The organism is Agromyces sp. H17E-10 (assembly GCF_022919715.1).
Classification (GTDB): domain Bacteria; phylum Actinomycetota; class Actinomycetes; order Actinomycetales; family Microbacteriaceae; genus Agromyces.
Genome location: NZ_CP095042.1, coordinates 2728616 through 2786078, shown reverse-complemented (window position 1 = coordinate 2786078; position 57463 = coordinate 2728616). Strand labels below are relative to the sequence as shown.

General features: G+C 70.8%; 50 protein-coding genes (2 of these 50 cut by a window edge). 18 read left to right on the top strand and 32 right to left on the bottom strand.

Features of this window, described 5'->3' with window-relative positions; all coding sequences use genetic code 11:
- Positions 1-695: the 5' end (the start) of an ExeM/NucH family extracellular endonuclease gene (locus MUN74_RS12555; RefSeq protein WP_244856448.1), read on the bottom strand. 3532 nt of this gene lie to the left of the window's left edge; only the first 695 of its 4227 coding nucleotides appear in the window; the start codon lies at positions 693-695; its stop codon lies beyond the left edge, outside the window.
- 268 nt (positions 696-963) lie between these two features.
- On the opposite strand from MUN74_RS12555, the gene MUN74_RS12550 reads away from it, so the two are divergent.
- On the top strand, positions 964-1920 hold the full coding sequence (locus MUN74_RS12550; RefSeq protein ID WP_244852599.1) for an EamA family transporter: 957 nt from the start codon (positions 964-966) through the stop codon (positions 1918-1920).
- Positions 1921-2081: 161 nt separating this feature from the next.
- Here the strand turns inward: MUN74_RS12550 and MUN74_RS12545 are convergent, their stop codons facing one another.
- From MUN74_RS12545 to MUN74_RS12535, 3 genes are all read right to left on the bottom strand, one after another.
- A complete protein-coding gene (locus MUN74_RS12545) occupies positions 2082-4628 on the bottom strand; it encodes a DEAD/DEAH box helicase (protein ID WP_370647294.1) in 2547 nt (848 codons plus the stop codon).
- Positions 4629-4803: 175 nt separating this feature from the next.
- Positions 4804-5586 (bottom strand): DUF1353 domain-containing protein, encoded by a 783-nt coding sequence (locus MUN74_RS12540; protein ID WP_244852597.1) that lies wholly within the window; start codon positions 5584-5586, stop codon positions 4804-4806.
- A gap of 43 nt (positions 5587-5629) precedes the next feature.
- Positions 5630-6556, bottom strand: a complete 927-nt coding sequence (locus MUN74_RS12535; RefSeq protein ID WP_244852596.1) for an AEC family transporter — start codon at positions 6554-6556, stop codon at positions 5630-5632.
- Between the two features lie 122 nt (positions 6557-6678).
- On the opposite strand from MUN74_RS12535, the gene MUN74_RS12530 reads away from it, so the two are divergent.
- The 3 genes from MUN74_RS12530 to MUN74_RS12520 all read left to right on the top strand — a co-directional run bounded on the left by MUN74_RS12530 (position 6679) and on the right by MUN74_RS12520 (position 11199).
- The gene (locus MUN74_RS12530; RefSeq protein WP_244852594.1) at positions 6679-9090 is read left to right on the top strand and encodes a phosphoketolase family protein; all 2412 of its coding nucleotides are present in this window, start codon (positions 6679-6681) and stop codon (positions 9088-9090) included.
- Positions 9091-9158: 68 nt separating this feature from the next.
- Positions 9159-10415, top strand: a complete 1257-nt coding sequence (locus MUN74_RS12525; RefSeq protein WP_244852592.1) for an MFS transporter — start codon at positions 9159-9161, stop codon at positions 10413-10415.
- Positions 10416-10500: 85 nt separating this feature from the next.
- Complete coding sequence (locus tag MUN74_RS12520; RefSeq protein WP_305038248.1) at positions 10501-11199, top strand: GyrI-like domain-containing protein; 699 nt, start codon at positions 10501-10503, stop codon at positions 11197-11199.
- A 115-nt stretch (positions 11200-11314) separates the two neighbouring features.
- On the opposite strand, the gene MUN74_RS12515 is transcribed toward MUN74_RS12520, so the two are convergent.
- The 3 genes from MUN74_RS12515 to MUN74_RS12505 are packed head-to-tail and all read right to left on the bottom strand — an operon-like array spanning position 11315 to position 12685.
- Positions 11315-11755 carry a VOC family protein gene (locus MUN74_RS12515; RefSeq protein ID WP_244852591.1) on the bottom strand — a complete coding sequence of 147 codons (441 nt, stop codon included), beginning with the start codon at positions 11753-11755 and terminating at the stop codon, positions 11315-11317.
- Positions 11756-11804: 49 nt separating this feature from the next.
- The gene (locus tag MUN74_RS12510; RefSeq protein ID WP_244852589.1) at positions 11805-12278 is read right to left on the bottom strand and encodes an SRPBCC family protein; all 474 of its coding nucleotides are present in this window, start codon (positions 12276-12278) and stop codon (positions 11805-11807) included.
- Complete coding sequence (locus MUN74_RS12505; protein WP_244856445.1) at positions 12275-12685, bottom strand: ArsR/SmtB family transcription factor; 411 nt, start codon at positions 12683-12685, stop codon at positions 12275-12277. The genes MUN74_RS12510 and MUN74_RS12505 overlap by 4 nt, the downstream gene beginning before the upstream one ends.
- Positions 12686-12863: 178 nt before the next feature.
- Here MUN74_RS12505 and MUN74_RS12500 point away from each other — a divergent pair, with 178 nt between their 5' ends.
- Complete coding sequence (locus MUN74_RS12500; protein ID WP_244852588.1) at positions 12864-13289, top strand: VOC family protein; 426 nt, start codon at positions 12864-12866, stop codon at positions 13287-13289.
- Between the two features lie 150 nt (positions 13290-13439).
- Here the strand turns inward: MUN74_RS12500 and MUN74_RS12495 are convergent, their stop codons facing one another.
- Positions 13440-13892, bottom strand: coding sequence for a MarR family winged helix-turn-helix transcriptional regulator (locus MUN74_RS12495; protein WP_244852587.1), 453 nt, complete (start codon positions 13890-13892; stop codon positions 13440-13442).
- A 120-nt stretch (positions 13893-14012) separates the two neighbouring features.
- On the opposite strand from MUN74_RS12495, the gene MUN74_RS12490 reads away from it, so the two are divergent.
- Both MUN74_RS12490 and MUN74_RS12485 read left to right on the top strand, forming a co-directional pair.
- The gene (locus MUN74_RS12490; protein WP_244852586.1) at positions 14013-15263 is read left to right on the top strand and encodes an MFS transporter; all 1251 of its coding nucleotides are present in this window, start codon (positions 14013-14015) and stop codon (positions 15261-15263) included.
- 34 nt (positions 15264-15297) lie between these two features.
- Complete coding sequence (locus MUN74_RS12485) at positions 15298-16131, top strand: aldo/keto reductase (protein WP_244852585.1); 834 nt, start codon at positions 15298-15300, stop codon at positions 16129-16131.
- Between the two features lie 93 nt (positions 16132-16224).
- On the opposite strand, the gene MUN74_RS12480 is transcribed toward MUN74_RS12485, so the two are convergent.
- The 5 genes from MUN74_RS12480 to MUN74_RS12460 form a co-directional block, all read right to left on the bottom strand.
- A complete protein-coding gene (locus tag MUN74_RS12480; RefSeq protein WP_244852584.1) occupies positions 16225-16536 on the bottom strand; it encodes a TFIIB-type zinc ribbon-containing protein in 312 nt (103 codons plus the stop codon).
- Between the two features lie 65 nt (positions 16537-16601).
- Positions 16602-17267: a UdgX family uracil-DNA binding protein gene (locus MUN74_RS12475; RefSeq protein WP_244852582.1), complete on the bottom strand. Its 666-nt coding sequence runs from the start codon at positions 17265-17267 to the stop codon at positions 16602-16604.
- Between the two features lie 165 nt (positions 17268-17432).
- The gene (locus MUN74_RS12470; protein ID WP_159602901.1) at positions 17433-17639 is read right to left on the bottom strand and encodes a cold-shock protein; all 207 of its coding nucleotides are present in this window, start codon (positions 17637-17639) and stop codon (positions 17433-17435) included.
- 106 nt (positions 17640-17745) lie between these two features.
- Positions 17746-18840, bottom strand: coding sequence for a fatty acid desaturase family protein (locus tag MUN74_RS12465; RefSeq protein ID WP_370647383.1), 1095 nt, complete (start codon positions 18838-18840; stop codon positions 17746-17748).
- 156 nt (positions 18841-18996) lie between these two features.
- Positions 18997-19200 carry a cold-shock protein gene (locus MUN74_RS12460; protein WP_231429943.1) on the bottom strand — a complete coding sequence of 68 codons (204 nt, stop codon included), beginning with the start codon at positions 19198-19200 and terminating at the stop codon, positions 18997-18999.
- Between the two features lie 373 nt (positions 19201-19573).
- On the opposite strand from MUN74_RS12460, the gene MUN74_RS12455 reads away from it, so the two are divergent.
- From MUN74_RS12455 to MUN74_RS12445, 3 genes are all read left to right on the top strand, one after another.
- The gene (locus MUN74_RS12455) at positions 19574-20152 is read left to right on the top strand and encodes a VanZ family protein (RefSeq protein ID WP_244852580.1); all 579 of its coding nucleotides are present in this window, start codon (positions 19574-19576) and stop codon (positions 20150-20152) included.
- 22 nt (positions 20153-20174) lie between these two features.
- Entirely contained in the window at positions 20175-20657 is a 483-nt protein-coding gene (locus MUN74_RS12450; RefSeq protein WP_244852579.1) for a DUF2510 domain-containing protein, read from the top strand.
- Positions 20658-20733: 76 nt separating this feature from the next.
- Positions 20734-21849, top strand: coding sequence for a carboxylate-amine ligase (locus MUN74_RS12445; RefSeq protein ID WP_244852577.1), 1116 nt, complete (start codon positions 20734-20736; stop codon positions 21847-21849).
- A 16-nt stretch (positions 21850-21865) separates the two neighbouring features.
- Here the strand turns inward: MUN74_RS12445 and MUN74_RS12440 are convergent, their stop codons facing one another.
- The 7 genes from MUN74_RS12440 to MUN74_RS12410 all read right to left on the bottom strand — a co-directional run bounded on the left by MUN74_RS12440 (position 21866) and on the right by MUN74_RS12410 (position 29898).
- Positions 21866-22750 (bottom strand): MurR/RpiR family transcriptional regulator, encoded by an 885-nt coding sequence (locus MUN74_RS12440; RefSeq protein ID WP_244852575.1) that lies wholly within the window; start codon positions 22748-22750, stop codon positions 21866-21868.
- A 77-nt stretch (positions 22751-22827) separates the two neighbouring features.
- Entirely contained in the window at positions 22828-23784 is a 957-nt protein-coding gene (murQ, locus tag MUN74_RS12435) for an N-acetylmuramic acid 6-phosphate etherase (RefSeq protein ID WP_244852574.1), read from the bottom strand.
- A complete protein-coding gene (locus MUN74_RS12430) occupies positions 23781-25163 on the bottom strand; it encodes an anhydro-N-acetylmuramic acid kinase (RefSeq protein ID WP_244852572.1) in 1383 nt (460 codons plus the stop codon). The genes murQ and MUN74_RS12430 overlap by 4 nt, the downstream gene beginning before the upstream one ends.
- On the bottom strand, positions 25160-26665 hold the full coding sequence (locus tag MUN74_RS12425) for a glycoside hydrolase family 3 protein (RefSeq protein WP_244852570.1): 1506 nt from the start codon (positions 26663-26665) through the stop codon (positions 25160-25162). The genes MUN74_RS12430 and MUN74_RS12425 overlap by 4 nt, the downstream gene beginning before the upstream one ends.
- A gap of 41 nt (positions 26666-26706) precedes the next feature.
- Entirely contained in the window at positions 26707-27630 is a 924-nt protein-coding gene (locus tag MUN74_RS12420; protein WP_244852569.1) for a carbohydrate ABC transporter permease, read from the bottom strand.
- Positions 27627-28595: a carbohydrate ABC transporter permease gene (locus MUN74_RS12415; RefSeq protein ID WP_244852567.1), complete on the bottom strand. Its 969-nt coding sequence runs from the start codon at positions 28593-28595 to the stop codon at positions 27627-27629. Before MUN74_RS12415 ends, MUN74_RS12420 begins: the two co-directional genes overlap by 4 nt.
- 4 nt (positions 28596-28599) lie before the next feature.
- Positions 28600-29898, bottom strand: a complete 1299-nt coding sequence (locus MUN74_RS12410; RefSeq protein WP_244852565.1) for a sugar ABC transporter substrate-binding protein — start codon at positions 29896-29898, stop codon at positions 28600-28602.
- 188 nt (positions 29899-30086) lie between these two features.
- On the opposite strand from MUN74_RS12410, the gene MUN74_RS12405 reads away from it, so the two are divergent.
- The gene (locus MUN74_RS12405) at positions 30087-31034 is read left to right on the top strand and encodes an N-acetylglucosamine kinase (protein ID WP_244852563.1); all 948 of its coding nucleotides are present in this window, start codon (positions 30087-30089) and stop codon (positions 31032-31034) included.
- Between the two features lie 159 nt (positions 31035-31193).
- Here MUN74_RS12405 and MUN74_RS12400 read toward each other — a convergent pair whose 3' ends face one another.
- Together MUN74_RS12400 and MUN74_RS12395 are read right to left on the bottom strand one after the other, a co-directional pair.
- Positions 31194-31829 (bottom strand): hypothetical protein, encoded by a 636-nt coding sequence (locus MUN74_RS12400; RefSeq protein WP_244852562.1) that lies wholly within the window; start codon positions 31827-31829, stop codon positions 31194-31196.
- Between the two features lie 224 nt (positions 31830-32053).
- Positions 32054-32626 carry a hypothetical protein gene (locus MUN74_RS12395; RefSeq protein ID WP_244852560.1) on the bottom strand — a complete coding sequence of 191 codons (573 nt, stop codon included), beginning with the start codon at positions 32624-32626 and terminating at the stop codon, positions 32054-32056.
- A 327-nt stretch (positions 32627-32953) separates the two neighbouring features.
- Here MUN74_RS12395 and MUN74_RS12390 point away from each other — a divergent pair, with 327 nt between their 5' ends.
- Positions 32954-33532 (top strand): dihydrofolate reductase family protein, encoded by a 579-nt coding sequence (locus tag MUN74_RS12390; RefSeq protein WP_244852558.1) that lies wholly within the window; start codon positions 32954-32956, stop codon positions 33530-33532.
- A 174-nt stretch (positions 33533-33706) separates the two neighbouring features.
- On the opposite strand, the gene MUN74_RS12385 is transcribed toward MUN74_RS12390, so the two are convergent.
- The gene (locus MUN74_RS12385) at positions 33707-35431 is read right to left on the bottom strand and encodes an acyl-CoA dehydrogenase family protein (protein ID WP_244852556.1); all 1725 of its coding nucleotides are present in this window, start codon (positions 35429-35431) and stop codon (positions 33707-33709) included.
- Between the two features lie 336 nt (positions 35432-35767).
- Between MUN74_RS12385 and MUN74_RS12380 the strand changes: the two genes are divergently transcribed.
- The 4 genes from MUN74_RS12380 (at position 35768) to MUN74_RS12365 (ending at position 44341) form a co-directional block, all read left to right on the top strand.
- The gene (locus tag MUN74_RS12380; RefSeq protein ID WP_244852555.1) at positions 35768-37501 is read left to right on the top strand and encodes an ABC transporter ATP-binding protein; all 1734 of its coding nucleotides are present in this window, start codon (positions 35768-35770) and stop codon (positions 37499-37501) included.
- Positions 37498-39600 carry an ABC transporter ATP-binding protein gene (locus MUN74_RS12375; RefSeq protein WP_244852553.1) on the top strand — a complete coding sequence of 701 codons (2103 nt, stop codon included), beginning with the start codon at positions 37498-37500 and terminating at the stop codon, positions 39598-39600. The genes MUN74_RS12380 and MUN74_RS12375 overlap by 4 nt, the downstream gene beginning before the upstream one ends.
- A 122-nt stretch (positions 39601-39722) precedes the next feature.
- Positions 39723-41066 carry an MFS transporter gene (locus MUN74_RS12370; RefSeq protein ID WP_244852551.1) on the top strand — a complete coding sequence of 448 codons (1344 nt, stop codon included), beginning with the start codon at positions 39723-39725 and terminating at the stop codon, positions 41064-41066.
- Between the two features lie 173 nt (positions 41067-41239).
- On the top strand, positions 41240-44341 hold the full coding sequence (locus MUN74_RS12365; protein ID WP_244852549.1) for a M14 family metallopeptidase: 3102 nt from the start codon (positions 41240-41242) through the stop codon (positions 44339-44341).
- A gap of 103 nt (positions 44342-44444) precedes the next feature.
- Here the strand turns inward: MUN74_RS12365 and MUN74_RS12360 are convergent, their stop codons facing one another.
- The 3 genes from MUN74_RS12360 to MUN74_RS12350 form a co-directional block, all read right to left on the bottom strand.
- Positions 44445-45305 (bottom strand): 3-hydroxyacyl-CoA dehydrogenase, encoded by an 861-nt coding sequence (locus MUN74_RS12360; protein ID WP_244852547.1) that lies wholly within the window; start codon positions 45303-45305, stop codon positions 44445-44447.
- A 66-nt stretch (positions 45306-45371) separates the two neighbouring features.
- Complete coding sequence (locus MUN74_RS12355; RefSeq protein ID WP_244852546.1) at positions 45372-45857, bottom strand: MarR family winged helix-turn-helix transcriptional regulator; 486 nt, start codon at positions 45855-45857, stop codon at positions 45372-45374.
- A gap of 105 nt (positions 45858-45962) precedes the next feature.
- Complete coding sequence (locus MUN74_RS12350; RefSeq protein ID WP_244852544.1) at positions 45963-46475, bottom strand: methylated-DNA--[protein]-cysteine S-methyltransferase; 513 nt, start codon at positions 46473-46475, stop codon at positions 45963-45965.
- 124 nt (positions 46476-46599) lie between these two features.
- On the opposite strand from MUN74_RS12350, the gene MUN74_RS12345 reads away from it, so the two are divergent.
- Positions 46600-46914: a DUF1905 domain-containing protein gene (locus tag MUN74_RS12345; RefSeq protein ID WP_244852542.1), complete on the top strand. Its 315-nt coding sequence runs from the start codon at positions 46600-46602 to the stop codon at positions 46912-46914.
- Positions 46915-46928: 14 nt separating this feature from the next.
- Here the strand turns inward: MUN74_RS12345 and MUN74_RS12340 are convergent, their stop codons facing one another.
- Positions 46929-47834: an LLM class F420-dependent oxidoreductase gene (locus tag MUN74_RS12340; protein ID WP_244852540.1), complete on the bottom strand. Its 906-nt coding sequence runs from the start codon at positions 47832-47834 to the stop codon at positions 46929-46931.
- 233 nt (positions 47835-48067) lie between these two features.
- Here MUN74_RS12340 and MUN74_RS12335 point away from each other — a divergent pair, with 233 nt between their 5' ends.
- The gene (locus MUN74_RS12335) at positions 48068-49051 is read left to right on the top strand and encodes a patatin-like phospholipase family protein (RefSeq protein WP_370647293.1); all 984 of its coding nucleotides are present in this window, start codon (positions 48068-48070) and stop codon (positions 49049-49051) included.
- Positions 49052-49256: 205 nt separating this feature from the next.
- Here the strand turns inward: MUN74_RS12335 and MUN74_RS12330 are convergent, their stop codons facing one another.
- From MUN74_RS12330 to MUN74_RS12310, 5 genes are all read right to left on the bottom strand, one after another.
- A complete protein-coding gene (locus tag MUN74_RS12330) occupies positions 49257-52583 on the bottom strand; it encodes an alpha-mannosidase (RefSeq protein WP_244852538.1) in 3327 nt (1108 codons plus the stop codon).
- Positions 52584-52592: 9 nt separating this feature from the next.
- Positions 52593-53483 (bottom strand): carbohydrate ABC transporter permease, encoded by an 891-nt coding sequence (locus tag MUN74_RS12325; RefSeq protein WP_244852536.1) that lies wholly within the window; start codon positions 53481-53483, stop codon positions 52593-52595.
- The gene (locus MUN74_RS12320) at positions 53480-54439 is read right to left on the bottom strand and encodes a carbohydrate ABC transporter permease (protein ID WP_370647292.1); all 960 of its coding nucleotides are present in this window, start codon (positions 54437-54439) and stop codon (positions 53480-53482) included. Before MUN74_RS12320 ends, MUN74_RS12325 begins: the two co-directional genes overlap by 4 nt.
- A gap of 4 nt (positions 54440-54443) precedes the next feature.
- The gene (locus MUN74_RS12315; protein WP_244852534.1) at positions 54444-55796 is read right to left on the bottom strand and encodes an extracellular solute-binding protein; all 1353 of its coding nucleotides are present in this window, start codon (positions 55794-55796) and stop codon (positions 54444-54446) included.
- Between the two features lie 514 nt (positions 55797-56310).
- A protein-coding gene (locus MUN74_RS12310) for an ROK family transcriptional regulator (protein ID WP_244856441.1) crosses the window boundary here: on the bottom strand, positions 56311-57463 show its 3' portion. Its footprint extends 47 nt past the window's final position; 1153 of the gene's 1200 nt are visible here — the last part of the coding sequence; its start codon lies beyond the right edge, outside the window; the stop codon is at positions 56311-56313.

Genomic DNA, 57463 nt, shown 5'->3' with positions numbered 1-57463 from the left:
TTGCCGACGAGCGGGCTGGCCGCGACGTCGGTGCCCTGGACCTCGGCGATCGTCTTCGCGACGGGGAGCACCGGCCCGCCCGGGCTGCCCGAGTTCTGCGGGGTGGGGTTCGACGTGAAGGAGAAGTCCTTCGAGTTGTCGTCGGTGTCCTTGAAGTTCGTGCGCACGATGCTGCCGGGGTCGCTGTTGGTCCCGGGGTACGCGGCGACGGCCGTCTCGTAGTTCAGTGAAGTGCCGTAGCCGACGTAGTCGGCGACCTGCGGGTTGTTCACGACCGAACCGTTGCCGGGGTTGATCGCCGATGCGGTCTTCGCGAGGAAGAGCGACCCGGTCGTGCCGCTCGGCGCCACCGAGAACGACGCGTCGACGGTCGGCAGCGCCGCGCCGGTGCCGCCGTTGCTGTTCAGGCCGATGAGGTAGTAGCCGCCCGACTTGATCGTGCCGCTCAGCGCACCGACGCCGCTCGCGGGTGTGGTGCTCGTCGCGGAGCGGTACTGGATCGACCACCCCGAGAGCGATACGTCGGCGTCGGTCGGGTTGTAGAGCTCGACGAACTTGTTCTGGTACGGCTGGTTCGCGCTGCCACCGCGCGTGTAGATCTCGTTGATCACGACACCCGAGCCGTCGACCGCGGCGAACGCGGGCGCGGTGCCGAGCACCCCGGCGACGAGCGTGCCCGCAGCGGCCAAGGCCACCGCGGACAAGCAATTGACTGTGCGACGTTGCATGACTCTCCTCATAGGACGACCCCGCCTCCACCTCGGATACGGCGCCGAGTCGAGCGCGCCGGCGGCGGGGCGATGTCCCGTAGCCTAGATCCGGCCTCCGACCCTGCCAAGGGGGTTCAGGCCCTGTTCGCCGCGATTTCATAACGGAATGAACACACCGTGCGCAGATGAGCAGAGGCCATCGCGCGACCCGCACGGATGAGCACATGCGCGAGCCGGATACGCTTGACCGACCATGCTCACCGCCCTCTTCTCGCTCACCGGAGCGTTCGTCTTCGGCGCAGCCGACTTCCTCGGCGGACTCGCGGCGAAACGCATCGGCGCCGTGCTCGCGACCGCCGTCTCGGGTCTCGCGGGCCTGATCACCCTCGCGATCGTCGCGCCGCTCATCGGCGGCAGCGCAAGCTCCGCCGACCTCTGGTGGGGTGCCGCGGCGGGCGCGGCGGGCGCCGTCGCGATCGGGCTGCTCTACGCCACCCTCGCGATCGGCCCGATGTCGATCCTCTCGCCGCTCACGGCGGTCGTCTCGGCCGTCGTGCCGATGGTGTGGGGGCTCGCGACCGGCGGTTCGCTCGGCCCGCTCGCGTACTGGGCGCTCGGCGTCGCGCTCATCGCCGTCGTGCTCGTCGGCTTCGTGCCCGAGCGCGGCGCAGTGCGGCCGAGCATCGCCGGCATCGTCATGGGCATCGGCGCAGGCGCCGCGATCGGCGCGTTCTTCATCATCATCGACCGGACGTCCGACGCGAGCGGCCTCTGGCCGCTGCTCGTGAACGCGGCGGTCACCACTGCGATCATGTTCGCGGTCGCCGGCGCGCTCGCGCTTCGGGCACGGTCGAAGGCGAGACGGATGCCCCGGGCCGAGGCACCTCAGGCGATCGACGCCGATCGCGCCGACGTCGCGGCCGGCACGGGCACCGCCCCCGTGCTCACCGCGGTCGAGCGCGTCTCGGCGGACCGACGGGCCGGCCTCCGCATCGCGATCGCGTGCGGACTCGTGAACGCCGCGGCGAACACGCTCCTCCTGCTCGGCATCCGCGCGGGCGAGCTCGCGATCGCGGCCGTGCTCGGAGCGATGTATCCGGCGGGCACGATCCTGCTGGCCGCGCTCGTGCTCAACGAGCGCATCGCGCCCGTGCAGTGGGTCGGTCTCGCGCTCGCCCTGGTCGCCGCGGGGATGCTCGCGGTCGCGTAGGCACGCCCTTCGGTGGTCGAGTAGCGAGCGACGAAGGAGCACGCGTATCGAGACCCGGGCGAGCTGCCTCGACACGCTCCTTCGTCGCTACTCGACCACCGAGGAGCGCGCTCCTCGACCGACGGGGTTTCGAGACGCTGCGCTCCTCAACCCGCTCGGCACTACAGGCGCACGACCTCGGTGACGCGCACGACGGCGAGGCCCTCCTCGGCCGAAGCCTCGAGGTCGACGTCGGCCCGGATGCGCCAGTCGTGGTCGCCCGCCGGGTCGTCGATCGTCTGCTCGACGCGCCACATGCCGTTCGCGGCATCCGATTCGTCGATGGCGACCATGCGGGGTGCGCGGGCCGCGGGCCCGGTGCCGATCTCGTCGTGCTCCGCGTAGTAGCGGTCGAGCACTCCCGGCCAGTCGGCCTCGGGGTCGAGCTCCGCCAGTTCCTCGTCGCGCTCCAGCGCCGCGAGCTGCACCCGGCGGAAGAGCTCGTTGCGGACGAGCACCGTGAACGCACGCCGGTTCGTGACGACCGACGGCGGCGCCGGCGGCACGACCGCCCGCTCGTCTTCGGGCAGGTGGGCGGCGGGATCGATGAGCTCGGCCCACTCGTCGACGAGGCTCGAGTCGACCTGGCGCACGAGCTCGCCGAGCCACTCGATGACGTCGTAGAGCTCCTCGTCCTTCGCGTCGTCGGGCACGGTCTGGCGTACCGCGCGGAACGCGTCGGAGAGGTAGCGCAGCACCAGCCCCTCGCTGCGGGCGAGCTGGTAGTACGAGACGTATTCTCCGAACGACATGCTGCGTTCGAACATGTCGCGCACGACCGACTTCGGCGAGAGCTCGAAGTCGCGCACCCAGGGCTGACTGGAGGCGAAGGTCTCGAAGGCCTGGTGCAGGAGGTCGTCGAGCGGCTTCGGCCAGGTGACCTCCTCGAGCGCCTCCATGCGCTGCTCGTACTCGACGCCGTCCTGCTTCATGGCGGCGACCGCCTCTCCGCGGGCCTTGAACTGCTGCTGCGACAGGATCGGACGCGGGTCGTCGAGCGTCGACTCGATGACCGAGACGACGTCGAGCGCGTAGTGGCCGGTCGCGATGCCGGTGCCGGGCGCAGCGTCGGGGTCGAGCAGCTCGATCGCCGCGAGTGCGAACGGCGACAGCGGCTGGTTGAGGGCGAAGTTCGGCTGCAGCTCGACCGTGAGGTGCAGCTCGACGCCGAGCGGGTGTGCCGCCGTGTCGGCGGTGGGCGCGATCACCACGACGTCGGCGTCGCGGAGCGTGCGCAGGATCTCGAGCGCGCGGCGGGCGAGCTCGAACCGGCGCGCCCGGGACTCGTGGTTGTCGAAGACGAGGGCGCGGATGTCGGAGACGACGTCGCCGCCGCGGGCGATGACGTTGATGAGCATCGCCGCGGTGAGCTGCAGGTGCGGCGTCAGTGCCTCGGGCACGGCCACGATGAGCCGCTCGAACGAGACCTCGCTCCAGGTCACGAACCCGGCGGGCGCCTTCTTGCGGACGACCTTCTTGAGCTTCTTCGGGTCGTCGCCGGCCTTGCGCACCGCCGTCTCATTCTCGATCTCGTGATCGGGTGCGAGCACGACGACCGTGCCGGCGGTGTCGTACCCGGCGCGGCCCGCGCGGCCCGCGATCTGGTGGAACTCGCGCGCGCTCAGCTGGCGCATGCGCTGTCCGTCGAACTTCGACAGTGCGGTGATGAGCACCGAGCGGATGGGCACGTTGATGCCGACGCCGAGCGTGTCGGTGCCGCAGATGACGCGCAGCAGCCCGCGCTGGGCGAGGGTCTCGACGAGGCGGCGGTATCGGGGCAGCATCCCGGCGTGGTGCACGCCGATGCCGGCCCGCACGAGCCGCGACAGGGTCTTGCCGAACGCGGTGTTGAACCGGAATCCGCCGATCGCCTCGGCGATCTGGTCACGCTGCTCGCGCGTGACGACTCGGATCGAGGACAGCGCCTGGGCGCGTTCCATCGCCGCCGCCTGCGAGAAGTGCACGATGTAGACGGGCGCCTGACGAGTGCCGAGGAGTTCCTCGACGGTCTCCTGCACGGGGGTCTTCGCGTACGAGAAGTGCAGCGGGACCGGCCGCTCGACGCCCGTGACCTGCGCCGTCGGTCGCCCGGTGCGACGCGAGAGGTCTTCGGCGATCGCATCGACATCGCCGAGGGTGGCCGACATGAGGATGAACTGCACGCGCGGCAGCGTGATGAGGGGCACCTGCCACGCCCAGCCGCGGTCGGGGTCGCCGTAGAAGTGGAACTCGTCCATCACCACCTGGTCGACCTCGGCGTCGGCACCGTGCCGCAGCGCGAGGTTGGCGAGGATCTCCGCCGTGCAGCAGATGATCGGCGCATCGGCGTTGACCGAACTGTCTCCCGTGACCATGCCGACGTTCTGCGCGCCGAAGATCTCGACGAGCTGGAAGAACTTCTCGCTCACGAGCGCCTTGATCGGCGCCGTGTAGTACGAGCGCCCGCCGCGCGCGACGCACGTCGCGTGCGCGGCGACCGCGACGAGCGACTTGCCCGTGCCGGTCGGCGTCGAGAGGATGACGTTCGCCCCCGAGACGATCTCGATGACCGCCTCGTCCTGCGCGGGATAGAGCGCGAAACCGCGGTCGTCGGCCCACTCGACGAAGGCGTCGTACATCGCGTCGGCATCGTACGGGCGCGGGATGCGGTCGAGCAGCGGCTGGGTCACCCGTCGAGTCTGTCACGGCGCATCGCTCGTCACGCAGGGAAGCCGGCCTGCGTCTCGGGTTCGGGCTCGAGACGCGGGCCGGCTGCGAATCGCCGTGGATCCGCGGTGACAGTTCCCCCTGCAGTCCGCGGCGGCGATCCGGGAACCAAGTTACGCGGCCCCTCCGGGCCGGGGATCAGGGTTGTCCCTGATCTTCGGAACCCGGTTGCAGCGTCGGCCGCCACACCCCGCCCGGGTCGCCGCGGGTCACGAGCTCGACGAGCGCCTCGACGAGGCGGAACGGCACGAGCGCCGCGAGCTGCACGAGCACGAACGGCCCGAGCAGCGCGAGCGAGAAGGTGAGCGTCGCGACGAGGCCGGCGAGCCGGCCGTGCACGAACACGGCGAGCGCGACGATCGGCCAGGCGACGAGCCACCACGGGTTCCACCAGGCGGCCACGGATGCCGCGACGAGTGCCACCGCGCCGACCACGGCCTGCACGACGAGGGCCCAGCCGCGCACTCCGCCGAACTGTCGCTCGCGATCGGCGGCGACCCACGTCTGCATGAGCCGCGCCCTCAGCCGCGGCACGCCTAGCTCGCGCAACCCCGTGTGGAAAACCCGGTCGTCCTCGCGGCGCTGGACGAGCGCGGCGCGATCGTCGCCGAGCGCGGCCGCCTCGCGCGAACGGGCGTCGTGCAGCACCGCCGGCGCCGACTGGCGCCCGTAGCTCGCGATCATGCCCCACAGCGGGGTCGGCACCGACGCGAGATCGGTCGAGAAGTCGGCGAGCGGGCCGGCGTCGTCCTGCGCCTGCCGAAGGGATGCCTCGTGGCGAGCGGGCACACGGTATCGCCGACCCGTCTCGGGGTCGAGGTAGGTGAACGCCGCGGTCAACTCGAACCGCGGGGCCGCCGACGGGCGCTGCGCGAGGCCGAGTTCGGCGAGTGGTTCGCCGTCGTCGGTGAGGAACGGCATGGGCGACCTCCTTGGCTCTCCCCCATCATGCCGCCCGCCGCCGTCAGCCGAGGGAGTGCACGAGGGCGAGCCCGAGGAGCACGGGTAGGCAGCCGATCGTCGTGATGAACACGGTGTCGCGGGCCACGATCTCGGCGGTGTCGTAGCGCTGCGCATAGTTGAAGACGTTCTGCGCGGTCGGCAGCGCGGCGAGCACGGTCACCGCGTAGAGCGCCTGACCATCGAGCCCGAACACGTACGCGCCGAGGAGCCACGCGATGAGCGGCATCCCGATCAGCTTCAAGGTCGCGGCGAGCAGCACGTCGCGGCGGCCGGAACCGGCCGCCAGCATGCGCTGCCCGTTGAGCGACATGCCGAAGGAGATGAGCATCAGCGGCACCGCCGCGTGCCCGATGAGCTCGATCGGGTCGAGCACGATCGCCGGGAGCTCGATGCCGGAGACCGCGACGCCGACGCCGAGGAGCGATCCGACGATGATCGGGTTCGTGAACGTCGACCGCACGATCTGCCACGCCGAGGTCCTGCCCTGTACCCGGGCGCCGAGGATGGCGAGCGCGACGGGAGCGAAGAGCAGCAGCTGCAGCAGCACGATGGGCGCCGAGTATGCCGCGTCGCCGAGCATGTAGACCGCGATCGGGATGCCGAAGTTGTTGCCGTTCACGTACCCCGACGCGAGCGAGCCGATGACCGTGCGTTCGAGGCTGCGCCGCCAGACGAGCATCGCGACGAGGCCGAACGCGAGCATCATCGTCACCGCGGCGAGCGCGGAGACCGGCAGCAGCGCCGAGAACAGGGCGCCGACGTCGGCGGTCGCGAGCACCGAGAAGAGCAGGAACGGCGCCAGCACGCTGAAGTTCAGCCGGGCGAGGATCGGGCGGGCCTCGGGCCCGACGACGCCCGTGCGCGACGCGAGCCAGCCGACGAACACGGCGAGCGCGAGCACCGCGAAGCCCGTGAACACCGATTCCATCGGGACGAGCCTAGCCGCGCGTCGGTTTCGAGACGGTCGCTGCGCTCCCTCCTCAACCCACCGCGGCCCCGCGGGTCGTAGGCTCGAGATCGAGCGCACGGAATCGGAACGGGGTGGAGACGATGACCGAAGCTGGCGATGCGGTACCCCTCGAGCTCGTCGACCGCTGGTGGCGGGCGGCGAACTACCTGAGCGTCGGGCAGATCTACCTGATGCGCAACCCACTGCTCGACGAGCCGCTCTCGGCCGACGATGTGAAGCCCCGGCTGCTCGGCCATTGGGGCACGTCGCCCGGCCTCAACCTCGTCTACGCGCACCTCAACCGGGCGATCGTCGAGCGCGGCACGCCGACCCTCTACGTGTGCGGCCCGGGGCACGGCGGCCCGGCGATGGTCGCGAACGCGTGGCTCGACGGCACGTACTCCGAGCTGTTCCCCGAGGTGACGGCCGACCGGCCGGGGATGGCGCGCCTGTTCCGGCAGTTCTCGTTCCCGGGCGGCATCCCCTCGCACGCGGCCCCCGAGACGCCCGGCTCGATCAACGAGGGCGGTGAGCTCGGGTACGCGCTCATGCACGCGTACGGTGCGGCGCTCGACAACCCGGGGCTCGTCGTCGCGTGCGTGATCGGCGACGGCGAGGCCGAGACCGGCCCGCTCGCGGCGAGCTGGCGCGGTCACGCGTTCCTCGACCCGGCGACCGACGGCGCGGTGCTGCCGATCCTGCACCTGAACGGCTACAAGATCGCGAATCCGACGCTGCTCGCCCGCATCCCCGAGTCGGAGCTCGTCGAGTTCTTCCGCGGCAACGGCTACGAGCCGCTGCTCGTGACCGGCGGCTTCGACGGCGAGGACCCCATGTCGGTGCACGCGCGGATGGCCGACGCCGTCGACGTCGCCTACGACCGCATCGCCTCGATCCGGGCGGATGCCGCGGCCGGGGCGTTCTCGGAGCGGGCGGCGCGATGGCCGGCGATCGTGCTGCGCACGCCGAAGGGCTGGACCGGGCCGGGCGTCGTCGACGGCGTGCAGGTCGAGGGCACGTTCCACGCCCACCAGGTGCCGCTCGCCGGGGTGCGCGAGAACCCCGAGCACCTCGCCACGCTCGGGGACTGGCTGCGGTCGTATCGAGCCGACGAACTGTTCGACGGGGCGGGCCGGCCCGTGCCCGACCTCGACGCGCTGCGCCCTCGCGGCGAACTGCGGATGAGCGCGTCGCCGCACGCGAACGGCGGCATCGTGCGCCCGCTCGACCTGCCGCCGACGGCACCCCACGCGCTCGACGTGGCGGCCGACAGGCGCGGCGTCACGGGCGAGGCGACCCGCGTCTTCGGTGCGTGGCTCGCCGACGTGGTGCGCGAGAACCCGGACACCTTCCGGCTGTTCGGCCCCGACGAGGTGCTGTCGAACCGGCTCGGCGCCGTGTTCGACGTCACCGACCGCGTGTGGGCCGAGGCGCTGCACCCGCTCGACGAGCACCTCGCGCGGCGCGGCCGGGTGATCGAGGCGCTCAGCGAGCACCTCATGCAGGGCATGCTCGAGGGCTACCTGCTCACGGGGCGGCACGGGCTCATCACGAGCTACGAGGCGTTCATCCACATCGTCGACTCGATGTTCAACCAGCACGCCAAGTGGCTCGAGTCGGCCCGCGAGGTGCCGTGGCGCGAAGACGTCGCGAGTCTCACCTACCTGCTGTCGTCGCACGTCTGGCGCCAGGACCACAACGGCTTCTCGCACCAGGACCCGGGGTTCCTGGGCGTCGTCGTCAACAAGCAGGCAGAGATCGTGCGGGTCTCGCTGCCGCCCGACGCGAACACGCTGCTCGCCACCATGCGGCACGCCTTCGGCACCCGCAACCGCGTCAACGTGGTCGTCGCCGGCAAGCAGCCGCAGCAGCAGTGGCTCTCGCCAGACGAGGCCGACGCGCACGTCGAGGCGGGGCTCGGCATCTGGTCGTGGGCGGGCAACGAACCCGGCTTCGATGCGCGCGACCCCGAGGCATCCGCGCCCGATGTCGTGCTCGCCTGCGCCGGCGACGTACCGACCGTCGAGGCGATCGCGGCGGCGCAGCTGCTGCGCGAGCGCCTGCCCGACCTGCGCGTGCGCCTCGTGAACGTCGTCGACCTGATGCGGCTGCAGGATCTGTCGCGGCATCCGCACGGCCTGACCGACGCCGAGTTCGACGCGATCTTCACGACCTCGGCGCCCGTGATCTTCGCGTTCCACGGGTACCCGTCGCTCATCCACCAGCTCGCGTACCGGCGCACGAACCACCGCAACCTGCACGTGCGAGGGTTCGCCGAGCGGGGCACGACGACCACGCCGTTCGACATGCTGCACCTCAACGACCTCGACCGGTACCGGCTGGCGCTCGACGTGGTGCGTCGGGTGCCCGGGCTCGCGTCGCGGCCCGGCGTCGCCGAGATCGCGGCCGAGTGGGAGGCGGCGCGCGTCGCCGCCCGCGAGTACGCGTACGAGCACGGCGAGGACCCCGAGTGGATCACGGGGTGGCGGTTCGAGGAGCGGTCGGCCGACTGACCGGAATCGGACGCTCGATGTCCGGATCCCGCGCATCAGTAAGGGATCTTGACTGATAGCCTCGGCGCGTGCCCACCGTCTCCCGCGCCCGCTGGTCGCTCATGGCCCAGTTCGCCCTGTTCGGCCTCATCCAGGTCTCGTGGATGAGCCGCATGCCGTCGATCCGCACCGCCCTCGACATCAGCGCGCTGCAGCTCGGGTCGCTGCTCATCATCGGCGGCATCGGCTCGCTCATCGGCGCGCTCACGATCGGCGCGATCGTCGCGCGGTTCGGCAGCCGCAACGTGCTCATCGCGGGCACCGTCGGCAACGTGCTGGGCTTCGGTCTGGATGCCGCGGGGCTGACGGGCTGGGGACTCGGCTTCTTCGTCGCCGGCATGTTCGTGAACGGGCTCTGCGGGGCGTTCATCAACGTGCCGATCAACATCAACGCGGCCGCCGTCGAACAGCAGCTCGGGCGGGCGGTCCTGCCGCAGTTCCACGCGGCCTTCTCGATCGGCGCCGCCGGCGGTGCGCTGATCGCCGGCGCGTTCGCCTTCGCCGAGGTGCACGTCGCGACTCAGGTCGTGATCGTGACCGCGGTCGTGACCGTGCTGCGGGTGCTGCTCGTACCGGCCTCGACGGCGTTCACCCGACAGCAGCCCGTGTCGACGGCGACCGGATCGATCGACGCGGCGGCCACGGGCGACCGCAACCGGCGCGCGGTGCGCTCGGCGCTCGGCGCGTGGCTCGAGCCCCGCACACTGCTGCTCGGCGTGGTGCTGCTCGCCGCGTCGCTCGCCGAGGGCGCTGCGACCACGTGGCTCACGCTCGCGGTCGTCGACGGGTTCGCCTCGACCGAGGCGATCGGAGCCGTCGCGTACGGCACGTTCGTCGGGGCGATGACGGTGTTCCGCTTCGTCGGCACGGGGCTCATCGACCGGTTCGGACGCGTCACGGTACTGCGTGTGTCGGGGGTCTCGTCGCTCGTCGGCCTCGCGCTGTTCGTCTTCGGCCCGAACCTCGCGATCGCGTGGATCGGCATCGTGCTCTGGGGCTGCGGCACCGCCCTCGGCAACCCGATCGCGATCTCGGCCGCCTCGGACGACCCGTCGAAAGCCGGCCAGCGGGTCTCGGTCGTGACCTCGTTCTCGACGATCTCGTCGCTCGCCGCGCCGCCGCTCCTCGGCCTCCTCGCCGACGAGGTCGGCGCGCGGTACGCGCTGCTCGCGGTCGGGGCTGTGATGATCCTCAGCCTGTCGGTCGCCGGGCAGGTGCGACGGCGACCGGCGCAGGGCGCCGCCGCGACCACGAGCACCGGCTCGACGGCGACGGTCGACGCGTAACCCGCGGCGAGTTCGCCCCCCCTGCCCGCCACAACGTCGGCGATCGCCACTGAATCGGACGATGTGCGCCGGATCGTCCGATTCAGTGGCGATCGCCGAGATCGTGGCGCACGTGGGCGGCAAGTGCGGGCGGCACGTGTGGGCGGCGCCCGGCATGATGGGCGACATGACGACGGCGAAGTTCGACCCGAAGCGCGAGATCGCGAGCTACACGGCACCGCGCGACGGGTTCGAGCTCGTCGAGGTGCCGCCGCTGCGGTACGCGATGATCGACGGCCGCGACGACCCGAACACCGCGCCCGAGTACGTCGCGGCGGTCGAAGCGCTCTACGCGGTCTCGTACGCCGCGAAGTTCGCGCTCAAGCGCGAGCTCGGTCGCGACCACGTCGTCGGACCGCTCGAGGGGTTGTGGACGGCCGACGACCCGGCCGCCTTCGTGACTCGCGAGAAGTCGGCCTGGTCGTGGACGATGATGATCTGGCAGCCCGACTGGCTCACTCCTGACGTGTTCGACGCCGCGGTTGCGAAGGCTGCCGCGAAGGCCCCGGCGGCGACCGGGCTGCGCCTCGAGACGCTCGACGAGGGCCTCTGCGTGCAGACGCTGCATCTCGGCTCGTACGACGACGAGGGTCCGACGCTCGCCCGCCTGCACGACGAGTTCATGCCCGAGCGCGGGCTGCGGTTCCACGGCGCGCACCACGAGGTGTACCTCGGCGACCCGCGCCGCACGGCACCCGGGAAGCTGCGCACGATCCTGCGGCAGCCGGTCGCGCGCGAGGCCTGAGACCTCGCGCGCGGCCTGATCGCACACCACGATCTCGGCGATCACCACCCGATCGGACTCGCTGCGCGGCATCCGACCGAAATCGTGGTGATCGCCGAGATCGTGGCGGGCCGGCTCAGCCCTCCTGCTCGGCGCCGAAGCGCTGGCGCGCCTCGACCGGGATGAGCGGGCGCTCGGCGCGGGCCTTGATCTGCTGCACGGCCCACGAGTTGCCGTCGGGGTCGGCGAATCCGAAGAAGGTGCCGCCGTCGCGCTCGTCGAACACGACGATCTCACTGCACTCGACGCCGCGACCGACGAGCTCGGCCCGCGCGGCTTCGGCGTCGGCGACGACGAGCTGCAGTCCCTTGAGCGAGCCCGGCGCCATCTCGCGCTGGCTCGGCAGGTTGCCCACCACGATCGAGCAGCCCGATCCCCGCGGGGTCAGCTGCGCGACGTCCATGTGCTCGGTGACGGTGTGGTGGTCGAGCTCGAAGCCGACCCGGTCGCGGTAGAACTCGATCGCACGGTCGATGTCGGCGACCGGCACGATGACCACTTCGAGGGTCCAGTCCATGATGTGCTCCGTTTCCTGCGTGCTGTCGGTGAGGGTGCGCGAGCGCTCGTCAGGCCGCGACGAGACCGTCGAGCCGGGCGTAGCCCTCGGTGACGCCGCGCTCCATGCCGCTCGCGACCATGCCGTCGCGAGCCTCGACGGTCGGGTACACCGAGTGGATGCGCAGCTTCGTACGGCCTCCGCCCAGGTCTTCGAACGTCATCGACTCGATCGCGACGACGTCGGGGTAGCCCTCGAACTCGAAGGTCTGGATCGCGAGCTCGTTCTCGCGCACCGAGTGGAACGTGCCGTTGAACGCCCAGTCGGCGCCGTCGGTGTCGGTGTGGATGTAGCGGTAGGCGCCGTGCGAGACGAAGTCCCACCGCTCGATGTTCATCTCGTAGCCGTTCGGCCCGAGCCACTGCGTGACGAGCGCGGGGTCGCGGTGCGCGTTGAACACCGCGGCGACGGGCGCGTCGAACTCGCGCTCGATCTCGATGAAGGGAAGGCCTTCGGGGGCGGTGATGGTGACGGGGTTGGTCATGATCGTTCTTCTTCCGTTCGGCGGCCGGTTGCGCCGGTCGCGGGGTCGGATGCCTCGGCCGAGGCCTCCGCGGTGGTGCTTTCGGCGAGCAGCGCGTCCAGCGAGCGGAACTGCTGCTCGTGGATCAACCGGTAGCGGTCGATCCACGCGGTGAGGGCTTCGAGGGCCGCCGGGTCGAGGTGCACCGGGCGACGCTGGGCGTCGCGGGTGCGCGTGACGAGTCCCGCGTGCTCGAGCACCTGGATGTGCTTCGAGACGGCCTGCTTGCTGATCTCGAACGGGTCGGCGAGCTCGTTCACGGTCGCCGGGCCGCGGCTGAGCCGGGCGATGATGCGCCGGCGCACGGGATCGGCGAGGGCCATGAACGCGCGGTCGAGGCGGTCGTCCGAGCTCGGGTCCACGATCATCATGCCTCCTCAACCTGTTCGTTGATCAACCACTTGGTTGACTAAAGAATACGACGGTCGGATGCCGCGGTCAAGACCTTTCTCGAACTCGGGCCATCCCCGCGGATCGGGTCTTGCGGCACGCCCCGCGAGCGAGAATCATCGGCCATGACCGCACACCTCGACGAAGGGACGCACCATGGCTCGGCTCAACCCGTACCTCAACTTCCAGGACGACGCCCGCGCCGCGCTCGAGTTCTACCACTCGGTGTTCGGCGGCGAGCTCACCATGAGCACGTTCGCCGACTTCGGCCAGGCCGACGACTCGGCCGACGCCGACAAGATCATGCACGGCCAGCTCGAAGGCGACGGAGGCCTCGTGCTCATGGCCGCCGACACCCCGAGCCACATGCCGCCGGCCGCGACGACGAGCAACATCTCGGTGTCGCTCTCGGGAGGCCCCGAAGACGACGCCACCCTCCGCGGCTACTGGGAGAAGCTCCTCGGATCGGGCTCCGAGATCGTGCCGCTCGAAGTGGCACCCTGGGGCGACGCGTTCGGCATGTGCGTCGACGGCTACGGCGTGACCTGGCTCGTGAACATCGGCGGGCCCGGGCAGGGCTGAGCGCAGCGCCCATCACGAGACACGAAGCGCGCCCGGGCATCCGCCCCGGGCGCGCTGCTTCGCCGCCCGCCGAAGGCGCCCGCCCCGCGATGCACCGACTCGGCGATGCGCCGACTCGGCGATGCATCGCCCCGCGAGGCGTCCGACCGCTCAGCCGGCCGCGGGCACCGCGATGTGCAGCGCGTCGACGACGGGCGCGAGCTCGGGCTGCTCGGCCGCCTCGGCGAGCACGCGCTCGAGCGTCTCGTCGTGGATCGGGCGCGCCGCTTCGTAGAGCTCCCGGCCGGCCGCCGTCAGCTCGGTGTAGATGCCACGCCGGTCGTCGGCGCACAGGACGCGGGTGAGCAGCGCCCGGTCCTCCAGACGGTTCACGAGTCGCGTGGTCGCGCTCGGGCTCAGCGCGGTCGCGCGGGCGAGCTGCTGCATGCGCATGTGCCAGCCGTCCTGCCGATCGAGGGCGTCGAGCACGGTGTACTCGACGACCGACAGGTCGACGGATGCACCGAGCGCGCGCTCGAGTTCGGACTCGATCAGCCCGTGCAGCGCGGCCAGCGTTCGCCACCCCTGTGCGCGCACTTCGACGGCGTCGTCGGCGATACCCATGCTGCCTCCTCGGGAAAGTAGTTGCTTGCGCTATGTATTTGCGTGTGCAAGTATTAACGTCGCTCACGCAATAGAACGCGTTTGCAACTAATTGTCTTCCACAATATCAGGAGTACGCGCATGCCCCTCGGCCTCATCGCACTCGCCATCGGCGGCTTCGGCATCGGACTCACCGAGTTCGTCATCATGGGCCTCCTCCCCGAGGTGGCCGCCGACTTCGGCGTGAGCGAGTCGGCGGCCGGCTGGTTCATCTCCGGCTACGCACTCGCCGTGGTCGTCGGCGCCCTCGGCCTCACCGCGGCCACCACGCGTCTCCCCCGCAAGCCCGTCCTCATGGGCCTGCTCGTGCTCTTCATCGCCGGCAACGCGATCTCGGCGATGGCGCCGAGCTACGAGCTCATGATGACCGGCCGCATCATCGCCGCCCTCTGCCACGGCGCCTTCTTCGGCATCGGCTCGGTCGTCGCGGCGAGCCTCGTCGCCCCCGAGCGAGCGGCGGGCGCGATCGCGATCATGTTCACCGGCCTCACCGCCGCGAACGTGCTCGGCGTGCCGTTCGGCACGTTCATCGGCCAGCAGTACGGCTGGCGCGCGACCTTCTGGGCGATCTCGGTCATCGGCGTCATCGCCCTCATCGGCATCGCGGTGCTCGTGCCGAGCCTCCGTACCGTCGGCGCGACGGGCGGCGCCGGGTCCCCGGCCGCCCCGAGCCTCCGCCGCGAGCTCGGCGCCTTCCGGTCGGGCCAGGTCTGGCTCTCGCTCGTCGTCACCGTGCTCGGCTTCGGCGGCATGTTCGGCGCCTTCACCTACATCGCCTACACGCTCACCGAGGTTTCGGGCTTCGCCGCGGGCACAGTGCCGTGGCTGCTCGTCCTCTTCGGCGCCGGCCTGGTCGTCGGCAACTGGGCGGGCGGACGCCTCGCCGACCGATCGATCGACGGCACCCTGCTCGCGTTCATCGGTGCGCTCGTCGTCGTGCTCGCCCTCTTCGCCTGGCTCGCGTTCAGCCCGGTCGCCACGATCGTGCTGCTCGTGCTCATGGGCGCCTTCGGCTTCGGCACCGTGCCCGGGCTCCAGAGCCGCATCATGCGCTATGCCTCGGACGCTCCGACGCTCGCCTCGGGCGCGAACATCGCCGCCTTCAACCTCGGCAACGCCCTCGGCGCCTGGGCGGGCGGCCTCACGATCGCGGCCGGGCTCGGCTTCACCTCGCCCATCTGGGTGGGTGCCGGCATCACGCTCGCGGCGCTCGTGGTCATGGCGGTCGCCACCGCGACCGCGCGCCGCACGGCTGTCGCCGAGTCGACGAAGGCGGATGCCTCGGCGCCGACGCGCCCCACCACGGCGCCGACCCCGGTCGCCGCACACTGATCCCCTTCCACCACCCAGCACGGAAAGCGAACAAATGACTCCCACCGTCCCGAACATCACCCTCAACAACGGCGTCCAGATGCCGCAGCTCGGCTTCGGCGTGTACCAGGTGCCCGATGCCGACACCACGGCCGCCGTCGCCGCCGCCCTCGAGGCCGGTTACCGCAGCATCGACACCGCGGCGATCTACGGCAACGAGGCGGGCGTCGGCCGCGCCATCGCCGAGTCGGGCCTCGCGCGAGGCGACCTGTTCGTCACGTCGAAGGTCTGGAACTCCGATCAGGGCTTCGACCGGACCCTCCGCGCGTTCGACACGAGCCTCGGCAAGCTCGGGCTCGAGCAGCTCGACCTCTACCTCATCCACTGGCCGACGCCCGAGCACGGCCGCTACGTCGACACCTGGCGCGCGCTCGAGCGCCTCGTCGCCGATGGCCGCGTGCGGGCGATCGGCGTCTCGAACTTCGAGCCCGACCACCTGGAGCGCCTCCTCGCCGAGACCGACATCGTTCCCGCGGTGAACCAGATCGAGCTGCACCCCGCCCTGCAGAACCGCGCGACGGCCGCCGCGAACACCCGACACGGCATCGTCACCGAGGCGTGGAGCCCGCTCGCACAGGGCGCCGTGCTCGGCGACGAGGCGGTCGTGGCGAGCGCCGCCCGCCACGGCGCGAGTCCCGCGCAGGTCGTGCTGCGCTGGCACCTGCAGCAGGGCCGCGTCGTCATCCCCAAGTCGGTCACGCCGTCGCGCATCGCGGAGAACCTCGACGTCTTCGGCTTTGAACTCACGGCCGACGAGCTCGCCGCGATCGACGCGCTCGAGCGCGACGGCCGTACGGGCCCGCACCCGGCGGAGTTCCACGCGGCCTGACCGGGCTCATGACGACGGATGCCGCGGCGCCCGCCCTGCGAAGGGCTCGGCGCCGCGGCATCCGGTCGTCAGGGGCGTCGCCGCCCGAGTGGCTCAGTCGAAGAGTTCGGAGAGCCAGCTCTCCTTCTTCTTCTTGCGGTAGTAGCCCTGGTCGCCGTAGGGCTGCTGGTAACCCTGCTGGGGGTACGCCTGCTGGCCGTAGGCGGGCTGCTGCTGGGTCGGCTGCGCCGGGGCGGCGGGCGCCTGCGGGGCGGCCTGACCGCCGAACTCGCGGCCCGCGCGGTCGATGATCTTGTCGAGCTCGCCGCGGTCGAGCCAGACGCCGCGACACGTCGGGCAGTAGTCGATCTCGATGCCGCTGCGCTCGCTCATCACGAGCACGGTTCCGTCGGTGGGGCACTGCATGGGGGCTCCTTCTCCTGGCGGGATGTTCGGTGACTCGAGCCTACGGAGCGAAGCTTCGAGACCGCTCAGGGCCCGGCGGCGTCGGCGGCGAGGCGAAGGTCGTCCACGAAGGCCGCGAGGGCGGCCTCCCGCTCATCCCGATCCTCGATCCGCAGGAGCGACGAGGGATGCACCGTCACCACGGTCGGCGCCGGGAGCCCCGCCGTTCCGGACTCGGGCGGGAGCACTCGACCACGCGTCTCCCCCACCTTCGCCGGGTGGCCGAGCACCGCCCGCGCCGCGGTCGCACCGAGCGCCACGACGACGGCCGGGTCGACCGCCTCGAACTCGGCGACGAGCCAGGGCCGGCAGGCGGTGATGTGCCCGACCGCGGGCTTCTCGTGGATGCGACGCTTGCCACGCCGCTCGAACCGGAAGTGCTTGACGGCGTTCGTGAGGTAGACCCGTTCGCCGGCGATGCCGGCCGCGTCGAGCGCTTGCGCGAGCACCCGCCCCGCAGGGCCGACGAAGGGCTCGCCCTCGACGTCCTCGCGGTCGCCCGGCTGCTCCCCGACGAGCATGAGGCGCGCTCCGGGCCGCCCCCGCGAGAAGACCACCTGCGTCGCATCCCGCCAGAGTTCGCAGCCGCGACAGTCGGGCGCGGCCGCCCGCAGCTCGCCGAGCCCCGCCTCGTCGGGCACCCAGCGCTCGGCACCCGGTCGCTCGGGCTGTCGCTCGGGCCGCTCGGTCATCTCCGCAGACTAGGCGTCGCAGGCGCCGGCGGCGAGGGGGTTGCGGGAGACGGCGCGCCGGTCGCGCCCGGCTCTCGGGGCTCGTGCACGTTGGCGGGGCGGCCCCGAGACGACGAACGCCGCCGCAGCGCGAGGCTGCGACGGCGCGGTCGACGTGGGGAGAACTCAGCCGATGACGGTGATGTTCTCGGCCTGCAGACCCTTGGGGCCGCGGGCGGTCTCGAACTCGACCTTCTGGTTCTCCTCGAGCGAGCGGTAGCCGCCCGACGCGATCGCGCTGAAGTGCGCGAAGACGTCGGCCGAGCCGTCGTCGGGAGCGATGAAGCCGAAGCCCTTGTCGGCGTTGAACCACTTGACGGTTCCGGTTGCCATATTCATTTCCTTCTGTAAAGCCGAGCCGCCGGAGCGGCTGCGACGTGCACGACCGAGATCGTGCGGGGTTCCGACGGCGACGTCCGCCGACGGAAGCGTGTGGAGTTCAGACCCGACGGAAGCGGTTCACCATCGGGCAGTCGAACGGGTCGCGTGCGGCGAGGCCGACGCGGTTGAGGTACTGGATGACGATGCCGTACGAGCGCATCAGCGTCGTCTCCGTGTACGGCACGCCGAGCGTCTGGCAGTGCTCGCGCACGATCTCGCGCGCCTTCGCGAGGTGCGGGCGCGGCATGTTCGGGAAGAGGTGGTGCTCGACCTGGTAGTTGAGCCCGCCGAGCAGGGCGCTCGCCCACCAGCCGCCGGACACGTTGCGCGAGGTCAGCACCTGCTTCGAGAAGAAGTCGAGCTTCGCATCGGCCGGGATGAGCGGCATGCCCTTGTGGTTCGGTGCGAACGAGGCACCCATGTAGACGCCGAACACCGCGAGCTGCACGCCGATGAACGCGAACGCCATGCCGAGCGGCAGCACCCAGAAGATCGCGCCGAAGTAGACCGCGAACCGGGCGGCGATGAGCGAGAGCTCGATCCAGCGACCCTTGACGGGCCCGCGGTCGAACAGCGTGCGGATCGACCGGAAGTGCAGGTTCACGCCCTCGAGCGTGAGCAGCGGGAAGAACAGGTAGCCCTGCTTGCGCGTGATGAGCGCGATCAGGCCGCGTTGCCGGCCGGCGTCGGCCTCGGTGAACGAGATCGTGTCGAACTCGATGTCGGGGTCGCGGCCGAGCTTGTTCGGGTTCGCGTGGTGGCGCGTGTGCTTCGTCATCCACCACGAGTAGCTGATGCCCACCACGCCCGCGGCGAGGATGCGCCCGACGCGGTCGTTCGCGGGGCCCGACTCGAGCACCTGCCGGTGCGACGCCTCATGGGCGAGGAATGCGAACTGCGTGAAGATCAGCCCGAGCGCGCCGGCCATGAGCAGCTGGAACCACGAGTCACCCAGCAGGATGAACCCGGTGATCGCGCCGCCGAGAGCGAGCACGAGGCCTGAGACGAGGGCGAGGTAGAACCACCGCGTGCGGTTCAGGAGGCCGGATTCGCGAACGACCCGGGAGAGGGCGGTGTAGCTCCGCGTGATGTCCGCGGAACCGGTGCGGGGCTTCGTCGCCCGGATCGCACCGAGTGATTCGGTGTGAGAGATGGTGTTCCCAGCGTGTCGTTGACTTCCCAGCCGGGATTCGCGGGTGACCACCCGTTGCAGATGACCCGACTCTACGGCAGATGGATGGGAAGGCACTGGGAGATGACGAACGCCGCCGCAGCACGAAGCTGCGACGGCGTTCGGGGAGCCGGCGCCTCAGACGGCGCGGATGTTCTCCGCCTGCAGGCCCTTCGGGCCCTGTGCGACCTCGAACTCGACCCGCTGGCCGTCTTCGAGCGAGCGGTAGCCCGAGCCCGTGATCGCGCTGAAGTGCGCGAAGACGTCGGCCGAGCCGTCGTCGGGGGCGATGAAGCCGAAGCCCTTTTCGGCGTTGAACCACTTGACGGTTCCGGTTGCCATACTGCTGTCCTTCTGTCGTGCGGGCCGCACGTGCGACCCGATGCGATCGACTCTCGATCGCTGCTCGGGTGACGGGTGCCGCCCGGGCGAGGGGCGAGTGGCGGGGTTGCGCTCACGCATCCGCCGGCTCGTATCGGGTCATGCCACGCGGATCGGTCCGCCTCCGGGCAATCGAATGGAGGCGCGGGCGTCTGCCCGCATGATGGAGGAATCAGTGAACGCAACACTATCGGCTCGAGCGCGTCGGCACACCTGGTCGCGACCGGATCGTGATATTCCGCGTGATACGGGGTAACGCGAGCGGCATCGCATTCTCAGGACACTCTGTGGAGAATCCAGCCCGCTCGCAGCCCATCGGGGGCATGATCGAGGAATGGATCGCCGCCCCCTCGGTCTCGTCGCTGCCGCGTATGCAGCGATCGTGCTGTGGGTCACGATCGGCCCGGCGCCCTGGCGCACCGCGAGTCATCAGGTCGACGGCGGCATCCTCAATCCCGACGCGTGGACCGCTTCGGTGACGTGGACCACGGGGTATCTCGCGGAGATCGCGTTCAACGTGGCGCTGTTCATCCCCGTCGGCGCGCTCGCCGCGCTCCTCCTGCCACGACGGTTCTGGCCGCTCGCGATGCTCGCGGGGTTCTCGTTCGCGACGATGATCGAGCTCATCCAGCTTCCCGAGCCCGACCGCATCTCCGACCCCCGCGACCTCGTGATGAACACGGCCGGCACCATCGTCGGCGTCGTGCTCGTGCAGACCGCTCGCATGGTGCGACGCGCCGGTGCGGTCGCCGCGACCGAGGTGCTCTCGCCGACCGAGGCCATCGACGCCGCGGTCGCGACGGGCACGCTCGACCCGCTGTTCCCGGGCGACGCGGTGGGCGCGCGCCCGGCGCCGCAGCACCATGAACCGGCCCTCGCCGCCATGGGGAGTTCTGCCGATCGCGCCGCCTAGCGCGCCGACGTACACTCAGCGGATGACCACCTCCGCCGCGCACGATCGGCGGCGCAGAGCGGGCTGGTACGTCGACGAGGCGGATGCCTCGGCCATGCGTTACTGGGACGGCCGGGGCTGGACCCCGCACACCGTTGCGAAGCCGTTCGAGCCCGCGCCGCCCCCGCAGCGCCCCGCCGGTTCGCCCGACCCGATGCTCGCGGCGCTCGCGGCAGCCGCCCCGGCCCCGGTCGCCCCGGTGGCCGAACCGACCGAGGTCACCGTCGTCCTGCCGGTCGCCGAATCCGCATTCACGCACACGGTGCGACTCGTGCCCGAGCACACGACGGTGCCGACGCCGGGCGCCAGCCCCGTGGCATCCGTGGCGGTGTACGGTTCGCAGCCCGTGCCGCAGCGTGACGGCCTCTCAGGCGGCCAGGTCGCCCTGCTCGTGCTCGCATCGCTCGCCGCGGGCGCCCTCACGATCGCGCTCGTCTCAGCGGTCGCGATGATGCTGCTCGGCTGACCGGACCCCTCAGCCGCCACCCCTTGACAAGCGGGCGCGCGCTCGCGAGAGTTCGAGCATCGAGGAAGAGGGGTCGATGACCACCTTCGGCATCGAGGAGGAGTTCGTCTTCCTCGACCCCCAGACGCTCCGCCCGGTCGACGTGGCGGACGCAGCGTTCGCGCATCTCGCCGCCGAGCCGGCGTGGCGGGCCGTCGCGCACCGCGAGTTCCTCGCGGCCCAGGTCGAGCACGCCTCGGCGGTGTTCGAGACGACCACACAGGCGTCGGCGGCGCTCCTGGGCTTCCGGCGCGAGCTCGAAGCCGAGGCACGACGGTTCGGCGTGGTGGTCGCGAGCGTCGGCAGTCCGCCCGACGCGCTGCCGTTCCCGACGATCACCGACACCCCGCGCTATCGCCGCATCGTCGACGACATGCAGGGCGTCATCGCCGATCACCAGATCCAGGGGCTGCACGTGCACGTCGGGGTCGACGACCGCGAGCTCGCCGTGCGGGCGCTCAACGCGACCCGCCACTGGCTGCCGCTGCTCGCGTCGATCAGCGGCAACTCGCCGATCTGGCGCGGTCACGACACGGGGTACGAGAGCTGGCGCAACGTCGGGATCCGCCGGTGGACGACGACGGGCGCGCCGCCCGAGTTCATCGACGTGGCCGACTACGACCGCCGGCTCGAACGACTCATCGGCGTCGGCGGCACCGAGGACCGGGCCGTCGTCATGTGGACCGCCCGCCTGTCGTCGCACGTGCCCACGGTCGAGGTGCGCGTCGCCGACGCCCAGCTCGGGGCCGGCGAGTCGGTGCTCATCGCCGCGCTGTGCCGGGCGCTCGTCGAGAGCGTCGTCGACCCGGTCGGGGGCGCCCGCTCGGCGAGCGCCGTGGTGCCCGACGAGGCGGCAGCGGCCGGACCCGAGCTGCTCAATGCGGCGCTCCTGCACGCGGCGCACCGCGGGTTGTCGACGACGGTGCTCGATCCCATGCTCGGCGAGCTTCGCCCGGCTGCAGAGGTCGTCGCGCACGCGCTGGAACTGCTCGCTCCCGCCCTCGAACGCAGCGGCGACGCGGACTTCGTCCGCCTGGGACTCGACCGGCTCCTCGACCACGGCACCGGGGCGGCACGGCAGCGCGCGGCGTTCTCCGAGGCCGGGATGGCGGGACTGCGCGACCTCTACGAGGCGACCTTCACCGCGGAATGAGCCGGCGCACTGCGGCTCACGCCTGCTTGCGACGCTGCGGCACCCGGTGACGGGCCGTGACCTCGAACGTGCGCTGCAGCGGCTCGGCGACCGCATCGCCGCGGCGCTGGGCGACCCGCACGAAGAGGAAGTCGACGACCGCGAGCTGGGCGATGCGACTCGACATCGCCCCCATGCGGTAGCTCGACTCGCGCGCGTGCGTCGTCAGCACGAAGTCGGCAGCCTCGGCGACGGGCGACTCGGGCGAGTTCGTGATCGCGACCGTCGTCGCGCCCGCCTCGCGGGCGACCTCGAGCGCGTGGTTCGTCTCTGCGGTGAGGCCCGAGTGCGAGATGCCGATCGCGACGTCGCCGGGGCGGCGCAGCGCCGCCGAGACGAGCGCGAGGTGCACGTCGACCGAGCAGAACGCCGAGATGCCGATGCGGGCGAGCTTCTGCTGCAGGTCCTGTGCGGTGAGGCCGCTCGAGCCGAAGCCGTACAGGTCGACGTGCGCGCCTGCGACGATCGCGTCGACGACGGCGTCGAGCACGGTCGTGTCGAGCCCCTCGGCGGTCTGCTCGATCGCGAGCACCTCGTGGAACGCGATCTTCGCGATCACGTCGGCGGCGGAGTCGTCGGGGTCGATGTCGGCGTTGGCGAGGCCGAAGCGGTCGCGTTCGGCGGCCTCGCGGCTGACGGCGCTCGCCACCTCCATGCGGAACTCGCGGTAGCCCGAGTAGCCGAGGGTCTGGCAGAACCGGGCGACGGTCGACAGCGAGGTGCCGCAGACCGCGGCGAGCTCGGTGATCGTCAGGTCGACGACGAGGGTCGGTTCGGCGATGATCGCCTCGGCGACGCGCGCCTCGGAGGAGCTCAGGCGCGGCAGCGCCTCGCGTACGGATGAGAGCACGTTCGCCGACATCGCCGTTCCGGTTTCCTTACGTTCTGCGGTGCACTGCTGCACACCGTCGTGACTACTCTGCCGTGCTCCCGCGCTCGCTACTCGGCCGACGCGCGCACGCTCGACAGCGCATCTCGCAGCACCCCATCTTCCGCGGCCAGGCGTGCGAGCGCGACCTCGGGCGGGGCCCCAGTCATGGTGACGAGGATCGCCGCCTTCACGTGCCCATCGACCGAGGCGAGTGCGGCGGCCGCCGCGGCCGCGTCGACGCCCGTCGCCTGCATGACGATGCGCTCGGCGCGGGCGCGCAGCTTGGCGTTCGTCGCCTGCACGTCGACCATGAGGTTGCCGTGCACCTTGCCGAGTCGCACCATCGCGATCGTCGAGATCGCGTTGAGCACGAGCTTCTGCGCCGTACCGCCCTTGAGACGGGTCGACCCGGCGACGATCTCGGGGCCGACGACCGTCTCGATCGCGAGGTCGGCCGCGGCGCCGATCGCCGAGTCGCGGTTGCACGCGAAGCCCACCGTGAGCGCGCCGACGCGCGCCGCGTACTCGATGCCGCCGAGCACGTACGGCGTGCGCCCCGAGGCCGAGATGCCCACGAGCGCATCGCCGGGGCCGAGCCCGATCGCCTCGAGGTCGGCCGCGCCGCGGGCCGCCTCGTCCTCGGCGTCCTCGACCGCCGACCGCAGGGCGACGTCGCCGCCCGCGATGAGGCCGACGACGAGCTCGGGGTCGGTGCCGAAGGTCGGGGGGATCTCGCTCGCGTCGAGAACGCCCATGCGCCCCGCCGTCCCGGCTCCGAGGTAGACGAGCCGGCCGCCGCCCCGAAGCCGCGCGACGATCGCGTCGATCGCCGCGGCGACCTGCGGCGCCGCCTCGGCGACTGCCGCGACGGCCTGCGCGTTCTCGTCGTGCATGGCCGCGAGCTGCGCCTCGGTCGAGAGCAGGTCGAACCCGGCGTGCGCCTCGTTGGCCTGTTCGGTCGAGAGTTCGCCGAGCAGCTCGCGCAGTGCGCGATGCTCGGCCGACTGCGGTGGCTGACCGCTCATTGCTTTGCTCCCCCGGTGGTGCGGTGTTCGGTGGTTCGGCGTTCGGTGGTGCGGTGTTCGGTGGTGCGGTGTTCGTGTCCGGTGGCGCGATTCACGGTCACGGATGCCGCGCCGGCGAGCCGTTCGGGCAGCCGCAGTGGTGCACGGCCGGGCGAGAGGCGACCGAGCACACGGGCGCCAGCGGGGCCGGTCGCCAGTTCGGTGGGCACGCCGTGGATGCTGCAGTATCCGAGGAGCGCGAACATGAGCGACTCCTTGAACGCCGGGTCGATGCCGCGCGCAGCACTCGACTCGACGACGACGTCCCGCGCGGTCGCGAGCTCGGCGATGCGCGCGAGCAGCACCGGGTTGAACGCGCCGCCACCCGAGCAGATGAGCGTCGCCGGCGTGCCGGTCGCCCCGACCGGTGCGATCGCGTCGACGACGGTTCGAGCGGTGAGCTCGGTGAGCGTCGCGACGAGGTCGTCGAGTCCCACCGGGTCGGCCCCGCCCGCGGACGCGAGCGCGGCGTCGACGACCGCGAGGTCGAAGGTCTCGCGTCCGGTCGACTTCGGCGCGGGCGCCGCGAAGTACGGGTGCCGCAGCAGTTCGGAGAGCAGCGACTCGTCCACGCGACCGGCCGCCGCGCGGCGACCGTCGCGGTCGTAGCCTTCCGCAGCCGCGCTCGCCCGGTCGACGACCGCGTCGATGAGGCAGTTGCCGGGCCCGCTGTCGAACGCGACGACTCCGCCGTCGGCGCCGACGAGCTGCACGTTCGCGATGCCGCCGAGGTTGACGGTCGCGATCGAGCGGCCGGCGGCCCGCGCCTCCGCGCCGAGCCACAGCCGGTCGAAGAACGCCATGAGCGGCGCCCCTTCGCCGCCGGCCGCGATGTCGGCCATGCGCACGTCGGAGAGCACGGGCACGCCCGTGAGCTCGGCGATCCACGCGGGTTCTCCGAGCTGCAGGGTGCCACGGGCGTGCCCGTGCTCGACCTCGTGATGCACGGTCTGGCCGTGCGAGACGATGAGGTCGGGCGTCGCGCCCGACTCGCGGATGCCTCGGGCAGCCGCCTCCGCGAAGGCGTGACCGAGCGCGGTCGTCAGTCGAGTCCACGCACGCGCATCGCGCGGCTCCCCGGCAGCGACGGCGAGGATCTCGGCGCGGAGCGTCGGCTCCCACGCGACGGTCTCGGCGTGCAGCGGCGTCATCACGAGCTGAGCGGGTCGAGGAGGGAGTGCAGCGACCGTCTCGACGCTCCCCGCATCGATCTCGTCGGCTCGAGTCGCCGGTCTCGAGACGGCGCCGGCGCGCCTCCTCGAGCCGCTGGGCGTGATGTCGACGACGGCGACGTCGATGCCGTCGGCGGACGTGCCCGACTGCAGCGAGAGCACGTTCACGAGCCGACCCCCGACTCGAGCAGCTCGGCTGCGGCCTCGGCGGCGAGCAGGCTCGCGGCCCTCGTGTGCAGGGTCGGCAGCGACAGCGGCGCACCGGGCACGCCGACGTCGACGACGACCGCGTCGGGTCGCACGGCGGCGATGGCCGACACGCGTTCGCGCTGCGCTCCGCCGTCGACGCCGACCCGGTCGACGAGCACGACGAGCGGAGTCGCCGCGGGCACCGGCGCATCGCCGCGCAGCACCTCACCACCCGCCGAGAGCGTGCGCTCGACGTAGTCCCGGTCGCTCGCGACCGCGAGGGTGGAGCGCCCTCGGACATCGAACACGGTGCGCGCCCCCGGAAGCGCCGGCACGGCGCCGTCGATGGAGATCGCCTCGCGGGCGATGCGACGCGCAGCCCGGGGCATCCAGCCGTCGTCGGCGTCGACCTGAGCGGCCGCGACGGCCGCGCGGGCGGCGACCGCCTCGGCGAGCCCGCGGACCCGTCGAGCAGCGCGCTCGAGGGTTGCCACCGGCAGCGTGCCGTCGTCGATCGCGGCGAAGATCGCGTGCTGCACCTCGCGGAAGTCGCGTTCGTCCTGGTCGGGTGCGGCGGCCGCGCCGAGGTTGGCGGGGTTCGAGATGCACAGCAGATCGGCACCGGCGAGGAGCGCCTGCACGGCACCGGGACCGGCGCCGACCGACTCGCGCACGGCGGCCATGTCGAGCGCGTCGGTCACGATCACGCCCTCGAATCCGAGCTCGCGCAGCCGCCCGAGCGCGACCGGGTTGAGCGTCGAGGGCCGGTCGCCCCACCCGGGCACCACGATGTGCGCCGTCATGACGGCCTCGACGCCGGCCTCGATCGCCGCGCGGAACGGCGGCAGGTGCATCCCGTCGAGTTCACCGAGCCCGATCGCGAGCTCGGGCATCGCGTGATGCGAGTCGAGATGGGTGTCGCCGTGCCCCGGGAAGTGCTTCACGCACGCGGCCGCGCCGGCGGACCGGATGCCGCGGAGCGAGGCCACCACGTGGCGGGAGACGAGCCCAGGGGCGGCACCGAACGAGCGCACCCCGATGACGGGATTGCGGGGATCGGTGTTGACGTCGGCGACGGGGCCGAGCACGACGTTGGCGCCGACCGCGAGCGACCGGCGGGCGAGTTCGCGGCCGACCGCCTCGGTCGCGTCGAGGTCGTCGACGAAACCGAGCTGGGCGGCGCCGGGCAGGGTCGAACCCGTCGACGCCTCGACGCGGGTGACGTTGCCGCCCTCCTCGTCGATGCCGACGAGGAGGGGGTGGGCGAAGTCGGCGGGTTGAGGAGCACCCGACGAAGGAGTGTGCGTCTCGAGACCCGAAGCGCCCGACAGCGGGTTTCGAGACGGTCGCTGCGCTCTCTCCTCAACCCACCCAACGCCGCCGAGGTTCTGCGCGAACAGCACGACGCCGGCGAGGCCCTCGTCGAGTTCGCGGCGAAGCCAATCCGGAGTGCTCCGGCCGAGGAAGCCGGGCCAGAGCACTCCGCCCACCGTAGCCCTGATGGTGGGATCGTCCGCGGCGGTCACCCCTTCACCGCGCCGGCCACGAGGCCGCTCGACAAGCGACGCTGGACGATGACGAAGAAGATCATCACGGGGATCGTGATGATCGTGGAGGCGGCCATGATGTAGCCCCACTCGTTCGAGTGCTCCCCGAAGAACTGCTTGAGGCCGATCGCGACCGTGTAGTTCTCGGTCGCCCCGCCGAGCAGGGTCATGGCGAAGATGAACTCGTTCCACGCGGTGATGAACGAGAAGACGCTCGTCGCGACGAGGCCGGGCATGACGAGTGGCAGCAGCACCGAACGGAACATGCGGCCCCAGCTCGCGCCGTCGATGTACGCGGCCTCCTCGAGCTCGACGGGCACCGCGGCCACGAACCCGCGCAGCATCCAGATGCCGAACGGCAGCGAGAGCGCGACGTAGACGACCATGAGGCCGAGCAGTGTGTTGAGCAGCTGCAGGTCGCGCACCTGCACGAACAGCGGGATGACGAGCGCCTCGAGCGGCACCATCTGCACGACGAGGATCATGAGCAGCATCGCCGTGCGGAACCTGAACCGGAACCGCGCGACCGCGACCGAGGCGAGGAGGGCGAGCAGCGCGCTCGCGAGCACGGTGACGAGCGCCACGATCGCCGAGTTGCGCAGGAACACGTCGAACCCGCCCTCGGTGAGCACGTACTCGAAGTTCGACAGCGACCACTCGCGCGGCAGCAGCTGCTGGCCACCGGCCCCGGCCTGCGCGTCGAACGCGCTCGAGAGCATCCAGAACGCGGGGAACAGCGTGAAGGCGAGCAGCACGACGACGAGCACGGCCTTGCCGGCGGCGGCACGCGTCTTGCGGGCGGTGCGGCGGCTGCGCCGCACGCCGACGGCGGTCGACCCGGATGCCTCGGAGGAGCGCCGGCTCGCGGCATCCGCCTCGATCATGGTGTCGGTGCTCACAGCTCCTCCTCCTTGAGCATCGTGCGCACGTACACGACCGTGATCGCGAGCAGCACGAGGGTGAGCAGCACGGCGATCGCCGAGCCGAAGCCGTAGCGGTTCTGGCCGAACGACTCCACGTACGACCAGACACCGAGGTTGAGGGCCTCGCGGTTCGACCCCGAACCGCCGGGCATGAGGTAGACCTGCGCGAAGACCTTGAAGTCCCAGATGGTCGACAGGATGATGACGACCGCGAACACCTGCTTGAGGTTCGGCACGATGATGCGCCAGAAGCGGCGCCAGGCTCCCGCGCCGTCCATCTCGGCGGCCTCGAGCATCTCCTTCGGCACGCCGAGCAGGCCCGCGAGGATCGTGATCGCCACGAACGGGAAGCCGTGGTGGATGACGTTGAGCAGCACGATCGCGTAGAACGTGTAGCGATTGGTGAACCAGTTGACCGGCTCGTCGATGAGACCCAGCGCCTCGAGGGTCTCGTTGAAGATGCCGCGGTCGGCGTCGAAGATCCAGATCCAGACGTAGGTACCGGTGACCGCGGGCATCGCCCAGGCGATCATGATGGCGCTGCCGACGACGGTGCGCCAGAAGAGGCCGAGGCTCGCCATGAGCACCGCGACCGCGGTGCCGAGGGCGACCGTGCCGGCGACGGCGAGCACCGCGAAGCCGACCGTGTTCGGCAGCACGACGGTGTAGAGCTCGGGACTCGTGAAGATCTCGCCGTAGTTGGCGACGCCGATCCAGTTCGGCTCGCCGGAGACGATCTCGCGCAGGCCGTAGTCCTGCAGCGAGAAGAGGAACACCCGCACGAGCGGCCACAGCATGAGCACCGCGAGCACCGCGAGAGCGGGCGCGAGCAGCAGCCAGGGGCGGCTCCGGGTCAGGAGGCTCTTGCGGGCGGGACCGCCGGCCGCGCGGGGAGCCGGAGCTCCCTGCACGGCCGACGGAACCTGGAGGGTGTTCGACACGGAATCAGTTGCCGTTCATGATCTCGTCCATCTCCGCGGCGGCGTCGGTGAGCGCCTGCTCGACCGTCTTCTGCCCGGAGAGGATCGCCTGCATGGCGGTGTTGGTGGTCTTCTTCGCCTGCACCGCACCGAACTTCGGCGTCACCGGCGGCGTGCCGCCGCCGTCGACCATCTGCTGCGCGAACGGCTGCACCAGCGGGTCGTCGGAAGCGATCGCCTCGTCGAGGAGCGACTTCTGGCCGGGGAAGTAGCCCGACTGCTCGCCCCACTTCTTGGCGAAGTCACCCGTGGTCATGAGCTCGATGAACGCCCACGCGAGGTCCTTGTTCTTCGCCGTCTCGAACATCGAGAGGTGCGAGCCGCCGAGCACCGACGGGGCGATGCCGCCGTCCTTGCCGGGGATCGGGGTGGCGGCGAACTTGCCCTCCATCTCGGCGTTCTTCTCGACGATCGCGGCAGGCGTCCACGAGCCCATGAGGGCCATCGCGACGTTGCCCTGCGCGAAGTTGTCGAGCACGTCGGTCTCCTTCCACGTCGTCGCACCGGCCGACGAGAAGCCGTGCTCGGTCGCGAGGCCCGTGTAGAAGCCGACGCCCTCCTGCGACTCGGGGCTGGCCATGCCCGAGACCCATTTGTCGCCCTCGAGCGTCGAGATCTCGCCGCCCGCACCCCAGACCCAGGGGTAGACGCCGAACTCGGCATCGCCCGGCACGGCGAACGCCATCATCTCGGGGTGCGCGGCCTTGATCTTGTCGCCCGCGGCGACGATCTCGTCCCACGTGGTCGGCGCCTCGATGCCGAGCTCCTCGAAGATGTCGGAGCGGTAGACGAGCGAGCGCACGCCGGCGTACCAGGGCATGCCGTAGAGCTCGTCGTCGTAGGTGCCCGCCGTGACGAGGCCCTCGACGAGGTCGTCGCCGAGGCCCGCCTCGTCGACGTAGTCGCCGATCGGGGCGAGGGCACCGGCGTCGGCGAACTCGGCCGTCCACGTGGTGCCGGTCTCTGCGACATCGGGCGTGGTGCCGCCCGCGATCGACGTGACGAAGCGGTCGTGGGCGTCGGCCCACTGCACGAACTCCACGTCGAGCTTCGCCCCGGTCTGCTCGGTGAAGGCGTCGGAGACCTCGTCGAAGTAGGCCTCGGAGTCGGGGTTCGTGCCTTCCATGATCCAGACCTTGAGGGTCTGGCCTGCTGCATCGGTGGCACCGTCGCCGGAGCCGTCGCCCGACCCGCTGGAACACGCGGTCAGGCCGAGCGCGGCGGCCAGGCCGAGCGCGGCGATCGGGAGGAAGCGCTTGTTCATCGGTTGGTCTCCTCGTTGAAACTGGTCGTGGGCGTTCGCGGTCGAGCGCCCGGCTGATGTGTGGGCTGTCAGGCCCGGATGTGATGCTGTGGACGTAGGGTTTCCGGCATCCGCAACAGTGGTGACTCTGGAAGTAGTATTCGGGAATGGCGCCAGTTTTGCAAGAAACTTCCGAACAGTTGGAAGTCGTGCTCGGCATCGACATCGGCGGCACCGGCAGCCGCGCCGCGCTCGAACCGCTCTCGGGCGGCTTCGGCGAGGGGCGCGTGCGCCTCGACGGGCCGCAGGTCTCGATCTCGGGCGGCGGGAGTTCTGCGCTGTCGGTTGCGGTGGAGCTCATCCGGCGGGCTCGGGCCGAGGTCGACCGGGCCGCACCGACGTCGATCGCGGCCGTCGCGATCGGGGCGACCGGGCTCGCGTCGCTCGTCGCGAATCCTTCGGCGTCGATCGCGGCACTCTCGGACGCAGCCGGCGGCGCCCCCGTCGCCGTCGCGATCGACGCCGTCACGGCCCACCTCGGCGCACTCGGGGGTGCACCCGGCGCTGTCGTCGCGGTCGGCACCGGTGCGATCGCACTCGGCACCGACCTGCACGGCGTCTGGCGCCGGGTCGGTGGGTGGGGACACCTCTACGACGACCGCGGGTCGGCCGCGTGGATCGGCATCGAGGGCCTCAAGGCCGCGATCATGGCCCACGACGGCCTCGATCGGGATGCCGCGGCGCTGCTGTCGGCCGCCGAGTCGCGCTTCGGCCCCGCCCCGACCTGGCCGGGCCAGCTCTACACCCGAGACGACCGCGGTGCCGTGCTCGCGGGGTTCGCGGCGGACGTCTCGGGGCTCGCCGAACTCGGCGACGCTGCATCCGTTCGCATCATGTCGTCGGCGGGTGCCCTCGTCGCCGGCACGCTCGCGGCAGCGCTCGACTCGGCACTCCCCCGCCGCGCCGCCGGAGTGGGCGGCGTGTTCGCTTCGGGGAAGACGTTCAACGATGCGTTCCACGCCGAGTTCGCGCGGCTCGCGCCCGACGCGACGCTCGTCGCGCCGGCGGGGTCGCCGCTGGACGGCGCCGTCCGGCTCGCCCGGCTGGTCGCGATCGGCGGGGTGCCCGGCGGGCATCCGCCGTTCGTGTGGCGGTGATGCGGTGGGGTGAGCGCGCGATTCGCGAGCCTTCGGCCACGCTGTCGCCGCACTTACAGGATGAGCCGGCCGGTACCGTCGAATACGGGGGTACCGACCGGATCATCCTGTAAGACGTTCGCGCCGGGGCCCGGACCGAGGGTCGGCCCGGACCGTGGGTCAGCAGCCCGGGCCGGACGGATTCGCCCGGCAGTCGCCGTTCGTGAGCACCGTGTCGACCTCGCCGACGAGCACCGGCACGGGATCGCCCGCCACCGCGAGCACGCCCGCGATCGACTGCCAGCCCGAGCCGCCGAAGCGGTACTCGGCGGAGAGCACGACTTCGAGCGTCGCGGTGTACTCGCCGGTCGACGCGTAGACGTGGCTCGTGGCGGTCTCGGTGAACTCCTTCGTCCGGAGCTCCGACCACGTCGCCCCCGGAGACGCGCTCTCGACGACGGCGCCGTCGCTGTGCGTCCACCGGTATCCGACGGGAGTGAACCGCACCTCGGCGGTGCGACCGAGCAGGGTGCCCGACACGACCTGCGCCTCGGCGTCGGCGACGAAGTTCGCCGGAAGGCCGACGACCGCCCAACCCTTCGGCTCCATCACGGTTGCCGGCGGAGTCGGCCGGAACGAGGCGATGTCGCGCAGGGTGATGACGACGGGACCGCCCGGCTTTGGTGGAGCCGACGGAGGCGCAGGCTGGGTCAGTCGCGAACAGTCGCCATCGAAGTTCGCGCCGCAGAGTTGCTGCCAGTTGTCGCCCGACCACACGTCGGTCGAGCCGCGCGGGCCGGGGTCTTCTTCGACCACCTCACCAGCGTCTGTGGCAGGCCCACCAGCGTCTGTGCCGACCGGAACTGGATCGAGCGAAGGCTTTGGTGGGTCTACAAGTGCGTCCAGGATTGCCTGACCGTCACCGACATCACCCTTTACCTCCGGCCTACACCCAACAAAGCCGGCCGCCGGGCTGCATGCGTTCGCGGGAGCGGCGACGGCCCCGACCGCAAGCAGAACGCCAACAAGCGGTCCGATCGTCAGCAGAAATCTGCGCCGGACCACAGGTCAACTCTGTCCACAAGTAGCTCAGACTGCCGCTCTTCACTCACTAGGAATGCCTGAAGCGGCGTGACGTCTGGGCGATCAGCAGGCGTGACGTCCTTTCCATTCGCGTCCAAGACGCGCACGCCCGAGACGTCTCGACACACATAGATCGAGATCTCAACGCCGTCAGCAGTCTCTCTATGTTTCACAAGTTCGAAGGAGTCGAGATCAACATCGCCTTGTGCACGAATGCCGGCGTCGGTGTACTGCGCGAACTCGTCCTCAAGTTCTGCCGCGTAGCGTGACGTTGTCACTGTTGCGATTCGGGCCGCATCGTTCCCGCCATCAGCTGCAATTTCATACGAAACTCGCTCGTACGCCTCATACGCCTCCACCGCCGCCGCGAGCGCTTCCTCGTCGGAGGCGAAGATCGGGGCGGCGCTCGCGGTCGCGGTCGGCGTGGGCTTCGGCTCGGGCTCGGGCGTGCACGCACTCAGCGCGAGCACCAGCACGCCGGCGAGACCGGCTGCGGCGAGCGCGGAAACCCGCGGGCGTGAGAACGACATGGCGACCACCCTAGGCGAGGCGGAAACGGGCGCGAGTCGGTTATCCACAGGCGCAGGGCCGGGGTGTTGCCCGTCGAGAACCGGTGGTGAAGCAGAGTCGTGGCGCGATTCCGGGGAGGGAACATCCGGTCCGTGGTCTCGATACGCGTCGCCTCCGGCGGCGCTACTCGACCGACGACACCGGGTCTCGATACGCGTCACCTCCGGCAGCGCTGCCCGGCCGACGAGAACCGCACGCCACTCGACCGACGACACCGAGCCGCTACTCGACCGACGGAGCCGAATCAACCGCTGGCGGCACCCCTGCGACGAGCGCAAGATGAAGGCATGCGCCGGATCACCGTCACCAACCACGTCTCGCTCGACGGCGTGATGCAGGCGCCGGCGAGTCCCGAGGAGGACCTCCGCGGCCACTTCCCGTACGGCGGATGGGCCGTCCCCGACAGCGACGATGTGCTCGCCTCCGAGATGTCGGCCGGCATGGGCGAAGGGGGCGCGATGCTGTTCGGGCGTCGTACCTACGAGACGATGGCCGCGTTCTGGCCGCACCAGACCGACGGAAACCCGTTTACGACATTCCTCGACGCGGCCGACAAGTTCGTCGTGTCACGCAACCCGAACCTCGACCTCCCGTGGCAGAACTCGATGCTGCTCGCGGGCAACGCCGCCGACACGGTCGCCGAGCTCAAGCAGACCGACGGCGACGACCTCGGAATCCTCGGCAGCGGCGACCTCGTGCGTTCGCTCGCCGCCGCCCACCTCATCGACGAGTACGTGCTGATCATGCATCCGCTCGTGCTCGGCACCGGCACACGCCTGTTCGGGCGCACGTATCAACGGCTCGAACTCACCCGCAGCGTGACCACCCCGAAGGGCGTGATCGTCGCGTACTACCGGCCGATCTGAGGCGGATGCCGCGGGGCCGGCGCCGCCCCCGCCGCTCGAGCCGGTCGTTGGGGTTTCGAGACGCGTCGCCGCTTCGCGTCGGCGCTCGTCAACCAGCGGAGGTGTGCGCGGGGTGGTCTCGATACGCGTGCTCCTTCGTCGCGCGCTACTCGACCGACGACGCGATCACCGCCCTCAGGCGCGGGCGACGAGCGCCGCGAGGTCGACGTCGGCGGGGAGCACGCCGTACTGCATGCCGCCCTCGCCGCCGAGGCGCGTTCGCACGAACACGTCGGCCACCGGCTCGGGCGCGAAGCGCACGAGCAGCGAGGCCTGCAGCACGAGGGCGAGGCGCTCCGTGAGCTCCCGCGCCCGCAGCGCAGCCAGACCCGCGCCCGCGCCCGGACCCGCTCCCCCGTCAGCGGCGAGCGATGCGGCGATCGAGCGTGCGAGTTCCTGCGACGAGGCGAACGCGTCGTCGAACACGCGTGACGCTCCCGCCGCCTGCCCGACCTCGGCGAAGAACGCCTCGAACGCCTCGGGCTCACGGGCGAGCACCCGCAGCACGTCGAGCGCGATCACGTTGCCCGACCCCTCCCAGATCGCGAGCAGCGGCTGCTCCCGATACCGCCGCGCGAGCGGGAACGCCTCGGTGTACCCGTTGCCGCCGAGGCACTCGAGCGCCTCGGCCGCGTGACCCGCACCCCGCTTGCACACCTGGTACTTCGCCACGGCCGTCGCGAGCCGGCGGAAACCCTGGGCCGCGGCATCCGCGTCGGAATCGAACGCCCGCGCGAGCCGCATCGCCGTCCACGTGGCCGCCTCCGACTCGATCGCCAGGTCGGCGAGCACCGCCGCCATCGCGGGCTGGTCGACGAGCAGCGACCCGAACGCCCTGCGGTGCCGCACGTGCCAGGCAGCCTCGGCGACGACCTGCCGCATCCCGGCCGCTGTGCCGATGACGCAGTCGAGGCGGGTGCGCGTGACCATCTGCACGATCGTGGCGACCCCGCGTCCTTCGTCGCCGACGAGCCACCCCGTCGTGCCGTCGAGCTCGATCTCGCTCGACGCGTTCGACCGGTTGCCGAGCTTGTCCTTCAGACGCTGGATGCGGAACACGTTGCGCGACCCGTCAGGGAGCACGCGCGGCACGAAGAAGCAGCTGAGCCCGTGCGGCGCCTGCGCGAGCACGAAGAACGCGTCGCTCATCGGTGCGCTGCAGAACCACTTGTGCCCGGTGAGCGCGTACTCGGCTCCCCACTCCGGCGCGAGCCCGCCGCCCGGGCGTCGCTCGGCACGGGTCGTGTTGGCGCGCACGTCGGAGCCGCCCTGCTTCTCGGTCATCGCCATGCCCATGAGGGCCGACGCCTTCGGCGCGCCGGACCCGCCGAGGGCCGGGTCGTACGCGCGGCTCAGGAGGCGCGGCATCCAGTCGTCTCGAAGGCCGGATGCCGCGAGCTCGAGCGTCGGCACCGCCGCGTGGGTCATCGAGACCGGGCAGGCGTGGCCCGGCTCGACCTGCGCGAACAAGAGGAACGCCGCCGCACGGTCGACGTTCGCCCCCGGGCCCGGCTCCACGGCGGCGCCCGTGTGCGCGCCCGCGGCGACGGCCGCCCCGATGACGCGGTGGTAGGCGTCGTCGTACTCGACCTCGTCGATGCGGCGGCCCCAGCGGTCGTGCGTGTGCAGCACGGGCGGGTGCGTGTTCGCGCGCTCCGCGTCGCGCTGGAATGGTTCCGAGCCGACGAGACGGCCGATGGCCGAGAGATCGGGTGCGGATGCTTCGGGCGCGCGTGCGGCGCCGGCCGCGGCATCCCGCCCCCAGATCTCGACGGCCTCGACGAGGGGCGCGTTCGCCGCGTACTCGTCGACCCCGGTGCGCGGCGGAACCTGGTTCTGCACCTCGTGCGTCAGTGTCATCGTCGACCTCCACGGTCATTCTCGTCGGTCGGGCGCGGGGTTTCGAGACGTCGCTGCGCTCCTCCTCAACCCGCTCGGTCCACGTCGCTGCGCTCCTCCTCGACCCGCCGACAGACCCGCAGGTCGCGTCGGATTTCGCCCTCGGTGAACGGAGTGGGTCGGATGCCCCGGTCCGCTTGCGTCCCGGGTGGGCGCGTGTTTTGCTGTAACGCTGCATTGTCGGACGGGGGTGCGACGATGCTGCCGGGCACATGGGTCAACATCCCTGCCCGCGGTCGTGCGCGCACGCACCCGTCATGACCGAGGCCAACGCCGTTCGCGATTCCTGGAGATCACATGCTCGGAAGACTCCTGTTCAGATACCTGAGGCCCTATTGGCCTCTCCTACTCGGCGTGCTGGCCTTCCAGATCGTCGCCGCCTACGCCAACTTCCAGCTGCCGACGCTCAACGCGCAGATCATCGACGACGGCGTCGCCAAGGGCGACACCGAGGTCATCTGGCAGTCGGGCGCCGTCATGCTCGCCATGTCGCTGCTGCAGATCGTCACGCAGCTCGTGGCGACGTGGTTCGCCGCGATGGCCGCGATGAAGCTCGGCCGTGACATCCGCGACGACGTGTTCGAGCGCGTGTCGGGCTTCTCCGAGCGCGAGGTCTCGACGTTCGGGCCGGGATCGCTCATCACGCGCAACACGAACGACGTGCAGCAGGTGCAGATGCTCGCGATGATGGGCTCGACGTTCCTCGTCGCCGCCCCGATCATGGCGTTCTACGGCATCTACAAGGCCCTGTCGGTCGACGTCGGGCTCAGCTGGATCATCGCGGTCGCGGTGCCGACGCTGCTCATCGTCGCCGGCCTCATCATCTGGCGCATGGTGCCGCTGTTCCGCTCGTACCAGCAGAAGCTCGACGGCGTGAACCGCATCATGCGCGAGCAGCTCACGGGCATCCGCGTCGTGCGCGCGTTCGTGCGCGAAGACATCGAGGAGGCGCGGTTCCGCGAGGCGAACACCGACATCATGGTCGTCGGCCGCAAGGTCGGATCGCTCTTCGTGCTCATGTTCCCGCTCGTCATGCTTGTGCTCAACGTCACGCTCGTCGGCGTGATCTGGTTCGGCGCGATCGAGGTCGACGACGGCAACACCGAGATCGGCGTGCTCTTCGCCTTCATGCAGTACGTCATGCTCATCCTGATGGGCGTCATGATGGCGAGCTTCATCACGATCATGATCCCGCGCGCCGCCGTGTCGGCCGAGCGCATCGGCGCCGTGCTCGACGTGAAGTCGACGCTCGAGCGCCCGGCGAACCCGGTCTCGACGTTCCCGACCCCGGGCACCGTCGAGTTCCGCGGCACGGGCTTCACCTACCCGGGCGCCGAGCACCCCGTGCTCAGCGGCATCACGGTCAAGGCCGAGCCCGGCGAGACGCTCGCGATCGTCGGCTCGACCGGCGCCGGCAAGACGACGCTCGTGTCGCTGCTGCCGCGCCTGTTCGACACGACCGAGGGCGCCGTGCTCGTGAACGGCGTCGACGTTCGCGAAGCCGATCTCGACCTCCTGTGGAAGAGCATCGGCCTCGTGCCGCAGCGGCCGTTCCTCTTCACCGGCACGGTCGCGTCGAACCTGCGCTTCGGGCGCGAAGACGCCACCGACGAAGAACTGTGGCACGCACTCGAGATCGCACAGGGTCGCGACTTCGTCGAAGAGATGGAGGGGCAGCTCGAGGCGAAGATCTCCCAGGGCGGCACCAACGTCTCGGGCGGCCAGCGCCAGCGCCTCGCGATCGCGCGCGCGATCGTGCACCAGCCCGACATCCTCGTGTTCGACGACTCGTTCTCGGCGCTCGACCTGACGACCGACGCGAGGCTCAGGCAGGCCCTGTGGCGCGAGTTGCCCAACGTGACCAAGGTCGTCGTCGCGCAGCGCGTGTCGACGATCACCGACGCCGACCGCATCGTCGTGCTCGACGATGGCGTCGCCGTGGGCATCGGCACGCACGAGCAGCTGCTCGAGACGTGCCAGACCTACCGCGAGATCGTCGAATCCCAGCTCGGAGTGGAGGCCGCACGATGACCGACAAGAACTCCAAGGTCGCCGAGCCGGTGCTGACCGAAGAAGAGAAGCTCGAACTCGAGCAGGCCGAGCAGGCCCGCCTCAATGCCGACGACTGGAGCGGCGGCGTCGCACCGGGCAAGGCCGCGAACTTCCGCAAGTCGTTCGGCCGGCTCCTGGGCCTCCTCAAGCCGCACGCGTTCGGCTTCACGGTGGCCTCGGTCCTCGGCGCCATCGGCGTCGTGATGACCGTGTGGGCGCCGAAGGTGCTCGCCGAGGCGACGAACCTCATCTTCGAGGGCTTCATCTCGGCGCAGATGCCGCCCGGCGTGACCAAGCAGCAGGTCGTCGACCAGCTGAACGCCGCCGGCCAGACCGATCAGGCGAACATGGTCGAGGCGATGAACCTCGTGCCCGGCGAAGGCATCGACTTCGTCGCGCTCAGCCAGGTCGTCATCCTCGTGCTGTTCCTGTACTTCGCGTCGTCGATCCTCATGTGGATCCAGGGCTACGTCGTCAACGTCATCATGGTTCGCGCCATGTGGCAGCTGCGTGAAGACGTCGAGGCGAAGATCAACCGGCTGCCGCTCAGCTACTTCGACAAGGTGCAGCGCGGCGAGCTGATCTCGCGGGTCACGAACGACATCGACAACATCACGCAGACGATGCAGCAGTCGCTCTCGAGCGCGCTCACCAACGTGCTCACCGTCATCGGCGTGCTCATCATGATGTTCTCGATCTCGTGGCAGCTCAGCCTCGTGGCGCTCGTCTCGCTGCCGCTCATGGGCGTGATCTTCGGTGTCATCGGCCCGAAGTCGCAGAAGGCCTTCGGCACCCAGTGGCGCAAGGTCGGCCGACTCAACGCCCGGGTCGAGGAGTCGTTCTCGGGCCACGCGCTCGTCAAGGTGTACGGCCGCGAGGCCTCGAGCCGCGAGGCGTTCAAGGCCGAGAACCAGGAGCTGTACGAGGCATCCTTCAAGGCGCAGTTCCTGTCGAACATCATGATGCCCGCGATGACCTTCATCGGAAACCTGCAGTACGTCGGCATCGCCGTGCTCGGAGGCCTCATGGTCGCGAGCGGTGCGCTGCGCCTCGGCGACGTGCAGGCGTTCATCCAGTACTCGCAGCAGTTCTCGCAGCCCCTGTCGCAGCTCGGCGGCATGGCCGCGGTGGTGCAGTCGGGCACGGCATCGGCCGAGCGTGTCTTCGAGCTGCTCGACGCCGACGAGCAGGAGCCCGACGCGGCCGACGCCCCGGCGCCGGTCGACGGTGACGGCACGATCGTGTTCGACCACGTCGCGTTCTCGTACCACCCCGACCGCCCGCTCATCAAGGACCTGTCGTTCCGGGTCGAGCCCGGGCAGACGGTCGCGATCGTGGGTCCGACGGGTGCCGGCAAGACGACGCTCGTGAACCTCATCATGCGGTTCTACGAGCTGAACTCGGGTCGCATCCTGCTCAACGGCCAGGACATCGCCGACCTCACGCGCCACGACGTGCGCGAGAAGACCGGCATGGTGCTGCAGGACCCGTGGCTGTTCGCCGGCTCGATCCGCGAGAACATCCGCTACGGTCGCGCCGACGCCACCGACGACGAGATCGTCGCCGCGGCGAAGGCGACGTACGTCGACCGGTTCGTGCACTCGCTGCCCGAGGGCTACGACACCGTGCTCGACGAGGACGCGTCGAACGTCTCGGCCGGTGAGAAGCAGCTCATCACGATCGCCCGTGCGTTCGTGGCGCAGCCGAGCGTGCTCATCCTCGACGAGGCGACGAGCTCGGTCGACACCCGCACCGAGCTGCTGCTGCAGCACGCCATGGCCGCGCTGCGCGAGGGTCGCACCTCGTTCGTCATCGCGCACCGCCTCTCGACGATCCGCGACGCCGACCTCATCCTCGTGATGGAGCACGGCGACATCGTCGAGCAGGGCGACCACGACCAGCTCATCGCCGCGAAGGGCGCGTACTACCGCCTCTACAACTCGCAGTTCGAGCAGGCCGCGACCGACCTCGACGCCGAAGAGGCGCTCGGCGACAGCACGATCGTGTCGGGCGAGGCCGAGCCCGAGTCGGCGCTGCTGAAGGGCATGGCCGAGGAGATCGTCGAGTCGAGCGAGTAGTCGCGCGACGAGTCGCATCACGCGGGAGCGGGCGCCCTTCGGGGCGTCCGCTCCTGCTCGTTCGGCGGCCCCGTACGTCGAACCGATTCGATGACGGCGCCGACCAGGGAGAGAATGGATCGGTGACGATCCTCCCCCAGCCCGTGCGCCCCTGGCGGCTCTGGCTGGTCTGGGGCGTCGGGGTCGCCGCCTACGTCGTGTCGGTCACGAACCGCACCTCGCTCGGCGCCGTCGGCGCCGACGCCGCCGTCAGGTTCGATGCGGATGCCTCGACGCTGTCGATGTTCGCGGTCATCCAGCTGTTCGTGTACGGCGGCATGCAGATCCCCGTGGGCCTGCTGCTCGACCGGTTCGGCGCGCGCCCGATCGTGACGGCGGGCATGGTGCTCATGGCCGTCGGGCAGCTCGTGATGGCCCTCTCGACCGATGTCGGCACGGCGATCCTCGCGCGCGTGCTGCTCGGTGCGGGCGACGCCGCCGTCTTCCCGAGCGTGCTGCGCGTCGTCGCGACGTGGTTCCCCCAGCAACGGGCACCGTTCGTCGTGCAGATGACGGGCATCGTGGGCCAGACCGGCCAGCTGCTCGCCCTGCTGCCGATGGCGGCCCTGCTCCACGCCACGAGCTGGACGGTCGCGTTCGGGAGCCTCGCGGGCCTCGGCGCGCTCTTCGCGGTGCTCACCTTCGCGGTGATCCGCAACCACCCGCCCACGAGCGACGCCGACGTCTCGGTCAACACCGAGACGGGGGCGATCGCAGTCGTGCGCTCGTCGGCTGACCTGCGCCAGGGCTTCCGCGAGTCGTGGGGCCACCCGGGCACGCGGCTCGCGTTCTGGTCGCACTTCACGACCCCGTTCGCGGGCACCGCGTTCGTGATGCTGTGGGGCTTCCCGTTCCTGACCGCGGGCGAAGGGCTCTCACCGGCGACCGCGTCGCTCGTGGTGAGCGCATTCGTCGTGTTCGGCATGCTCGTCGGGCCGGTGATGGGGGCGCTCTCGGCGCGGCATCCGCTTCGTCGTTCTCGCATGCTCGTGCTGCCGACGATCGCGATCCAGGCGGTGGCCTGGCTCATCGTCATCGCGTGGCCGGGGCCGGCGCCGATCTGGCTGCTGTTCCTGCTCGCGCTCGCGCTCGCAACGGGCGGCCCCGCGTCGATGATCGCGTTCGACCACGCCCGCACGCACAATCCGAGTCACCGGCTCAGCACCGCGACGGGCATCGTGAACGGCGGCGGGTTCATCGCGGGCCTCATCGCGATCTTCCTGATCGGCCTCGCGATGGACCTGCAGGGCGCCGGCACGCCCGAGACCTACACCCTCGAGGCGTTCCGCATGGCGTTCCTCACGCAGATGCCGCTGTGGATCCTCGGGTCGGCGTTCATCGTGATCGAGCGCCGTCGCACGCGCGTGCGGATGGGTCTCGACGAGCCGCGGCGGAAGCCCCGCCGGGGCGATGCCGCGGCCGGCTGACGTCACCGACTTTCTCACGAGTAATCCTCATGATCGCCTTGACAGCCGCGCTCACGTCGCGGAAGGCTGTGCCCTAGGGTCCGCAGCGAGCGCTTGAGGCGTGACGACGATGGGGAGAACGACGAGTCGCCACGATCCGCCCTCGGCCGCAGACGGGCCGAAGGAGTCCACTCATGGCTGGAAATCGCTCCATTCGCAACCGCGCCGTCTTCGTGGCCGCCGCGCTCGCGCTGGCCGTCGGGATGCTGAGTCCCGTCGCTGCCAACGCCGCGGAGGACGACGGCGCGCTCGACATGTACACGGCCCTGGTCAGCGGCGACGATGCCGCCCAGATCGCCGCGGCCGGGTTCGACGTCGCGAACCGCACCGTCACCGAGGCCGGGGTGAGCGTCGACCTCGTGCTCACGGCCGACGAGGCGAAGGGCCTCAAGGCCCGCGGCGTCGACGTCGCGGTCAAGAAGAACAAGGACGGCAAGTCCGCACGACAGTTGGCTGAGGAACAAGCCGCCTCCGGCTACAACGTGTTCCGGTCATGGGACGAGAAGGGCGGCATCCGCGACGAGCTGTACAGCCTCGCGAAGAAGAACCCGAACGTGGTGAAGCTCGAGGTGCTCGGGCACACCTACGAAGGCCGCGAGCTCATCGCGTTGAAGGTCACGCAGGCCGCGAAGGCCATGCCCGACGGCGCCCGACCCGCGGTGCTCTACAGCTCGACGCAGCACGCCCGCGAGTGGATCTCGACCGAGGTCAACCGCCGCCTGCTGCACCACTTCGTCGACGGGTGGCGGAGCGGCGACCAGGAGGTCAAGAACCTGCTCAAGCAGAACGAGTTCTGGTTCCTCGTCGTGGCGAACCCCGACGGCTACCAGTACACGTTCGACCACGAGCGGCTGTGGCGCAAGAACCTGCGCGACAACGACGGCGACGGCCAGATCACTCGCGCAGACGGCGTCGACCCGAACCGCAACTACCCCGAGCACTTCGGCTACGACGAAGAGGGGTCGTCATCGCAGATCTCGAGCGACACGTACCGCGGCCCGTCGGCCGGGTCCGAGCCCGAGACGAAGGCGATGATGTCGCTGTTCGACCGGGCCGACTTCTCCTTCCAGGTCAACTACCACTCGTTCGGCCAGTGGCTGCTCTACGCCGAGGGCTGGCAGACGGGGACGCCGACCGCCGACGACCCGATCTATTACGCGCTCTCGGGCAACCGCGACGCCCCGGCCATCCCCGACTTCGAGCCCGGCCTCTCGTCGGACGTGCTGTACGTGACGAACGGCGAGACGACCGACTACGCGCACTCCCAGCGCGGCACGCTCGCATGGACGCCCGAACTCGGTGAAGGCGACGACGGCGGCGGATTCGTGTTCCCCGATGACGAGGCGCAGATCCAGGCCGAGTTCGAGCGCGCCCTGCCGTTCGCGATGGATGTCGCGAAGTCGGCGGCCGACCCCGACGACCCGGTGTCGCACCTCGGCCTCGAGACGAAGCCCTTCTACCTGAAGAGCGACGACACCTACAAGGCCGGCCTGCCGCTCGCCGACTTCACGTTCCGCACCTCCTACGGCGACCCGCAGGAGGTGCGCGTCATCGCGAAGCGCGACCTGGGCGACGTCACGCTGAAGTACTCGATCAACGGCGGCGACCCGGTGAGCGCGACGACCGAGGAGTGGACCGGTGGTGAGCGCTACGGCGGCAAGACGGGTGCGTACTACCGGATCATGAGCGGGGTGGTCACCGGCACCGCCCCGGGCGACACGGTGAAGGTCTGGTTCGAGGGCGGTGGCGAGTCGAGCGACTCGTTCACCTACGAGGCCGTCGAGGAGTCCACGGACGACGTGCTGATCCTCTCCGCCGAGGATTACACGGGCGCGTCTCCCGTGCAGGACGTCACCGAGCCGAAGTACCTCGACTACTACGAGGCGGCGCTCGACGCGAACGGCACGGGCTACGACGTCTACGACGTCGATGCCCGGGGCCGGACGGCGCCCGACGCCCTCGGGGTGCTCTCCCACTACGACGCCGTCATCTGGTACACGGGCGACGACGTCATCACCCGCGAACCCGGCTGGGGCGCCGGCACCGCCTCGCGCCTCGCGATGGACGAGACGCTCGAGGTGCGCGACTTCCTCAACGAGGGCGGCCAGGTGCTCTACACCGGCAAGTACGCCGGCACCCAGTACGCGGGGGCATATGCGTACGATCCGACGGCTGACAACGCACTGTGCACCGATCCCGCGGTGGCGCCGCGCTGCCGGACGCTCGGCGGGTCGGGCGACGGCATGAACGACACGCTGCAGTACTGGCTCGGCTCCTACCTGGTGGTCGACGACGCGGGAACCACCGAGGACGGCGGACTCCTCGACGTGCTCGGCGTGGACACGCCGCTCACGGGTCTCGACTGGGGCTTCGGCGGCGCCGACAGCGCTGCGAACCAGGATCACAGCAATTCGTTCATCACGACGAGCGGCATCCTGAACCCGCAGCAGTACCCGCAGTTCGACAGCTGGGTCGCGGGCCGCTGGGATCGCACCGGCGGACCGTTCGAACCGCACACGGGTGACGCGTACGCGTACTCGCAGATCGGCGACGTGTCGTACAAGCGGCTGACCCGCACGATCGACGTGCCGGCCGGGGGCGCCCAGCTCTCGTTCTGGACGTCGTACGACACCGAGGAGAGCTGGGACCACGTCGCGGTCGAGGCGCACACCCCCGGCCAGGACGACTGGACGACGCTGCCGGACCTGGGCGGCGGCACATCCGACCGCGTCGGCGAGAGCTGCCCGGCCGGCTGGCGTGAGCTGCATCCGCAGCTCGACCACTACCAGACGTACGACGCCGACGCGAGCACCTGCACGCCGTCGGGCACGACGGGCGACTGGAACGCCGCGTCGGGCAGCTCGGGCGGCTGGCGGCAGTGGACGGTGGACCTCGCCGACTACGCCGACGGCCAGGTCGAGGTGTCGATCTCGTACATCAGCGACTGGTCGACGCAGGGGCTCGGCGTCTTCGTCGACGACATCTCGACCTCGACCGGCGAGGGCACGACGTCGTTCGAGAACGGCGACTTGGGCGGCTGGGAGATCAGCGGCCCGCCGCCCGGCAGCGCGCCGAACCCGAACGACTTCATCATCACGACGGCCGCCGGGTTCCCCGAGGCGGCGGTGGTGGCGACACCGGGTTCGCTCATGACCGGGTTCGGGTTCGAGGGCATCGACGACGCCGATGTTCGAGCCGAATGGATGGGGCGAGCGTTGGATCATCTGCTCGACTGAGCTCGCTCCGGTGGTCGAGTAGCGAAGCGTATCGAGGCCTCACGAGGGGGTCTCGATACGCTCCTGCGTCGCTACTCGACCGCCGGGGGTCGTCCCGGCGCGGTCACGCGTCGTAGCGGTAGAACCCCTCGCCCGTCGCGACGCCCAGCTTGCCCTGGTCGATGTAGCGCTCCTTGATGAGCGCGGCGAACTCCTGCTGCTTCGGGCCGCCCATCATCGAGATGTTGTACGCGGTCGTGAGGCCGACGATGTCGTAGATCTGGAACGGACCCATCGGCGCGCCGGTGCCGATGCGCCAGGTCGCGTCGATCGCCTCGGGCTCTGCGACGCCGTCGACGAGCAGCTGGCCCGCCGCCGACAGGAACGGCACGAGCAGCGAGTTGAGCACGTAGCCCGGCTGCTCCTTCTTGATCTCGATCGGCACCATGCCGATGGCCTTCGCGAACTCGACGACCGTGGCGTAGACGGCCGGGTCGGTGGCGGGCGTGCCCATGATCTCGGCGGTGTTGTGCGCCCAGATGCGGTTCGCGAAGTGGAGCGCGAGGAACCGGTCGGGTCGCCCGGTCGCGTCGGCGATCGCGCTCGGCAGCAGCGTCGACGAGTTGGTGGCGAAGATCGTGCGCTCGGGCGCGACGGCGGCGAGCTTCTCGTACGTGGCGCGCTTGATGTCGATGCTCTCGGGCACGGCCTCGATGACGAGATCCGCGTTCGCGACGGCGGCTGCGAGGTCGGCCGAGTAGTTCACGCGGGCGAGCGCGGCCTGCGCCGCACCGTCGGCGGCGCCGGCGACGCCCTCGGCGACGTAGGTCGCGGCGAGCTTCTCGAAGCGCTCCTTCGCGGCGGCGAGCGCGGCGTCGTCGAGGTCGTACGCGACGACCTCGAGCCCGCTGAACGCGGTCTGGTACGCGATCTGCGAGCCGAGCACTCCGGTTCCGAGCACGGTCACGTGCTGCACTGCGGTCATGGTGTTCCTTCTTCCTGTCGTGCCCTCGTGGGGCGTGGGGTCGGTGCCCTCGTGGGGCGGCGCGCGTCAGCCGGCGCGCTGGTCTCCGTCGTCGGCGCCGGGATGCCTCGGCCGGTCGCCGTCGGCGGCGGCGTCGTTGAACCGGGTGAGGTCGGTGGCGAAGCGGGCGACCTCGGTGTCGCTCCAGCCGTCGAGATGGCGGCCCACGACGCCCTGCAGCAGTTCGATCGCCTCGTCGTACGCAGACCATCCCGCGTCGGTCAGCTCGAGCGGACGGCCCCGCCCCGAGGCATCCGCGACCTCTCTGACGACGCCGAGGCGGGTGAGGCCCGCGAGCTGGCGCGACACGGTCGAGCGGTTGAGGCGGAACGCCTCGGCGATGTCGACCGAGCGACATCCCGGGTGGTCGACGATGAACCCCAGGATCGACTGGTCGGTCATGCTGAGGCTGAGGTGCGCAGTGCGCGCGTCGGCGACGCCGCGGCGGGTGATGACGATGAGCTCGCGCAGGATCGCTGCGGCGTGCTCGTCGCGGGTGACGCGTTCGACCATGACCCGACTCCTTCTGTTGTCATATGCAACGCTACGCTTGAGCATTGCATTCCGCAACAGAAGGTGTGGGGAATCAGCCCCGTCCCGGCCACCCGGCCTGTCGGCTCAGAAGAGCCGCGCCTGCGCGACGACCGGCGCGCCCTCGAGCTCGAGCAGGAACCGCTTGCGCTCGAGGCCGCCGGCGTAGCCCGTGAGCGATCCGTCGGCGCCGACGACCCGGTGGCACGGCACGACGATGCTGAGCGGGTTGCGCCCGACCGCGTTGCCGACGCGCCGGGCGAGGTTGCGGTCGCCGAGCCGGTCGGCGAGCTCGCCGTAGCTGACGGTCGTGCCGAGCGGGATCTCGCGCAGCATTCCCCACACGACGTGCTGGAACTCGTCGCCGTCGGGCGCGGTGGGCAGGTCGAACACCGTTCGCTCGCCGGCGAGGTACTCGTCGAGCTCGACGCCGAGCCGCGTGATGAGCGCATCGTCGAGCGCGGAGACCTCGATGCCGATCGTGCCGGCGGCCGGCGGATGCCAGTGGCCGGGGAAGTAGATGCCCGCGAGCGCGTCACCCTCGGCGACGACGAGCAGCTCGCCGAGCGGCGTCGTCAGCGTGGTGTGGCGTCTGGTCATGCCTCCATCCTCTCCCGGTACGCCCCTCTCGGGGCCGGTTCGACCAGCGGGAATCGGACTTCACGTCGGGCGGGTCCACGGCGCGATCGGCGCCTGTGTCGGCCGTTCGCCGTACGCTGGCGGCATGCGCGCCCCCGAACCGCCGCCCGGCCTGCTCGTCGTCTTCTCGGCCGAGATCTACGAGTGGGCGTCGCGGCGCAACTGGTTCTTCGTCGATGTTCCGCCCGAGCCGAGCGCCGACATCGCCGATCGGCCGCGGATGCCACGGGGATTCGGATCGGCGCCCGTGACCGTCACGGTCGGCGAGACGACGTGGCGCACCTCGATCTTCCCGTCGGGCGACACGTACGCGCTGCCGCTGAAGCGCGCGGTGCTCGACGCCGAGGCGATCGGCGAGGGCGACGTGATCGAGGTGCGCCTGGTCGTGCACGACGACTGAGACGGAAGGTTGGCTCAGGTGATGGCCCGGGCGTTCACCTCGTCGCGCCAGGCGACGAGTTCGCGCACCGGTCCGAGATCCCAGCCCGTCGCGGCTTCGAGGCCGACGGTGAACAGCCGAGTGCCGACCGCGTGCAGCGCGTCGGCGTGGCCCGGGTAGTCGTCGAGGTCCTCGGCGAATCGGCCCGGCTTCGGCGAGACGCCCGCGCTGCGCTCGATCGCGGCGGGGTCGCGACCGATGCGACGGCACCAGTCGTCGAGCACCGCGTGCTTGTGCGCGATCGTCTCGGCGTCGCCGAAGCCGTGCCAGATGTCGGCGTGCTCCGCGACGATGCGCAGGGTGACCTGCTCGCCCGCGCCGCCGATGAGCACCGGGATGGGCCGCGTCGGAGGCGGGTTGAGCTTCGCCCATCGCTCGCGGATGAGCGGCAGGTCGGCGCGAAGCCGGCGCAGCCGCTCGGGCGCGGTGCCGAACTCGTAACCGTACTCGTCGTAGTCGCGCTCGAACCAGCCGGCACCGATGCCGAGCACCACGCGACCGATGCCGTCGCGGGCGCTGATGTGGTCGACGGTACGCGCCATGTCGGCGAGCAGTTGCGGGTTGCGGTACCCGGTGGACGAGACGAGCACGCCGAGCTCGACGCGCTCGGTCACCTCGGCGAACGCCGCGAGCAGCGTCCAAGCCTCGAGGTGCGCACCGTCGGGATCGCCGCTGAGCGGGAAGAAGTGGTCCCACCCGAGCACGAGGTCGGCGCCGGCGTCTTCCGCGGCGACGGCGGCGGCGCGGAGTTCGGCGTAGGTCGCGTGCTGCGGCTTCACCTGCACGGCGATGCGGGCGCGGCGATCAGGGTGCGGCACGTGCAGCGCCGCGGACACGTCGCGCGTGCCGGTCGGCGCGAGTCCGGGAATCGGGTCGGTCATGCTCGCGAGCCTACGCCGGGCGCGCAGGTCGGTCGGGCGCGTCCCTCGAGCCTGACGGGCACGCCTCGTGGTTCGCAGTGCGGTGTGCTACCGTCTCGGTGATCGTGATCCGAGGCAGGAGGTGAGACCCATGAACGCAGTATCAGTGGGCGCTCCCCTGCAGTCCACGATCCGCGACTGAGGTAGTCGCCCGCCGGGAGCGCTGAATCCGCGATTCGCGAAAGGCGACTCCCATGAACGACAACACCTCCTTCCTTCCTGCCCCGTCCGTCGACGCGTCGGACCGCATGCCGGCATCCGGCGCACGAGCGCTCGTGCTCGGCGGCGGCGGGTCCAGCGGCAACGCCTGGCTCATCGGCGTGCTCGCCGGCCTCGCCGACTGCGGCGTCGACGTGACCGCACCCGACCTGACCATCGGCACCTCCGCCGGATCGACGACCGCGGCCCAGCTCGCCGGGGCGACACCCGCCGAGCTGTACGCCCAGACCATCGAGGCGGCACCGCCGCAACGGCGCCCCGACGCGAGCCCCGCGTGGACCGGCACACGACCCGCTCCCGGTCCGGGAGCCGGCCCGGACGGCCGGACGGCATCGCGCCCGATCGACCATCTGGCACGCACCGGCGCGATCATCGCGACGTCGCACGACGCCGACGACATGCGTCGCCGGATGGGGGCTTCGGCGCTCGCACTGGATGCCTCGGCCGACGACGCGCAGCAGTCGCGCTGGCGTGCGACCGTCGCCTCACGGCTGCCCAGCACCGAGTGGCCGGATCGCACGCTGCTCCTAACGGCAGTCGACGCGGAGACGGCCGAGACGGTGCTCTTCGACCGCGACAGCGGGGTCGAGCTCGTCGACGCGGTCGCCGCGAGCTGTGCCGGCGGGTTCGCCTACCGGATCGACGATCGCTGGTACATCGACGGCGGCTACCGCACGAACGCCGAGAACGCCGACCTCGCGGCCGGCCACGAGCGGGTGCTCGTGCTGTCGCCGTTCGGCGGCCGCACCCGGCTCCCGCTCGAGTGGGGGCTGCACCTGGCCGCCCAGGTCGATGAGCTCCGGGCCGGGGGCAGTCGGGTCGAGACGATCTTCCCGACGAGCGACGACGCGTACCTGTTCGAGAATGCGATGAACGTCGCGCTGCGGCCCGCCGCGGCACGGGCGGGGTTCGATCGGGGCCGCGAGGTCGCCGAGCTCATCGCCGCGTTCTGGGGCTGACGGGAGTGGGGTCGGCGGGCCTGCGCGTCCGTTGAGGAGGAGCATCCGGCACACGCGCCTGCATCCGGGAGTCTGTGTCGGATGCTCCTGCTCGAGCGGCGCGGTCGAGTAACTGAACGGCGGAAGGGGTTTCGAGACGCTCCTTCGTCGCTCCTCAACCCGCTGAGGCGGACCCGGATCGTGGTCTCGATACGGCGCTGCGCGCCTACTCGACCGACGCGGAAGAGGTGCGGCGGAGGCGCAGGGTCACGACCTGGAAGGGGCGCAACTCGAACGCCCACGCGCGCGGGCCTGCGGCGGCGAGCGCGACGCCGACGCCCGATCCGGTGCCGCCGGTTCCCGAGAGCGGGCGCTCCAGCAGGTCGGTCGATTCCATCGACGCGTCGAAGGATGCCTCGAGCCGGGCCCGCGCGCGGGCGCCATGCGCCTCGTACGCGCGCACGACGACGTCGCCCGAACCGTCTTCGGCGAGCTTGACCGCCTCGACCACGGCACCCTCGACCCGGACGAGCGGCTCGATCGCCGAGGCATCCACCCCGGTGAACGTGCGGAGCGGCAGGTTGAGCCGGTAGCCCTCCTCGATCGCCTCGAGAATGCCCGCGCCCGGCGCGATCGAGACGCGCATGCGATGCGCGCCCTGGTCGGCCTCGGGGTCAGGGAAGCGCGGGGCGCGCAGCAGCGACAGCCGCACGGTCGTGACGGTCGCGCCCGGGCGCGAGCAGTCGGAGGCCCGTTGCGTGTCGTGGCCGTAGGTCGCGTCGTTGGCGATCGCGACGCCGTAACCGGGTTCGCCGACGTGCACCCAGCGGTGGGCGACGGTCTCGAAGCGGGCCGCGTCCCACGAGGTGTTCGCGTGCGTCGGCCGGTGGATGTGCCCGAACTGGATCTCGCTCGTCGCCCGGTCGGCGTGCACGTCGAGCGGGAACGCGAGCTTCAGCAGCTTCTGCCGCTCGTGCCAGTCGATCTCGAACTCGACCTCGAGGGCGCGATCGCCGACGCCGAGCGACACCGTCTCGACGAGGTGGGATGCGCCGAACCGGCGCACGATGCGCACCGCGACCCGCTCCCCCGGTGGTCGCGGAGCGCCGTCGCGGAGCGGCGACGCGTCTCGAGACCCGATGACGTCGACCGACTCCGCCTCGCGCAGCTCGACGACGTTGCGGGCGTAGTGGGCATCGATGTCCCACGCGTCCCACTGGTTGGGGGTGTCGCGGAACAGCTGCAGGAGCTTCGCCGAGCGTCCGGGGGCGATCGCTTCGCGGCCGAGTCGGCCGTCGGGCTCGCGGTGGCGAAGCGAGACGAGCAGCCCGTCGGCGTCGAGCACCGCCTCGAGCTGCGCGTTCGACAGGGTGATGTCGCCGTCGTCGGATCGGGCCGCCACTGCGGGTTGAGGAGCGACGGAGGAGCGTCTCGAAACCCCCTCGTCCGCAGTATCAGGTTTCGCGACGGTCGCTGACGCTCCCTCCTCGACCCGCGGTGACGCACCTCCCAGCGCCGGCACGCCCGACACCTCGTAGGGCCCGGCATTCACGCGCAGCATCCGGTCGCCCGAACCCGCGAGCGCGCGCACCGAGCGCTCGATGACCTGCTCGAGCACCTCGGCGACGAGCGCGTAGCGCCGCTCGGCCTCGCGGTGCACCCAGGCGATCGACGAGCCCGGCAGGATGTCGTGGAACTGCTGCAGCAGCACGGTGTGCCAGGCGTCCTCGAGCTGCTCGGCCGGATACGGCGCGACACCGCGCACGGCGGCCGTCGCCGCCCACAGCTCGGCCTCGCGCAGCAGGTGCTCGCTGCGGCGGTTGCCGCGCTTCGTGCGCGCCTGCGACGTGTACGTGCCGCGGTGGAACTCGAGGTAGAGCTCGCCCGCCCACACCGGCGGGTGCGGGTACTCGGCCTCGGCGGTCTCGAAGAACCGGCGCGGCGACGACAGCGTGACCCGCGGCGACCCCTCGAGGTCGGCCGTGCGGTGCGCCGCGGCGAGCATCTCGCGGGTCGGCCCGCCGCCGCCGTCGCCCCAGCCGAACGGCACGAGCGACGTGTTCGCCGCGCCCTTCTCGGCGTACTGGCGCTCGGCTCGCGCGAGTTCGGCGCCCGACAGCTCGGAGTTGTACGTGTCGACGGGCGGGAAGTGGGTGAACACCTCGGTGCCGTCGATGCCCTGCCAGCGGAACGTGTGGTGCGGGAATCGGTTCGTCTCGTTCCACGAGATCTTCTGCGTGAGGAACCAGCGCGACCCCGCCGCCCGCACGAGCTGCGGCAGCGCCGCCGAGTAGCCGAACGAGTCGGGCAGCCACACCTCGAGCGGTTCGACGCCGAGCTCCTCCATGAAGAAGCGCTTGCCCGCGACGAACTGGCGCGCGAGCGCCTCACCGCCCGGCAGGTTCGTGTCGGACTCGACCCACATGCCGCCGACCGGCACGAACGACCCCTCGCGCACGCGCCGCCGCACGCGCTCGAACACCTCGGGGTACTGCTGCTTGAGCCACGCGTACTGCTGGGCCGACGAGGCGGCGAACACGAGACCGGGATGCTCCTCGATGAGCGCGTCGACGTTCGAGAAGGTGCGCGCCACCTTGCGCACGGTCTCGCGGGTCGGCCAGAACCACGCGCTGTCGATGTGCGCGTGGCCCACCGCGTGCACGCGATGCGAGCTCGCCCAGGCGGGCGCCGCCAGCACCGGTGCGAGGATGCTGCGCCCGAGCGCCGCGCTGCCGGCGACGTCGTCGGGATCCATCTCGTCGATCATGCGCTCGAGGGCCCGCACGACCTGGGCGCGACGCGGCGACGATTCGGGCAGCTGCTCTTCGAGCTGGCGGAGCACGCGGACGTCCTGCACGAGCTCCCACACGGTCACGTCGCGGAGGGCGAGGTCGACGTCGCCGAGCGCGTAGATCGGGTCGTCGCCCGCGGTCTCCCATTCGCCGCGCGGCGTGGGCGCGAACGACCAGTTCTGGCTGATGTCGGGGTTCGACGCCGCCTCGAGGTACACCACTGCACCCGCCGGTTGAGTAGCGCCCGACGAAGAAGGAGGACGCGTATCGAAACCCTCAGCACCCGTGGTCTCGATACGGCGCTGCGCGCCTATTCGACCGACGGAGCGGTGGATCAGCTCCAGCGGCACCGCCCGGTTGAGCGGCTCGACCGCCTTCACGATCGTGCCGTCGGCGCGCCACACGAGCGCCTCGGCCTGGAAGCCCGGTGCCACCCCGATGAACCCGAGGTCGACGACGAGCTCCCACCGCGATTCACCGCTCCGGTCGGTCGAGTAGGCGCGCAGCGCCGTATCGAGACCACCGGACAGCTCCGGCAGCGTCATCCGGAACCAAGTCGTGCCCCACGCGCGACCCCACGCGTCGCCGGGCGCGACGGGGGTGAACTCCTGCGCGACCGCCTCGGCGAACGGCACCGGCTCGCCGGGCGCCTCCCACCGCTCGAGGCGCACGGGCACGCGCGACCGGTAGATCGCGGGTTCGAGCCGCTCGCGCACGAAGCGCGCGATGCGGGTCTCGACCAGGGCGGAATCGTCGTGCATGCGGGCTCCCTATCCTTTGACCGCGCCCTGCAGCGCGAACGAACCGCCGATACCGCGCGACACGAGCACGTACAGCGCGATGACCGGCAACGAGTACAGCAACGAGAAGGCGGCGAGCTCGCCGTAGGCGACGGTGCCGTACTGGCCGAAGAAGCTGTAGATGCTCACCGACGCGGGTTGCTTCGCCGGGCTCAGCAGCAGGATGAACGGCACGAAGAAGTTCCCCCACGCCTGGATGAACACGAAGATGAACACCACCGCGATGCCCGGCCGCATGAGCGGCACGACGATGCGACGGAGCGTGCCCATCGCCGATGCCCCGTCGACCCAGGCGGCCTCCTCGAGCGACACGGGCACCGAGTCCATGAAGTTCTTCATCATCCAGATCGCCATCGGCAGGCTCGTCGCCGCCATGAAGAACGTCACCGCGGCGAGGTTGTCGAGGTAGCCGAGCCGCACGAACAGGCTGTACACGGGCACCATGATCGCGGTGATCGGCAGGCACGTGCCGAACAGGATCGCGTAGAGGTAGGGCTTGTTGAACCGCGACTGGTATCGCGACAGCGGGTAGGCCGCGAGTACGGCGACCAGCACGGTGATGATCGCCGTGCCCGTCGAGAGCAGCGTGGAGTTCCAGAGCGGCAGCAGCGTGCCCTCGGGCGTCAGCACGGCCGCGTAGTGGTCGAGCGTGAACCCCTCGGGCACCTCGGTGCGCTGGCTCGGGTCGGTGTCGATCGAGGCGAGTACGAGCCAGGCGAGCGGCACGACGAAGCAGAGGCCGATGAGGGCGAGTGCCAGATTTCTGGCCAGGGATGCCGCGGCCCGGCGCGGCGACGCGAGGTTCAGCGGGCCGCTCCCCGAGCCCGTCGACGGGCGCATCCGCCGCGATGTCGTGCTCATGAGTCACGCTCCGGTCGCAGCATCCGGATGTACCCGATGGAGAAGACCGCACCGACGACGATCATGACGACCGCGATGGCCGAGCCGTAGCCGATCTGCTGGAACTTGAACGCCTCCTGGTAGGCGAAGATCGGCAGGGTCGAGCTCGCCATGCCGGGTCCGCCCTTCGTCATGACCCAGATGAGGGTGAACACGGCGAGGGTCTGCAGCGTGATGAGCATGAGGTTCGTCGCGATCGACGGCCGGATCATCGGCAGCGTCACCCACCACAGGCGCTTCGCACCGCCCGCCCCGTCGACGATCGCGGCCTCGGTGATCTCGGGCGGCACGTCGTTGAGCGCGGCCTCGTAGACGAGCATCGAGAACGCGGTACCGCGCCACACGTTCGCGAGGATGACCGCGAGCATCGGGAAGTCGAACAGCCAGTTCGGCCCCGCGATGCCGATCGCGCCGAGCAGCTGGTTGAGGGTGCCGTCGTCGGCGAAGTACGCGTACGCGGCGAACGCGGCGACGATCTCGGGCAGCACCCACGCCGCGACGACGGTCGTGCCGACGACCGCGCGCACGACGCGGTTCGCCCGCAGCATGAGCAGCGCGAGTGCGAGACCGACGAGGTTCTGCCCGATGACCGCCGAGCCGAGCACGAAGACGACCGTGAGCAGCAGCGACAGCGGGAATGCTCGGTCGGTGAAGAGGTCGACGTAGTTCTCGAGCCCCACCCACTGCGGCTCGCGCGCCGCGCGACCCGTGAGCGCCGTGTTCGTGAACGAGACGTAGAACGCCCAGATGACGGGGCCCGCCATGAAGAGCGCGAGCAGCGCGATCGACGGGGCGACGGGCAGCAGGCGGATGAGAGCCCGACGTCTCCTGTGGGGCGATCGCCGGCCGACGCGGAAGTTCGGGTCATCCCGCGTCGGCCGGCCGCCTTCGATCGGCGGCGACGAAACCGCGACCATGCTCCTAGCCGGTCACGTTGTCTTCGCCGACGATCCCGACCACCGCCTCGTCATAGGCGGCGGCCGCCTCCTCCGGCGTCATCTGCCCCGTCATGACGGCCTCGGTGGCCGCCTGGATCTCAGCCGAGATCTGGGGGTAATCGGCAGTTGCCGGCCGGAAGTGGGTGTAGGTCACCAGATCGGTGAAGAACCCGATGAACGGGTTCGCCTCGAGGTACGCCGGATCTTCGGCGACGTCGGTGCGCACCGCGATCTGCGAGTTCGCGATGTTGTAGTCGAGCGCGTTCTGCTTGTCGAGCGCCATCGAGAGGAAGTCGAAGGCCGCGTCTGGGTTGCCGCTGTCGGCGCCGACCGCGAGGGTCCAGCCGCCCGAGAGGCTCACCGCACCCGGGCCTTGACCGGTCTGCGTCGGGAAGGCCGCGACGCCGATGTCGTCGACGTACTCGGGCCACTCGTACTGGCCGCCCTCCATCCAGAACGACGGCGACCAGGAACCTTCGATCGTGCCGCCGATCTGCCCGTTCGGGAACCACTCGCCGAACAGCTTCTGCCACATCGAGCCGTCGAGCGCGACGTCGGGCGCGGGCGCGAGCCCCTCGGAGTAGAGCGTCTCGATGAACTCGAGCGAGTCGACGAAGCCCTGCGAGCCCGTGACCCACTTCTTCTCGTCGGTGTCGTAGAGCACGTCGTCGGTGCCGTACATGAGCATGCCGAAGCCTTGCATGACCGAGCCCTCGCCCGCCGGCTTGCCCGAGTACACGTTGAACGCGACCTTGTCGGGCGAGGCCTGGTGCACCTCGCGTGCCGTGTCGAGGATCTCCTCCCACGACTTCGGCTCCCACGGGAGCGGCACGCCGGCCGCTTCGAGCACCGACTTCGAGTACCAGATGCCGCGGGTGTCGGTGCCGAGCGGCACCGCGTAGATGCTGCCGTCGTCGGCGCGGCCCGCCTCTTTCGCACCCTCGTTGAACTGCGACCAGTCGCTCCAGTCGGCGAGGTACTCGTCGAGGTTCAGCAGGTAGCCGGCGTCGACGTCGCTGCGCACCTTGAACGTGTCTTCGTAGAAGACGTCGGGTGCGGTGTCGGGGCTCTGCTGCATGAGCGCGAGCTTCGTGCCGTAGTCGGCCTCGTCGGCGACGATCGGCTCGAGCGAGACCGTGATGCCCGGGTTGGCCTTCTCGAACTCGGGCTTCACCTTCTTGAACAGGTCGTCGAGCGCGACGAACGCGTCGGTCTTCTGGTAGACGACCTTGATCGTCTTGTCGTCGCCGCCGCCGGAGTCGGCGCTGCAACCGACGAGGGCGACGGTCGCGGCGGCGACCGTCGCGAAGGCGAGTGTGGCGCGGGTGCGGTGCATGGTCTCGTGCTCCTTTGCTCGAGTGCTGCGAATGCGATCGGGCGAACAGGTCGGTGGTGCGCGTGGTGCTGACCCGCTGGGGCTTCGGGACTCTTCTGGGCGTGGGAATGCGACACGCCCCGTGGAGACCGCCGGCTCCCCCGAACCGCGCTCCGCGGGGCGTTCGCGTTCCCCACATCCGACATAGTAAATCGAATGGAGTTAGTCGGCAAGAGGGAATTCGAAGTCGAGTCTCCGGTTCTGGGTCGGACGCACCGCCCCTGCTGGTTGAGTAGCGCCCGACGAAGTCGGACGCGTATCGAAACCGGGTGACCCCGTCTCGAGAGCGGCTGACCCGGTTTCGATACGCGTCGCCGCTGCGCGCCGGCGCTACTCAACCTGCGGAGTGGGTTTCGAGACGCGTCGCCGCTCCGCGTCGGCGCTACTCAACCTGCGGAGTGGGTTTCGAGACGCGTCGCCGCTCCGCGTCGGCGCTCCTCAACCAGCGGATGGGTTGTCGTCACTGCGCTGCGACTCAGTCGAGCAGCAGGCGCGTCGCCGAGGGGGTGAAGCTGCGCTCGAGCACGAGGCTCGCGGCACCCACGGCGGCGACGTCGTCACCCACGCCCGTGCCCGCGACGCCGAGCCCGCGCACCGCCGACGTCGCGCTGTACTCGTCGAGCAGTCGCGGGATGCGCTCGAGGTACCTCGCCTCGAGGCGTGCCCAGAACGGTCCACCGAAGACGACGCGGTCGACGTCGAGCAGGTTCGTGAGCGCGGCGACCGCGCGCGCGGTGCGATCGGCGGCGCGGTCGAGGATGGCGCCGGCCGCGGCATCCCCGTTCGAAGCCGCCTCGCAGAGCAGGTCGAACTGCGCGTCGATCTCGCGGGGCGTCTCGTGCGGTGCTGGGGCGAGCACGCCGGTCGCCTCGGCCTCGTCGACCATCGACTGCGGCGTGATGGTGACGGCGATGCAGCCGCGCTGGCCGCACCCGCACGGCGGACCGTCGGGGTCGGTGACGATGTGCCCGATCTCGCCCGCGTTGCCCGAGACGCCGCGCATGAGCTCGTCGCCGAGCACGAGTCCGGCGCCGATGCCCGTGCCGATGTAGAAGAAGACGAACGAACCGGTGCCGGTCTCGCCGCCGACCCAGGTCTCGGCGACGGCGGCGGCGGTCACGTCTTTGTCGACGAGCACGGGCAGCCCCGTCGACGCCTCGAGCGCGTCGCGCAGCGGAACCCGGTGCCAGCCGTGCAGGTTCGGCGGATCGACGATGATGCCGCGCTCCTGGTCGATCGGGCCCGGTGCGGCGAGCCCGAGGCCGACGATCTTCTCGCGGGCGACGCCGGACTCGGCGACGAGCTGCTCGAAGCGGTCGTGGATGCGGGCCATCACGTGGTCGGGATCGGCCGCCGTCGGGGTCTTCAACCGGTTGTGCGCGACGACCTGCCCGGTGAGGTCGAGCAGCACGAACGTGATGACGGCGGGGTCGATGTGCACGCCCGCGGCGTAGTGCCCCTCGGGATTCAGCCGCAGGATCGTGCGCGGCTTGCCGAGCCCCGCGGCGCTCGCCTTGCCCGCCTCGACGATGAGTTCGTCGTCGAGCAGGCGCCGCGCGATGTTGCTCACCGTCTGGGTCGAGAGCCCCGTCATCTCGACGAGCTCGACCCGGCTGCGCCCCTCGGGC

Coding starts and splice junctions, on each gene's coding strand:
- MUN74_RS12550 (WP_244852599.1), top strand. CDS start 964: ATGCTCACCGCCCTCTTCTCGCTCACCGGAGCGTTCGTCTTCGGCGCA.
- MUN74_RS12540 (WP_244852597.1), bottom strand. CDS start 5,586: ATGCCGTTCCTCACCGACGACGGCGAACCACTCGCCGAACTCGGCCTC.
- MUN74_RS12535 (WP_244852596.1), bottom strand. CDS start 6,556: ATGGAATCGGTGTTCACGGGCTTCGCGGTGCTCGCGCTCGCCGTGTTC.
- MUN74_RS12530 (WP_244852594.1), top strand. CDS start 6,679: ATGACCGAAGCTGGCGATGCGGTACCCCTCGAGCTCGTCGACCGCTGG.
- MUN74_RS12515 (WP_244852591.1), bottom strand. CDS start 11,755: ATGGACTGGACCCTCGAAGTGGTCATCGTGCCGGTCGCCGACATCGAC.
- MUN74_RS12510 (WP_244852589.1), bottom strand. CDS start 12,278: ATGACCAACCCCGTCACCATCACCGCCCCCGAAGGCCTTCCCTTCATC.
- MUN74_RS12505 (WP_244856445.1), bottom strand. CDS start 12,685: ATGATCGTGGACCCGAGCTCGGACGACCGCCTCGACCGCGCGTTCATG.
- MUN74_RS12500 (WP_244852588.1), top strand. CDS start 12,864: ATGGCTCGGCTCAACCCGTACCTCAACTTCCAGGACGACGCCCGCGCC.
- MUN74_RS12495 (WP_244852587.1), bottom strand. CDS start 13,892: ATGGGTATCGCCGACGACGCCGTCGAAGTGCGCGCACAGGGGTGGCGA.
- MUN74_RS12490 (WP_244852586.1), top strand. CDS start 14,013: ATGCCCCTCGGCCTCATCGCACTCGCCATCGGCGGCTTCGGCATCGGA.
- MUN74_RS12485 (WP_244852585.1), top strand. CDS start 15,298: ATGACTCCCACCGTCCCGAACATCACCCTCAACAACGGCGTCCAGATG.
- MUN74_RS12480 (WP_244852584.1), bottom strand. CDS start 16,536: ATGCAGTGCCCCACCGACGGAACCGTGCTCGTGATGAGCGAGCGCAGC.
- MUN74_RS12475 (WP_244852582.1), bottom strand. CDS start 17,267: ATGACCGAGCGGCCCGAGCGACAGCCCGAGCGACCGGGTGCCGAGCGC.
- MUN74_RS12470 (WP_159602901.1), bottom strand. CDS start 17,639: ATGGCAACCGGAACCGTCAAGTGGTTCAACGCCGACAAGGGCTTCGGC.
- MUN74_RS12460 (WP_231429943.1), bottom strand. CDS start 19,200: ATGGCAACCGGAACCGTCAAGTGGTTCAACGCCGAAAAGGGCTTCGGC.
- MUN74_RS12455 (WP_244852580.1), top strand. CDS start 19,574: ATGGATCGCCGCCCCCTCGGTCTCGTCGCTGCCGCGTATGCAGCGATC.
- MUN74_RS12450 (WP_244852579.1), top strand. CDS start 20,175: ATGACCACCTCCGCCGCGCACGATCGGCGGCGCAGAGCGGGCTGGTAC.
- MUN74_RS12445 (WP_244852577.1), top strand. CDS start 20,734: ATGACCACCTTCGGCATCGAGGAGGAGTTCGTCTTCCTCGACCCCCAG.
- MUN74_RS12440 (WP_244852575.1), bottom strand. CDS start 22,750: ATGTCGGCGAACGTGCTCTCATCCGTACGCGAGGCGCTGCCGCGCCTG.
- murQ (WP_244852574.1), bottom strand. CDS start 23,784: ATGAGCGGTCAGCCACCGCAGTCGGCCGAGCATCGCGCACTGCGCGAG.
- MUN74_RS12410 (WP_244852565.1), bottom strand. CDS start 29,898: ATGAACAAGCGCTTCCTCCCGATCGCCGCGCTCGGCCTGGCCGCCGCG.
- MUN74_RS12395 (WP_244852560.1), bottom strand. CDS start 32,626: ATGTCGTTCTCACGCCCGCGGGTTTCCGCGCTCGCCGCAGCCGGTCTC.
- MUN74_RS12390 (WP_244852558.1), top strand. CDS start 32,954: ATGCGCCGGATCACCGTCACCAACCACGTCTCGCTCGACGGCGTGATG.
- MUN74_RS12385 (WP_244852556.1), bottom strand. CDS start 35,431: ATGACACTGACGCACGAGGTGCAGAACCAGGTTCCGCCGCGCACCGGG.
- MUN74_RS12380 (WP_244852555.1), top strand. CDS start 35,768: ATGCTCGGAAGACTCCTGTTCAGATACCTGAGGCCCTATTGGCCTCTC.
- MUN74_RS12375 (WP_244852553.1), top strand. CDS start 37,498: ATGACCGACAAGAACTCCAAGGTCGCCGAGCCGGTGCTGACCGAAGAA.
- MUN74_RS12365 (WP_244852549.1), top strand. CDS start 41,240: ATGGCTGGAAATCGCTCCATTCGCAACCGCGCCGTCTTCGTGGCCGCC.
- MUN74_RS12360 (WP_244852547.1), bottom strand. CDS start 45,305: ATGACCGCAGTGCAGCACGTGACCGTGCTCGGAACCGGAGTGCTCGGC.
- MUN74_RS12355 (WP_244852546.1), bottom strand. CDS start 45,857: ATGGTCGAACGCGTCACCCGCGACGAGCACGCCGCAGCGATCCTGCGC.
- MUN74_RS12350 (WP_244852544.1), bottom strand. CDS start 46,475: ATGACCAGACGCCACACCACGCTGACGACGCCGCTCGGCGAGCTGCTC.
- MUN74_RS12345 (WP_244852542.1), top strand. CDS start 46,600: ATGCGCGCCCCCGAACCGCCGCCCGGCCTGCTCGTCGTCTTCTCGGCC.
- MUN74_RS12340 (WP_244852540.1), bottom strand. CDS start 47,834: ATGACCGACCCGATTCCCGGACTCGCGCCGACCGGCACGCGCGACGTG.
- MUN74_RS12335 (WP_370647293.1), top strand. CDS start 48,068: ATGAACGACAACACCTCCTTCCTTCCTGCCCCGTCCGTCGACGCGTCG.
- MUN74_RS12330 (WP_244852538.1), bottom strand. CDS start 52,583: ATGCACGACGATTCCGCCCTGGTCGAGACCCGCATCGCGCGCTTCGTG.
- MUN74_RS12325 (WP_244852536.1), bottom strand. CDS start 53,483: ATGAGCACGACATCGCGGCGGATGCGCCCGTCGACGGGCTCGGGGAGC.
- MUN74_RS12320 (WP_370647292.1), bottom strand. CDS start 54,439: ATGGTCGCGGTTTCGTCGCCGCCGATCGAAGGCGGCCGGCCGACGCGG.
- MUN74_RS12315 (WP_244852534.1), bottom strand. CDS start 55,796: ATGCACCGCACCCGCGCCACACTCGCCTTCGCGACGGTCGCCGCCGCG.